The 57671-nt window shown below is 74.7% G+C and carries 52 protein-coding genes (1 of these 52 cut by a window edge); 20 read left to right on the forward strand and 32 right to left on the reverse strand.

Translation table 11 applies throughout. From position 1 onward, the window contains the following. Positions 1–262, forward strand: the final stretch of a protein-coding gene (locus FE634_RS20065) for a UDP-glucose dehydrogenase family protein (protein ID WP_262347501.1). Its footprint begins 1052 nt before the window's first position; 262 of the gene's 1314 nt are visible here — the last part of the coding sequence; the start codon falls outside the window, past its left edge; it ends in the stop codon at positions 260–262. Between the two features lie 9 nt (positions 263–271). Here FE634_RS20065 and FE634_RS20070 read toward each other — a convergent pair whose 3' ends face one another. The 5 genes from FE634_RS20070 to FE634_RS20090 form a co-directional block, all read right to left on the reverse strand. Further along, complete coding sequence (locus tag FE634_RS20070; protein ID WP_138876917.1) at positions 272–1795, reverse strand: glycosyltransferase family 2 protein; 1524 nt, start codon at positions 1793–1795, stop codon at positions 272–274. Further along, on the reverse strand, positions 1788–2726 hold the full coding sequence (locus FE634_RS20075) for a glycosyltransferase family protein (RefSeq protein WP_137295529.1): 939 nt from the start codon (positions 2724–2726) through the stop codon (positions 1788–1790). The genes FE634_RS20070 and FE634_RS20075 overlap by 8 nt, the downstream gene beginning before the upstream one ends. Before the next feature lie 13 nt (positions 2727–2739). Then, positions 2740–3771, reverse strand: a complete 1032-nt coding sequence (locus tag FE634_RS20080) for a sulfotransferase family protein (protein ID WP_262347502.1) — start codon at positions 3769–3771, stop codon at positions 2740–2742. A 5-nt stretch (positions 3772–3776) separates the two neighbouring features. Continuing rightward, the gene (locus FE634_RS20085; protein ID WP_148240916.1) at positions 3777–5453 is read right to left on the reverse strand and encodes a glycosyltransferase family 2 protein; all 1677 of its coding nucleotides are present in this window, start codon (positions 5451–5453) and stop codon (positions 3777–3779) included. A gap of 82 nt (positions 5454–5535) precedes the next feature. Beyond that, entirely contained in the window at positions 5536–6912 is a 1377-nt protein-coding gene (locus tag FE634_RS20090; RefSeq protein WP_262347503.1) for a GH1 family beta-glucosidase, read from the reverse strand. A gap of 16 nt (positions 6913–6928) precedes the next feature. Between FE634_RS20090 and FE634_RS20095 the strand changes: the two genes are divergently transcribed. Beyond that, positions 6929–7579 (forward strand): pirin family protein, encoded by a 651-nt coding sequence (locus FE634_RS20095; RefSeq protein WP_170981706.1) that lies wholly within the window; start codon positions 6929–6931, stop codon positions 7577–7579. 48 nt (positions 7580–7627) lie between these two features. Here FE634_RS20095 and FE634_RS20100 read toward each other — a convergent pair whose 3' ends face one another. Beyond that, positions 7628–8542, reverse strand: a complete 915-nt coding sequence (locus FE634_RS20100; protein ID WP_262347504.1) for a diacylglycerol kinase family protein — start codon at positions 8540–8542, stop codon at positions 7628–7630. 11 nt (positions 8543–8553) lie between these two features. After that, positions 8554–10143: an FAD-binding oxidoreductase gene (locus FE634_RS20105; protein WP_262347505.1), complete on the reverse strand. Its 1590-nt coding sequence runs from the start codon at positions 10141–10143 to the stop codon at positions 8554–8556. A 17-nt stretch (positions 10144–10160) separates the two neighbouring features. Between FE634_RS20105 and FE634_RS20110 the strand changes: the two genes are divergently transcribed. The 5 genes from FE634_RS20110 (at position 10161) to FE634_RS20130 (ending at position 15107) form a co-directional block, all read left to right on the forward strand. Continuing rightward, positions 10161–10754: a TetR/AcrR family transcriptional regulator gene (locus FE634_RS20110; protein ID WP_138876921.1), complete on the forward strand. Its 594-nt coding sequence runs from the start codon at positions 10161–10163 to the stop codon at positions 10752–10754. Beyond that, positions 10751–12334: a glycerol-3-phosphate dehydrogenase/oxidase gene (locus tag FE634_RS20115; protein ID WP_138876922.1), complete on the forward strand. Its 1584-nt coding sequence runs from the start codon at positions 10751–10753 to the stop codon at positions 12332–12334. Before FE634_RS20110 ends, FE634_RS20115 begins: the two co-directional genes overlap by 4 nt. An 86-nt stretch (positions 12335–12420) precedes the next feature. Continuing rightward, entirely contained in the window at positions 12421–13506 is a 1086-nt protein-coding gene (locus tag FE634_RS20120; protein ID WP_262347506.1) for a sigma-70 family RNA polymerase sigma factor, read from the forward strand. Further along, on the forward strand, positions 13503–14138 hold the full coding sequence (locus FE634_RS20125; RefSeq protein WP_148240917.1) for a TIGR03086 family metal-binding protein: 636 nt from the start codon (positions 13503–13505) through the stop codon (positions 14136–14138). Before FE634_RS20120 ends, FE634_RS20125 begins: the two co-directional genes overlap by 4 nt. Positions 14139–14147: 9 nt before the next feature. Continuing rightward, a complete protein-coding gene (locus FE634_RS20130; protein WP_138876924.1) occupies positions 14148–15107 on the forward strand; it encodes a helix-turn-helix transcriptional regulator in 960 nt (319 codons plus the stop codon). A gap of 6 nt (positions 15108–15113) precedes the next feature. Here the strand turns inward: FE634_RS20130 and FE634_RS20135 are convergent, their stop codons facing one another. The 8 genes from FE634_RS20135 to FE634_RS20170 all read right to left on the reverse strand — a co-directional run bounded on the left by FE634_RS20135 (position 15114) and on the right by FE634_RS20170 (position 26430). Further along, positions 15114–15440, reverse strand: a complete 327-nt coding sequence (locus FE634_RS20135) for a YkvA family protein (protein WP_212722011.1) — start codon at positions 15438–15440, stop codon at positions 15114–15116. A 15-nt stretch (positions 15441–15455) separates the two neighbouring features. Next, entirely contained in the window at positions 15456–16403 is a 948-nt protein-coding gene (locus FE634_RS20140; RefSeq protein WP_138876925.1) for a glycoside hydrolase family 25 domain-containing protein, read from the reverse strand. A gap of 9 nt (positions 16404–16412) precedes the next feature. Beyond that, positions 16413–17882: an NAD-dependent succinate-semialdehyde dehydrogenase gene (locus FE634_RS20145; RefSeq protein WP_138876926.1), complete on the reverse strand. Its 1470-nt coding sequence runs from the start codon at positions 17880–17882 to the stop codon at positions 16413–16415. Positions 17883–18122: 240 nt separating this feature from the next. Then, a complete protein-coding gene (locus FE634_RS20150) occupies positions 18123–20054 on the reverse strand; it encodes a M4 family metallopeptidase (protein ID WP_222847631.1) in 1932 nt (643 codons plus the stop codon). Between the two features lie 209 nt (positions 20055–20263). Next, positions 20264–23008 (reverse strand): helix-turn-helix transcriptional regulator, encoded by a 2745-nt coding sequence (locus FE634_RS20155; RefSeq protein WP_138876927.1) that lies wholly within the window; start codon positions 23006–23008, stop codon positions 20264–20266. A gap of 79 nt (positions 23009–23087) precedes the next feature. Next, the gene (locus FE634_RS20160; RefSeq protein ID WP_262347507.1) at positions 23088–24983 is read right to left on the reverse strand and encodes a penicillin-binding transpeptidase domain-containing protein; all 1896 of its coding nucleotides are present in this window, start codon (positions 24981–24983) and stop codon (positions 23088–23090) included. Between the two features lie 50 nt (positions 24984–25033). Then, positions 25034–25846 (reverse strand): SGNH/GDSL hydrolase family protein, encoded by an 813-nt coding sequence (locus tag FE634_RS20165; protein WP_138876929.1) that lies wholly within the window; start codon positions 25844–25846, stop codon positions 25034–25036. A gap of 71 nt (positions 25847–25917) precedes the next feature. Continuing rightward, a complete protein-coding gene (locus tag FE634_RS20170; protein WP_138876930.1) occupies positions 25918–26430 on the reverse strand; it encodes a helix-turn-helix domain-containing protein in 513 nt (170 codons plus the stop codon). Between the two features lie 57 nt (positions 26431–26487). Here FE634_RS20170 and FE634_RS20175 point away from each other — a divergent pair, with 57 nt between their 5' ends. Further along, a complete protein-coding gene (locus FE634_RS20175; RefSeq protein ID WP_138876931.1) occupies positions 26488–27483 on the forward strand; it encodes an NAD(P)/FAD-dependent oxidoreductase in 996 nt (331 codons plus the stop codon). Positions 27484–27594: 111 nt separating this feature from the next. Here FE634_RS20175 and FE634_RS20180 read toward each other — a convergent pair whose 3' ends face one another. Continuing rightward, entirely contained in the window at positions 27595–29370 is a 1776-nt protein-coding gene (locus FE634_RS20180; protein WP_138876932.1) for a DEAD/DEAH box helicase, read from the reverse strand. Between the two features lie 104 nt (positions 29371–29474). Here FE634_RS20180 and FE634_RS20185 point away from each other — a divergent pair, with 104 nt between their 5' ends. The 3 genes from FE634_RS20185 to FE634_RS20195 all read left to right on the forward strand — a co-directional run bounded on the left by FE634_RS20185 (position 29475) and on the right by FE634_RS20195 (position 31944). Then, the gene (locus FE634_RS20185; protein WP_137294704.1) at positions 29475–29849 is read left to right on the forward strand and encodes a YccF domain-containing protein; all 375 of its coding nucleotides are present in this window, start codon (positions 29475–29477) and stop codon (positions 29847–29849) included. A 25-nt stretch (positions 29850–29874) separates the two neighbouring features. Beyond that, a complete protein-coding gene (gene ddaH / locus FE634_RS20190) occupies positions 29875–30639 on the forward strand; it encodes a dimethylargininase (protein WP_148240918.1) in 765 nt (254 codons plus the stop codon). Between the two features lie 420 nt (positions 30640–31059). After that, a complete protein-coding gene (locus FE634_RS20195) occupies positions 31060–31944 on the forward strand; it encodes an HNH endonuclease signature motif containing protein (protein ID WP_148240919.1) in 885 nt (294 codons plus the stop codon). Positions 31945–31977: 33 nt separating this feature from the next. On the opposite strand, the gene FE634_RS20200 is transcribed toward FE634_RS20195, so the two are convergent. The 3 genes from FE634_RS20200 to FE634_RS20210 are packed head-to-tail and all read right to left on the reverse strand — an operon-like array spanning position 31978 to position 34744. Further along, positions 31978–32562 (reverse strand): hypothetical protein, encoded by a 585-nt coding sequence (locus FE634_RS20200; protein ID WP_148240920.1) that lies wholly within the window; start codon positions 32560–32562, stop codon positions 31978–31980. Between the two features lie 35 nt (positions 32563–32597). Beyond that, on the reverse strand, positions 32598–34436 hold the full coding sequence (gene glmS, locus FE634_RS20205) for a glutamine--fructose-6-phosphate transaminase (isomerizing) (protein WP_148240921.1): 1839 nt from the start codon (positions 34434–34436) through the stop codon (positions 32598–32600). 44 nt (positions 34437–34480) lie between these two features. Beyond that, on the reverse strand, positions 34481–34744 hold the full coding sequence (locus tag FE634_RS20210) for a hypothetical protein (RefSeq protein ID WP_137294709.1): 264 nt from the start codon (positions 34742–34744) through the stop codon (positions 34481–34483). A gap of 278 nt (positions 34745–35022) precedes the next feature. Between FE634_RS20210 and FE634_RS21750 the strand changes: the two genes are divergently transcribed. The 4 genes from FE634_RS21750 to FE634_RS20225 all read left to right on the forward strand — a co-directional run bounded on the left by FE634_RS21750 (position 35023) and on the right by FE634_RS20225 (position 38021). Next, on the forward strand, positions 35023–35148 hold the full coding sequence (locus FE634_RS21750; RefSeq protein ID WP_262347508.1) for a hypothetical protein: 126 nt from the start codon (positions 35023–35025) through the stop codon (positions 35146–35148). 158 nt (positions 35149–35306) lie between these two features. Beyond that, complete coding sequence (locus FE634_RS20215; protein ID WP_137294710.1) at positions 35307–35873, forward strand: YceI family protein; 567 nt, start codon at positions 35307–35309, stop codon at positions 35871–35873. Between the two features lie 78 nt (positions 35874–35951). Continuing rightward, entirely contained in the window at positions 35952–36872 is a 921-nt protein-coding gene (locus FE634_RS20220; protein ID WP_138876934.1) for a GNAT family N-acetyltransferase, read from the forward strand. 57 nt (positions 36873–36929) lie between these two features. Then, positions 36930–38021, forward strand: coding sequence for a serine/threonine-protein kinase (locus tag FE634_RS20225; protein WP_148240922.1), 1092 nt, complete (start codon positions 36930–36932; stop codon positions 38019–38021). Here FE634_RS20225 and FE634_RS20230 read toward each other — a convergent pair. Further along, positions 37999–39327, reverse strand: coding sequence for a hypothetical protein (locus FE634_RS20230; protein ID WP_138876936.1), 1329 nt, complete (start codon positions 39325–39327; stop codon positions 37999–38001). The two genes, FE634_RS20225 and FE634_RS20230, sit on opposite strands and share 23 nt — an antisense overlap. 149 nt (positions 39328–39476) lie before the next feature. Here FE634_RS20230 and FE634_RS20235 point away from each other — a divergent pair, with 149 nt between their 5' ends. After that, positions 39477–40967, forward strand: a complete 1491-nt coding sequence (locus tag FE634_RS20235) for a lysyl oxidase family protein (RefSeq protein WP_138876937.1) — start codon at positions 39477–39479, stop codon at positions 40965–40967. Positions 40968–41098: 131 nt separating this feature from the next. Here the strand turns inward: FE634_RS20235 and FE634_RS20240 are convergent, their stop codons facing one another. From FE634_RS20240 to FE634_RS20280, 9 genes are all read right to left on the reverse strand, one after another. After that, entirely contained in the window at positions 41099–41728 is a 630-nt protein-coding gene (locus FE634_RS20240; protein ID WP_138876938.1) for a hypothetical protein, read from the reverse strand. Continuing rightward, complete coding sequence (locus FE634_RS20245; RefSeq protein ID WP_138876939.1) at positions 41725–42174, reverse strand: hypothetical protein; 450 nt, start codon at positions 42172–42174, stop codon at positions 41725–41727. The genes FE634_RS20240 and FE634_RS20245 overlap by 4 nt, the downstream gene beginning before the upstream one ends. Positions 42175–42176: 2 nt before the next feature. Beyond that, positions 42177–43553: a hypothetical protein gene (locus tag FE634_RS20250; RefSeq protein ID WP_137294718.1), complete on the reverse strand. Its 1377-nt coding sequence runs from the start codon at positions 43551–43553 to the stop codon at positions 42177–42179. Between the two features lie 145 nt (positions 43554–43698). Further along, on the reverse strand, positions 43699–44337 hold the full coding sequence (locus FE634_RS20255) for a hypothetical protein (RefSeq protein WP_138876941.1): 639 nt from the start codon (positions 44335–44337) through the stop codon (positions 43699–43701). A 51-nt stretch (positions 44338–44388) separates the two neighbouring features. Continuing rightward, on the reverse strand, positions 44389–45606 hold the full coding sequence (locus FE634_RS20260) for an acyl-CoA dehydrogenase family protein (RefSeq protein WP_138876942.1): 1218 nt from the start codon (positions 45604–45606) through the stop codon (positions 44389–44391). A gap of 79 nt (positions 45607–45685) precedes the next feature. Then, positions 45686–46273: a PadR family transcriptional regulator gene (locus FE634_RS20265; RefSeq protein WP_212721859.1), complete on the reverse strand. Its 588-nt coding sequence runs from the start codon at positions 46271–46273 to the stop codon at positions 45686–45688. Positions 46274–46645: 372 nt separating this feature from the next. After that, a complete protein-coding gene (locus tag FE634_RS20270) occupies positions 46646–48619 on the reverse strand; it encodes a M3 family metallopeptidase (RefSeq protein ID WP_138876943.1) in 1974 nt (657 codons plus the stop codon). Between the two features lie 28 nt (positions 48620–48647). Next, entirely contained in the window at positions 48648–49880 is a 1233-nt protein-coding gene (locus FE634_RS20275; protein ID WP_187366766.1) for an RNA polymerase sigma factor, read from the reverse strand. Beyond that, the gene (locus tag FE634_RS20280) at positions 49877–50236 is read right to left on the reverse strand and encodes a YciI family protein (protein ID WP_137294724.1); all 360 of its coding nucleotides are present in this window, start codon (positions 50234–50236) and stop codon (positions 49877–49879) included. Before FE634_RS20280 ends, FE634_RS20275 begins: the two co-directional genes overlap by 4 nt. Before the next feature lie 142 nt (positions 50237–50378). Between FE634_RS20280 and FE634_RS20285 the strand changes: the two genes are divergently transcribed. Next, positions 50379–51002: a maleylpyruvate isomerase N-terminal domain-containing protein gene (locus tag FE634_RS20285; RefSeq protein ID WP_138876944.1), complete on the forward strand. Its 624-nt coding sequence runs from the start codon at positions 50379–50381 to the stop codon at positions 51000–51002. A gap of 230 nt (positions 51003–51232) precedes the next feature. Here the strand turns inward: FE634_RS20285 and FE634_RS20290 are convergent, their stop codons facing one another. Next, on the reverse strand, positions 51233–51742 hold the full coding sequence (locus FE634_RS20290) for a DUF427 domain-containing protein (RefSeq protein ID WP_138876945.1): 510 nt from the start codon (positions 51740–51742) through the stop codon (positions 51233–51235). 116 nt (positions 51743–51858) lie between these two features. On the opposite strand from FE634_RS20290, the gene FE634_RS20295 reads away from it, so the two are divergent. Genes FE634_RS20295 through FE634_RS20305 form a run of 3 tightly spaced genes read left to right on the forward strand, consistent with a single transcriptional unit; the run spans position 51859 to position 55241 of the window. Further along, positions 51859–52389: a gamma carbonic anhydrase family protein gene (locus FE634_RS20295; protein ID WP_138876946.1), complete on the forward strand. Its 531-nt coding sequence runs from the start codon at positions 51859–51861 to the stop codon at positions 52387–52389. 28 nt (positions 52390–52417) lie between these two features. Further along, on the forward strand, positions 52418–53725 hold the full coding sequence (locus FE634_RS20300; protein WP_148240923.1) for an MFS transporter: 1308 nt from the start codon (positions 52418–52420) through the stop codon (positions 53723–53725). 34 nt (positions 53726–53759) lie between these two features. Next, complete coding sequence (locus FE634_RS20305; protein ID WP_222847632.1) at positions 53760–55241, forward strand: SDR family NAD(P)-dependent oxidoreductase; 1482 nt, start codon at positions 53760–53762, stop codon at positions 55239–55241. A 113-nt stretch (positions 55242–55354) separates the two neighbouring features. Here FE634_RS20305 and FE634_RS20310 read toward each other — a convergent pair whose 3' ends face one another. Further along, positions 55355–55852 (reverse strand): mycothiol transferase, encoded by a 498-nt coding sequence (locus tag FE634_RS20310; protein WP_138876947.1) that lies wholly within the window; start codon positions 55850–55852, stop codon positions 55355–55357. 99 nt (positions 55853–55951) lie between these two features. Continuing rightward, positions 55952–57637: a DUF429 domain-containing protein gene (locus tag FE634_RS20315; RefSeq protein WP_222847633.1), complete on the reverse strand. Its 1686-nt coding sequence runs from the start codon at positions 57635–57637 to the stop codon at positions 55952–55954. Positions 57638–57671: the final 34 nt, after the last annotated feature.

Consider the following 57671-nt stretch of genomic DNA (forward strand, 5'->3'; position numbering starts at 1 on the left):
CGTGACCGTCTACGACCCGAAGGCGGCGGCCACCGCGGCCGCGCGCTTCCCCACCCTGCGCTACGCCGACTCGGCCGTCGACGCCGCCCGCGACGCCGACGTCCTGCTGCACCTCACCGAGTGGCCCGAGTTCCGCAGCGTCGACCCCGCCGACGTCGGCGCCGTGATGACCCACCGCCGGCTGCTCGACGGCCGCAACCTGCTCGACCTCCCCGCCTGGCGGGCCGCCGGCTTCGAGGCGCGGGGGCTGGGCACGAGGTAGGCCCGGTCGTCAGGGCGTCCAGCGCGGGTCGGGCTCGAGCAGCCGCGACGGCCGGAAGCCCGACCAGGTGGCGACGGTGCGCGACGGGTCGAGCAGGTAGTCGAGGTCGGCCTGCCAGGTGTGGCCGGTCGCGTTGCGGCGCAGCACGTAGCCCAGGCCGTGGGTGCGGTACGTCGCCGCACCCAGCGCGTCGAGGGCGTCGATGAGCTGGGCGTCGACCCACTTGCGCACCGGCCGGAAGCCGCCGGCGTCGCGCAGCGCCATCCGGTCGACCATCATCGTGCCGCCGGCGACGAACGCGGTGTAGACCTCGACCGGGTGGCCGCGCTTCGCGGTCAGGTCGGCCTCGGCGAGGTAGTGCAGCTCGGCCGGCATCCCGACCATCTCCGCGCCCGACCACGCGCGGGCGCGCAGCAGGTCGGCGACGACGTCGGGGGCGTACCAGTCGTCGTCGTCCATCTTGAGCACGACGTCGCCCCCGGCCGCGCGGGACGCCGCGTGCAGCACGTCGCCGAACAGCGTGGTCTCCGGCTGCGGCAGCACCTGCACGGCGACACCCGGGCCCACGGCGTCCTGCACGCGGGCGGCCGGGACGTCGAAGCCGTGCGGGGCCAGCACCAGCTCGAGGGACCCGACCCCGCGCTGGCGGGCGACCTGCGCGAGGGCGAAGTCGAGCATGTCGGCGCGCCGCGTGGCGAGCAGGATGCTGACGCTCGGGTGCGCCGGCGCGCCCCCCGAACGCCGGGCCAGGGTCGAGAAGCGGTCGAAGGCCGCCCGGCGCAGCAGGACGCTGTGCTCCTCGCGCGCGGTGGCGTCGGCGAGGTCGACCGGAGCGGTGATCGCGTCGCGGAGCGCCGCTCCGAGCTCGTCGGGGGCGCTGCTCGCCACCACCGGGACGCCGGCCAGGGCGAGGGCCGCGGCGGCGCGGGTGGCGGCGGCGTCCCAGGTGCGGACCCTGACCGCGGCCGCCGGGCGGAGGGCGGTCACGACCGCGGCCGTCACCTCGCCGCGGCCGACGGCGTCGGCCAGGTCGACGACGGGGCCGTCGGCGGTGGGGACGAACCCGGCCGGGTTGAGCACCCGCTCGTCGAGGAGGCCCGGACCGGCCGGACCGTCACCGGCACCGAGGGCGGCGCCGTCGTCGGCACCGTCGTCGGGACCGACCGTGCGGACCACGCTCGCGGCCCGGTCGCCCCACACGGCCTGGCGGCCGACCTCGGTGACCACGGCGGCGACGTCGACCGGGGCGGCGAACCGGAGCACGGTCCACCAGGCGCCCTCGACCCGGCGCGAGACGACGGCCGTGAGCGCCGGCCACTCGGGCCGGCCGAGCAGCGCCACGGCACCGTCGCCGCCGTGCAGGCCGACCTCGCTGGTGAGGACGCCGGCGGGCCAGGTGTGGCCGCGGGGCGCGCCGACCACGGCGACCCGCGGGTGGGTGGCGGGCTCGCTGGTCGCCGCGAGCAGGTGGCCGCCGCCGGGGCGGTCCAGGAAGCGGCGGACCGGCGCCGGCAGGGCGGCGGGCTCACCCATCCCGGGGTCCGGGGCGGCCGACCAGCGGCCGCCGGGCCTGGGGCAGCCAGGTGTCGACGACGTGGTCGACGACGTGGACGCCGGGCGGGGCGACGATGCGGTGCAGGTGCGCGACGTCCTCGCCGCGCCCCTCCCGCAGCGCCGTGACGACCTCGCGCTCGCGCTGCTTGCGCCGGACCCGGCGCTGCTCGAGCGCGTCGACGTCGGCCCAGTGGGCGAACTCGTCGGTGTCGAGCCACTTCAGCTCGATGCACAGGCCCTCGGGGGCGATGATCCGCTCCGAGGTCGCGGGGAACTCGCGGACCTCCCACTCGAAGGCCTTGACGAAGGTGAACCCGGGCCCCATCGGGTAGATCCAGGGCTCGAGGAAGCGCGACTGCAGGTCGATCCACGCCTCGCGCTCGTCGACGACGGTGACCGGGTGCCGCGGCACCAGCACGACCGCGCCGCTGCCCGGCAGCTGCCAGGACAGGTCGCGGAGCACGCCGACGCCCTCGGGGGTCAGCACCATGTCGCCGTCCCACTTCATCGAGTAGCTGGTGCGGACGTGGCTGAAGGACCAGTTGTAGAAGTGCGTGAGCGAGTGGACCGAGTCGGGCGGGGTGAGCAGGTGCTCGTGCCCGGCGCGGCTGACCTCGAAGGGGTAGTCGAGGGCGGTGTAGCGCGCGCTGGCACCGGCCTCGGCCGCCACGCGCAGGCCGAGCTCGGCGGTGCCGTCGCCGGAGCGGTTGTCGACGAGGACGACGTGGTCGACGGCCGCGAGCACCGGCGGCAGCACCCACGGCAGGTTGCGGGCCTCGTCGCGGACCCGGAACACGCAGGTGAGCCCGGGCGGCAGCGGCCGGGTCGGGGCGCCGGCGTTCCAGGGCCACCGGACGTCGTAGGTCGGGTCGCCCTCGCGGCACGGGACGTCGGCTCCGGGGGTCGGCATCGTCGCCCGGTCCTCAGACGGTGCCCGGTCGGCCGAGCACCCGTCGCAGCCGGCGGCGCAGCCCGGCCGGGACGGCGGCGCGCACGCCGTGCGGCACCCGGTCGGCGCCCCGCCCGACCACGGCGCGCCCGGGCGCCGGGAGGGTGCGGAGCCCGGCGCGGTGGGCGGCCCGGCTGCTCGACCACGTCAGCGCGGCCGCCTGGTCGTAGGTCGTGGTGTAGTCGGCGCGCACCTCGTCGAGCCGGGCCAGCAGGTCGGCGTCGTCCGGGGTCTCCACGAGGCCACCGAGGGCGTCCCACGCCCGGTCGGCGAGGTCGCGGAGCCCGGCGGGGAGGTCGACGTCGTCCCAGGCTCGGCCGGCGGTGGGGCCGCCGCCTCGCAGGTAGGTGTGCACGGCGCGGATGTCGTTGGCCCCGGCCTCCCGGACCGCAGGCAGGTCGAGCGCGGTGCCGAGCGCGGCGACGGGCACGGTCCAGTCGGCGACGAGGTCGTCGTGGCGCACGAAGGCGCGCGCGGTGCCCCGGGTCGCCCGCTCGGCGTGGAGCTGGCCGTTCAGCCAGCCGGCCACCGACGAGACGTCGGCCGGGTCGTCGTCGGCGCCGCGCGTGGGCCCGGTGCTCGAGGCCGGGTGGCGCAGCACCGTGACGCAGGACAGGTCGGCGTCGCAGCGCAGCGCCGCCGAGCGCCAGACGCCGACGAACCAGGCGAGCCGGGGGTCGCGCAGCACGAGCTCGGGGCCGTCGTCGACGAGGCGCTCCTCCAGCCACCGGTGCACCCGGGCGCGCAGCGGCTCGAGGTGGGCCAGCCGGCCGGTGTCGAACCAGGCCGAGGGGCGGGCGTCGACCGGGTCGACGTTGCAGCGCTGGAGCAGCTCCTCGTGCAGGTCGGCCACCCAGCGCGGCACCTCGCCGGTGGGCGCGGGGTCGGCGCGCCGCTGGGGCGCGCCCATCCCGAGGGTGCGCAGCACGCCGGCGAGCGCGTCACCGCCGCTGCCCTCCGCGCCGAGCACGAGCACCAGGCGTCGTCGGGTCGGCTGGTCGTCCACGGCGCTCAGGGTAGGCCATCGCCGGGGCGCTGCCCGCCGGGCGCGGGCGGGGCCCCCAGCAGGGAGCTGGGCCGGAAGCCGGGCCGCAGCGAGCCCGCCGCGAGCGCCGGGAGGGCGCCGTCGTGGCGGCGCACGTGGCCCAGCCCGTGGGTCCGGTAGACGGTGCCGCCGTCCCGGCGCACGGCCTCGACGGGGTCGACGGCGCCGGCCCCCCGCGGGCCGCCGGGGCGCCGGCGCAGCAGCCTGCGGTCGAGCAGGTAGGTCGGGTCGGGGGCACCCGCGTCGGCGCCGAGGTAGGTCTCGGTCGCCGTCGGACGGCGCCACGTGACGTCGTCGGAGGTGGAGTGGCCGAGCTCGGCCGGCATCGTGACCACGGTGGCGCTGCTGTAGCGGCGGGCGAGCAGGAGGTCGGTGACGACGTCCGGGCCGTACCAGTCGTGGCCGTCGAGCACGAGGACGACGTCGCCGGAGGCCCCCGTCGCGGCGTCGAGGACCGGGCCCGCCACGCCCGAGCCGGACGGGGTGTCGGTGGTCGCGGTCACGACCGTGTGGGCCAGGACGCCCCCGGGCCCGCCGAGGGCGTCGCGCACCCGGCCCGCGTCGGGGGTGAAGCCGTGGGTCACCAGCACCAGCTCGACCTCGTGCCCGCGCTGGCGCGCGACCTGGGCGAGGGCGTGGGCGAGCAGCTCCGGACGGCGCACCACCGCCAGCACGCTCACCGACGGCTCCCCCGCCCCCCGGACGCCGGCGCGCCCGGCGAGGGCGGCGCGGCGTCCGGCCGCGGAGTGCCGGGCCAGCGCGGCCCGCCGCAGCCGCACCGACACCTCCTCCCGGCCGAGGGGGTCGTCGAGGGCCACCACCTGGTCCTCCGGCACACCGTCGGGGGCGTCGAGCACCGGGATGCCGCACATCGCCAGGCCGGCGGCCAGCCGCGGGTCGTGACCGGCCGCGGGCCGGACCCCCTGGGCGTCGCGCAGGGCCGCGACGAGGCCGGGGTCGAGCCGGACCGTGGCCGGGAGGTCGACCACGGGTCGGGTCCACCGCCCCCGGAAGCCCGTCGGGCGGTAGACGGCCTCGTCCAGCGGCTCCGGGGCCTCCGCGGCCCGCAGCACCACCGGACGCCGCCCGGTCGCCTCCGCGACCACCGGCGCCTCGGGCGGGTCGACGACGACGTCGGGCGGGTGCTTGGCCGCCGGGTCGACGTACGACGTGCCGGGAGGGAGCACGCGCACGCCCAGGTGGCCGTCGTCGGCGCGCGGGCCCTCCAGGGCACCGCCGGCGGCGCGGGCCAGCGCCGCCAGCACCGGCCCCGCCGCGAGCCGGCGGTCGAACTCGAACCGGGCGTGCCCCGGGCCCGTCTCCACCGAGGTCAGCGGCGGCCAGGCCGGGTGGGTCCGCAGGGTGGGCGCGGTCGGCCGCGGGCCGGGGTCGACCACGACGACGCCGACCTCGCGGGCCCAGCCGACGCCCTGCGCCCGGCGGGCCTGGCGACGGAGGTCGGCGACGTCGGCCGCGACCAGGAGCACGGTGCGGAACTGGCCCTCGGGCTTGACCGCGCCGGGAGCCATCCGGGTCACGTCCCCGCCGGGGAGCGCGAGGTCGAGGTCGGTGACCACGAGCGCCGGCCGGCGGGCGGCCGCGAGGACCTCGTGGAGGACGTCGACGACGGACCGGTCGGGCATGGCCCCACCGTAGGGCCCCGCCCGACGGGCCGCCCACGAGCCGGCCGCGACCCGCCCGGGCGGCCGGGCGGTGCCGCGCGGGTCAGCCGATCGAGCGGGACTGGGCCGCGATCAGGGCGGCGTACCAGTCGAAGGAGCGCTTCGGCGTCCGGGTCTGGGTGTCGAAGTCGACGTGCACGAGGCCGTAGCGCTGGCTCAGGCCCTCGGTCCACTCGAAGGAGTCCAGCAGCGACCACACGTAGTAGCCGCGGACGTCGACGCCCCGCTCGACGGCCTTCGCGATCGCGCGCAGGTGCTGGTCGAGGTAGTCGATCCGGGCCTGGTCGTCGACGACGCCGTCGGCGTCCGGCTCGCCGTTGAACGCGGCTCCCGACTCGGTGACCACGATGGGCGGGAGGGCGGCCCGGAACCGCGCCCGGAAGGTGATCAGCCACTCGCGCAGGGCGTCCGGGACGATCGTCCACCCGCGGTCGGTGCGGTCGTAGCCGAGCAGCTCGTGCACCTCGAACGGCATCGGCGCGTCCTGCGGGGCCGCGGCGATCCGGATCGGGCTGTAGTAGTTGACGCCGTAGAAGTCGAGCGGCACCCGGATGGCCGCGAGGTCGCCGGGCTGGACGAGCTCCTCGACCAGCGGCTCCAGGTCGGTGGGGTAGCGGCCCAGCAGCATCGGCTCGATGAACAGCCCGTTCCACAGCGAGTCGAAGAGCTTGCTGGCCCCCACGTCGGCGGGATCCTCCGACGACGGCCAGATCGGGGCGTGGTTGTTGGCGCAGCCGACCGAGCGGGCGCCGACCGAGCGCAGCGCCGTCGCGCCGTGGCCGTGCGCGAGCAGCATCTGGTGGCAGACGTGCAGCGCGTCGAAGTGCAGCGCGTAGCCCGGCGCCTGGGTGCCGAGCCCGTAGCCGAGCATCGCGCCGACGTTCGGCTCGTTGATCGGCACCCACGACTCGACCCGGTCGGAGAGCCGCTCGCCGACCACCGCGGCGTACTCCGCGAAGGCGTGGGCCGTCGCCGGGTTGAGCCAGCCGCCGTCGTCCTCGAGGTGCTGGGGCAGGTCGGACTGGTAGAGCGTGGCCATCGGCGAGATCCCGGCCTCGAGCAGGCGGTCGACCATCCGGTCGTAGAAGTCGAGGCCGGCCGCGTTGACCGGGCCGCGACCGGTCGGCAGGACGCGCGACCAGGAGACCGAGAACCGGTACCCGCCGACGCCGAGGCGCTGCAGCAGGCCGACGTCCTCGGGCACGCGGTGGTAGTGGTCGGCCGCGACGTCGCCGGTGCTGCCGTCGACGATGCGGCCGGCCTGGTGGCTGAACGTGTCCCAGATGCAGGGGCCGCGCCCGTCCTCGGCCGTGGCCCCCTCGACCTGGTAGGCAGAGGTCGCGACGCCCAGGACGAATCCGGGCGGCAGCGTGGGCAGGGCGTCCGACTCGGGGCGACCACCGGTGTCGGGGGTTGGCACGGGCACAATGATGCCCGTGAGTGTGGAGATCCGTCGCGGAACTGGCCGGTCCGTCGAGCGTGAGATGGGTCGCCTGAGCCGGCACTCGTTCTCGTTCGGCGCGACGTACGACCCCGACAACCTGCGGTTCGGGCCGATGGTGTGTCACGACGACCACCTGCTCGGTCCCGGGCGCGGCTTCGACACGCACCGGCACAGCAACCTGGTGATCGTCACCCACGTCGTCAGCGGCGAGCTCGTGCACACCGGCCCGACCGGGTCGGCGGTGCTCGGCGCCGGGCGCGTCGCGGTCCTGCGCACCGGCGACGGCACCGAGCACAGCGAGGTGGCGGGTGAGCGGCCGACGCGCTTCGTGCAGACGTGGCTCACCGACGAGGACGGCCGCGGGGCCGACGTCGCCTCCTACGACGTGCTCGACGCCCCGGTCGACGGCGCGGCGGTCGAGCTGCCCGGCGCCCGGCTCACGGTGGTCCGGCTCGCCGACGGGGAGACCGGCACCCTCCCGGCCGCGCCGCTCCTGCACGTCTACGTCGTCCGCGGCGCGCTGCTGCGCAGCTCGCTCGCCGAGCCGCTCCAGGAGGGCGACGCGTTCCGGTTCACCGACGAGCCGGCCCACGAGGTCACCGCCGGCGTCGACACCGAGCTCCTCGTGTGGGCCTTCGCCTGACCCGCTGACCGCCCTCGCACGCCGGCCGGTCGGCCGGCAGCGCAGCCGTCAGCCGAGGACGGCCAGGGCACCGGGCAGCACCTCGGCCACGGCCGCCGGCCCTCCCAGCGGCGGCAGCGTCCCGAGCGGCTCGCCGTCGCCCCCGGCCGGGACGCCCGGTCCCGAACCGGCGTCGGCAGCCAGCTCGACGCGACGCCCGCGGAGCACCGTGACCTCGTCGAGTTGCACGTGGGCGCCGGAGTACACCTTCGGGAACGAGCAGAGCAGGGCCGGGCGCGAGGCCGCCTCGATGACGACGACGTCGAGCAGGCCGTCGTCGAGCACGGCGTCCGGGGCGATCCGCATGCCCTTGCCGTAGTACGCCGAGCCGGCGACGACGACGCAGGCCGCGGCGTACTCGTGGGAGGCTCCGTCGACCGAGACCCGGAACCGGGCCGGCCGGTAGGTGGCCAGGGCCCGGAGCGCGGCGTAGGGGTACTGCAGGGAGCGCGGCAGCCGGTGGGCGCGGTCGACGATCTCGCCGGCGCGCGCGTCGACCCCGGCGTAGACCGAGCCGGCCACGTGGCGCAGCGGGCCGCCGGGCGGCATCCAGGCGATCAGGTCGACGTGGCGCACCTCGGCCTCGAGGAGCCGGCGGGCCTGGCCCTCGGTGTCGTCGGGGAGACCGAGCATCCGGGCGAAGTCGTTGCCGCGCCCGGCCGGCAGCACCCCGAGCGTGCCGCCCGCGGTCGCGACGGCGCCGGCCAGGGACGACAGCATCCCGTCGCCGCCCACCGACACCACGACGTCGCCGCGGGCGACGGCGGCCTCGACGAGCGCGGTCATCGCCCGTGGGCCGGGCGAGTAGGTCACGTCGACCCTGGCGCCGGCGTCACGGAGCAGGCGGGCCACCGGGACCACCGCGCCCGGTGCCGCGCCGCCGCCGGAGGCGGGGTTGACGAGGAACGCGAACGAGCGGGTCACCGGGGCGCCGGTCACGGGACCAGGACGCCGGGGTTGAGGATCCCGGTCGGGTCGAGGTCGGCCTTGACCGCCCGCAGCACCGACGCCCCCAGCTCGCCGATCTCCCGGGTCAGCCACGGCTTGTGGTCGGTGCCGACGGCGTGGTGGTGGGTGATCGTCGCGCCGGCCGCCACGATCGCGTCGCTGGCGGCCGCCTTCGCCGCGCGCCACCGCGGCAGCGGGTCGGCGCCGGCCCGGGTCGCCACGGTGAAGTAGAGCGAGCAGCCGGTCTCGTAGACGTGCGAGACGTGGCAGAGCACGATCGCGTCGGCGCCGAGCGAGGCGGTCAGCGCCTGCTTGACGGCGGCGTGCAGCGCGGCGCGCCGGGACCAGAACGTGGCGGTCTCGAGCGTCTCGACCAGCACGCCGACGTCGAGCATCGAGTCGCGCAGGTACGGCGCGTCGAAGCGGCCGTGCACCCAGGCCGCGCCCGGCCCCTCGCCCAGCGGCGTGCCGCCGAGCCCCTCGAGGACGCCGGTGACCGCGGCCCGCCGGGCCGCGACGACGTCCGGCTCGCCCTCGTGCCCGACGATCATCAGGCAGCCACCGGCCGGGGCGGCGCCGACCTCGTCGGGGTGGGCGAGGTTGAGGGCGGTCTCGTCCTCGTCGGAGAGCCGGATCACGCTCGGCAGCAGGCCGGCCTGCGCGAGGGTGCGCATCGCCTCCGCACCGGCGTCGAAGGACGGCCAGCGCCACCCCTCGTAGGTCGCCGTCGCGGGCCGGCGGCGGACCCGCACCGTGACGGCGGTGATGACCCCGAAGGCCCCTTCCGAGCCGAGGAACAGCTGGCGCAGGTCGGGTCCGGCCGCGCTGGCCGGGGCGCTGCCGAGGGCGACCTCGCCGCGCGGGGTCGCGACCCGCAGCCCGACGACGAGCGCGTCGAAGCGGCCGTAGCCGGCACTGGACTGCCCGCTGGACCGGGTGGCGGCGAAGCCGCCGATCGTGGCGTGCTCGAACGACTGCGGGTAGTGCCCCAGGGTCAGGCCCTCGGCGGCGAGGAGCGCCTCGGCCTCCGGGCCGCGCAGGCCCGGCTCGAGCGTCGCGGTCATCGAGACGCGGTCGACGTCGAGGAGCCGCTTCAGGCGCACCAGGTCGAGCGAGACCAACCCGGCGTACCCCTCGCGCCGCGCGACCAGGCCGCCGGTCACCGACGTCCCGCCACCGAAGGGGACGACGGCGACGTGGTGCTCGACGGCCCAGGCGAGCACGGCGGCGACCTGCTCGTGGTCGCCGGGGCGGACCACGACGTCGGGCGCGTCGGTGAGGTCGCCGGCCCGGGCGCGCACCAGGTCGGGCGTCGACTTGCCGCGCGTGCGCAGGCGACGGGTCTCGTCGTCGTCCAGGACGTGCTCCGGCCCGACGACGGCGCGCAGCGACGCCACCAGGTCGGCGGCCAGGCCCGAGGTCGGCAGGGCGCCGAGCACGGTCGGCTGCTCGTCCAGCCCGAAGGCGAGCTCCACGAGGTCGCGCGCCGCCGCGGGGAGCGGGGTCGCCGACGACGGGGCGCCCCACCGCGTGGGGTGCATCTCGGACTGGACGAACGGGATCTCGGTGGGAGTCACATGTTACAGTGTGACATATGACGTCACTTCGTCACATCCCGCCGTCCGAGAGCACCTTCCTCGACGCCGCCCGGGCGTGCATCCTCGACGTCGGGTGGCGGCGCACCACGCTGACCGAGGTCGCCCGCCGGGCCGGGGTGTCGCGGATGACGATCTACCGCACCTGGGCCGACATGCCGACCCTGCTCGGCGACCTGATGACCCGCGAGTGGATGAGGATCGTCGCCACGAACCGCACCGGCGACGCGTTCGTGGGCGCCGACAGCGTCGCGGGGCTCGTCGAGCGGGTCGTCACCACGATCCGCGCCCTGCGGCACAACGAGCTGTACGTCCGGATCGTCGAGCTCGACCCCGAGCTGGTGCTCCCCTACCTGCTCTCGCGCCGCGGCCGCTCGCAGGACCACGTCCTGCGGCTCACCGAGCGCGCGATCGCCGACGGCCAGGCCGCCGGCCTGGTCCGCGCCGGCGACCCCGCCACGATGGCCCGCGCCCTCGTCCTCGCCGCCCACGGGTTCGTGCTGTCCTCGCACACGATGCTCGACGACGACGTCGACCAGGACGCGCTCGACGCCGAGCTGACGCTGCTGCTCACCCGCGCGCTGGTGCCGTGACCACACCCGCGCGCACCCGCCCGCCCGACCGGCGCCCCGCGACCCGCGTCGCCGCCGGCCTCGACGGCGCCCCGGACTCCGTCGACGTCGTCGTCGTCGGGCTGGGCGTCACCGGCGTCGGGGTCGCGCTCGACGCGGTCACCCGCGGGCTGTCGGTGCTCGCCGTCGACGCCCACGACCTCGCCTTCGGCACCTCGCGCTGGTCCTCCAAGCTCGTCCACGGCGGCCTGCGCTACCTCGCCCAGGGCCAGCTCGACGTCGCGCGCGAGAGCGCCGTGGAGCGCGGCGTCCTGATGGAGGTCACCGCGCCGCACCTCACCCACGCGATGCCCTACGTCGTGCCCTTCACCGGCGCGACCAGCCGCACCACCCGCACGCTGACGTCGCTCGGCCTGCACGCCGGCGACCTCCTGCGCCGGGGCGCGCACACCTCGGTCGCCACCCTGCCCCGCCCGCGCCGGGTGTCGGCGACCGAGCTGCTGCGGCTCGCCCCCGGGCTCCGCACCGCCGGCCTCACCGGGGGCTACCTCTCGTGGGACGGCCAGCTCGAGGACGACGCCCGCCTGGTCACCACCATCGCCCGCACGGCGGCCGCCCACGGCGCGCACCTGCGCACCCGGGCCCGCGTCCTGGCCGCCACCGGGCGCTCGGTCGAGCTGCGCGACGAGCTGACCGGTGAGGTCCGCGCGGTCGCCGCCGGCGCCGTCGTCAACGCGACCGGCGTCTGGGCCGGCGACCTCGTCGACGACGTCACCCTCCGCCCCAGCCGCGGCACCCACCTGGTGCTGCGGGCCGAGACCCTGCCGGGGCTGACCACCGCGGTCTTCGCGCCCGTCCCCGGCTCCGGCAACCGCTTCGTCATGGTGCTCCCGCAGCCCGACGGCACCCTGCACGTCGGCCTCACCGACGAGCCGGTCGACGGCCCGGTCCCCGACGTCCCGACGCCGTCGGAGGCCGAGGTCGGGTTCCTGCTCGACGTCGTCGCCGCGGCGTTCGACCGGCCGCTGCACCGCACCGACGTCGTGGGTGCCCACGCCGGGCTGCGGCCGCTGCTGCACGCCGGCCCCGCGACCGACCACGGCCGCCCGACCGCGGACCTGTCGCGCCGCCACGCCGTCCTCACCAGCCGCACGGGGGTCGTCACGATCGTCGGCGGCAAGCTCACGACGTACCGGCGGATGGCCCAGGACGCCCTCGACGCCGCCACCGCCCACCTCGACGCCGGTCCCTGCGTCACCGCCACCCTGCCCCTCCTCGGGGCGGCGCCGCGCGCCGAGCTGGCCGCGCTCGAGCAGCCGGCCCGCCTGGTGCGCCGCTACGGCACCGACGCCGGCCTCGTGCTCGACACCGCCCGCGAGGTCACCCGGCTCGGCGACGAGGAGCTCCTGGCGCCGGTGGCCGACGGCGTCCCGGTGACCCTCGCCGAGCTCGTCTTCGGCGTCACCGACGAGGGCGCGTACGACGTCGCCGACCTGCTCGACCGCCGGACCCGCGTCGGCCTCGTCCCGGCCGATCGCGCCCTCGCCGTCCCCGCCGCCGAGCGCGCGCTCGCCCTCGTCGCCACCGCCCGGGCGTGGTAGCCGAGCCGTTCACCGCCCACCGATGAGTGCGGCCCTCGACCCGGGTCGGTAGGAGCAGGCAGACTGACCAACGGCGGGAGCACAGCATGACGACGACGGCGACGGAGCGGGCGAACCTCGACATGACGGCGCAGGAGACCAGCGGCGGGCCCGGCAGCGACCGGGGCACCACCGAGCTCGACGACTTCGACGGCCTGACCTCGCGCTACCAGCGCGAGCTGCTGGCCCACTGCTACCGGATGAGCGGGTCGGTCCACGAGGCCGAGGACCTCGTCCAGGAGACGTTCCTGCGGGCGTGGAAGGCGAGCGCCACGTTCCAGGGCCGCAGCTCGGTGCGCACGTGGCTGTACCGGATCGCCACCAACGTGTGCCTGACCAACCTCGAGGGCAAGCCGCGCCGGCCGCTGCCCGCGGGGCTCGGCACCTCCGACCAGATGGCCGGCGACGCCCTCGAGGAGAACCACGAGATCGCCTGGCTCGAGCCGGTCCCGGACGCCGCCGTGGTGGTCGCCGAGCGCGACACGCTGCGCCTGGCGTTCGTCGCCGCGCTCCAGCACCTGCCGGCCCGCCAGCGCGCGGTGCTCATCCTGCGCGACGTGCTGCGGTGGTCGGCCGCCGAGACGGCCGAGGCGCTCGACACGACGTCGGCCGCGGTGAACTCCGCCCTCCAGCGCGCCCACGCCCAGCTCGGCGAGCGCGCCCTCACCGAGGACACCGTCGTGGAGGACCTGAGCGACGCCCAGCGCGGACTCCTCGACCGCTACCTCGACGCGTTCTGGCGCAAGGACATCGACACCATCGTCGGGCTGCTCAAGGCCGACGCCACGTGGGACATGCCGCCGTTCACCAACTGGTACCGCGGCGCCGGCAACATCGGCGACCTGATCGGCACCAAGTGCCCCGGCGGCGTCCACGACATGGCGATGGTCGCCACCACCGCCAACGGCCAGCCCGCGTTCGGGCTCTACATGCGGGTGCCCGGCGGCCACTTCGAGCCGTTCCACCTCCAGGTCCTGCACCTCGACGGCGACCTGGTCCGCCACGTCACCGCCTTCTTCGAGACCCGGCTCTTCGCGACGTTCGGGCTGCCGGCCTCGCTCCCCGCCGACTACCTGCCCGCCGACCACCTGCCCGCCGTCCCGGCCGCGCCGGCCGCGCCGACCGGGTCGTGAACGACGCCCCCGCCGGGGGCGTCGAGCTGCTCGAGCGGGCCATCGCCTACACGCGGGGCTCGCTGCTGCCCGTCACCCCCGCCCACCTGCGGCTCCCGACGCCGTGCGCCGCGTGGGACCTCGACCGCCTCCTGACCCACATGGACGACGTCCTCGACGCCTTCACCGAGGGCGCCCGCGGTGCTGTCGCGCTGCGGCCGAGCACGCCGCTCGACGTCCGGGTCGCGACGCTGCAGGCCAAGGCCTGCGACCTGCTCGGGGCGTGGAGCGGACCGCACGCCCCGGACGTCGTCCACGTGGCCGGGCTGCCGGTGCCGACCGAGGTGCTGCTGCGGGCAGCGGCGCTCGAGATCACGGTGCACGGCTGGGACGTCGCCGAGACGACCCGGACCACCGGCGAGGCGTCCGCGCTGCCCGAGGCACTGGCCCGCCAGCTGCTCCCGGTCGCGGCCGGGCTGGTCGCCGACGCCGACCGCGGCACCCGGTTCGGACCCGGCGCCGAGGTCGACCCCGACGGCGGCGCGTCGTCCCGGCTGCTGGCGTTCCTCGGCCGGCGGCCCGGGCGACACCTGACTGGTCCAGTCCCCCTGGATTCCCCCCATTACGGTCCGGAACGGCGTTCTGCTTCCTAGCCTTGACCCATGCCCGCCATGCCCGCCAGGACCGTCGCGCCCGGAACCGGTGCCGTCGACGACCTCCGAGCCCTGGTCCGCCAGGGACGGGTCCGCCTCGCCCTGTCGATGCTCCGCGCGCTCGAGGCGGAGGACGTGGCCCCCGCGGCCGACCGGACAGCGGCGCGGACGCTCCTGCTGGAGTGCCACCTGGCCCAGGGCGACCTCGACGCGGCCCGGGCCCTGGCGCCCGCGGTGGCCCTCGACGACCGCGCCGAGGCCCGCCACGCGCTGGCCGAGCTCGCGGCGGCCACCCTCGACCCGGACGTCGCCGTGGAGCGCTACCTGGCCGTCGCCGAGGCCCCCGGCGCCGACCCCGAGGCCCTGCGGGTCCCGTGGCGCACCGGCGCCGCCCTCGCGATGCTCCGCGCCGGACGCCGCGCCGAGGCCTTCGCCCTGGCCCGCACCCAGCACGCCACCACCCTGGCGCACGGCTCGCCGGCCGACCTCGCCCTCGCCCTGCGGGTGCTGGCCACCACGAAGCCCGACGGCCTGCGGGCCCCGGACCTGCGCGTCGCGCTGGCCCTCCTCGACGGCGTCGAGGCGGGACGGCTGCGCGCCCAGCTCCAGACGGACCTCGCCGGGCTGCTGCTGCTCGTCGGCGAGCCGGACGAGGCGCTGGTCCTGCTCCGGTCGGCCGAGGAGTACGCCGCCGCCGAGGACCTCTGGCCCCTGCTCAGCCGCGGCCGTCGCCTGCTGGAGCGGATGGGCGAGGCGCCGCGCCGGCGCCAGTCCGAGGTGCTCGCCGTCCTCACCGCCGGTGAGCGCCGCGTCGCCCTGCTGGCCCTGGAGGGCCGCTCGAACCGCAGCGTCGCCGAGCAGCTCGGGGTATCGGTCAAGGCCGTCGAGGGCCACCTGTCGAAGATCTACCGCAAGCTCGACGTGACCTCGCGCCCGACGCTCGTGGCCAGCTTCGCCGCCAGCGTCTGAGCCGGCTCAGGCGCGCGGGCCGCCCGCCCCGGGTCGCCGTCGGCCCTGGATGCCCGACCGCTCGAGGCGCTGGCGCACCTGGACGAGCTTGTAGACGAAGATCGCGACGCCGGTGAGCACGCCGGCGTCGTCGACGAGCCCCAGCGGGCCGAGGATCGCCTCCGGCAGCACGTCGACCGGGCTCGCGAGGTAGACCAGCCCCCCGACCATCGCGACCACGCCGCGCGGCGGGACCCGGTAGCGCCACATCACGAAACCCACGACCAGCACGCCGACCAGCACCAGGACGCCGAGCACCACCAGCACGGCGACGAACACGTCGGAGAGGTCCATGGGCCCAGTCTGCGCTCAGTACTGGTGGAACCACGCCGCGAGGTCCAGCGAGATCCCCGGGCAGGTCAGGTTCATGTCGCGGTCGGCCTCTACCCACTGCCCGAGCACCGCCTCACCGCCCTGGATCACCCAGTCCTCCCCGCACCGCGACAGCGCCTCGGCCGACGACGTCTGGCCGGCCGCGCGCCACTCCGGCACGCCGAGCTCGAGGTCGCCCACGACACCGGCCCAGAGGGCCGGCGTCGAGTAGACGCCGATCCGGTAGCCGGCGTCCTGGTAGCCGCGGGCGATCCCGGCGACCACGGCGGCGTTGGACTGGAGGTCGCCGGACCACGCGAAGTCGGGAACCGGCTCGACGTCGATCCAGATGATCGGCGTGATCAGGCCGGCGGCCTCCATGCTGTCGACGTTGAACAGCGCCTGTTGGTAGCCGGTGTTCGCGAGCGCCCCGAGCGGGGTCGCGCCGTCGTAGGGGCCGTCCTGGCCGTGCTCGTCGAGGAAGCGCGGCTCGGGGTAGCTGGCCACGGCGTAGGCCGCGATCATCCGCCCGGCCCGGCGGGTGTCGTCGACCTGGCTCTGCAGGCACGGGTTCGGGTGGAAGCCGGGGCCGTTGGTGAGTCCCACGACGACGTAGCGCGCCTCCGGGACCGGGCCGGGGCCGCCGTGCGAGCGCTTCTCGGGGATGCCCATGCCGGGCGGGCACTGCGGCCAGCTGATGTCGGAGCCGAGCACCGGCTCGTCGTCGACCTCGATGCCCTCGACGAGGTCGGCGAGCGGGTCGCGGGTCACCGCCGGCGGGGGCGGTGGCGCCTCGGTGGGCTCGGGCGTGGTGACGTCGACCGGCGCCTCGGCCGTCGCCGGCGGCGTCGGGGCCAGCGGGTCGCCGGGGCCCGCGGCCGGCTCCGAGGAGCAGCCGCCGGCGACCAGCAGCGTCGCCACCGCCGCCACCGCCCACCACCGCATGCGGAGAGGCTACGGGGCGGGCAGCGCCACGTACGTCGTCTCGAGGTACTCCTCGATGCCCTCGAAGCCACCCTCGCGGCCGAACCCGCTCGCCTTCATCCCGCCGAACGGCGCCGCGGGGTTCGACACCAGCCCGGTGTTGACTCCGACCATGCCGAACTCGAGCGCCTCGGCGACCCGGAGGGTCCGGTCCAGGTCGCGGGTGAAGACGTAGGAGGCGAGGCCGTACTCGGTGTCGTTGGCGGCCGCGATCGCCTCCGCGTCGGTGGTGAAGGTCGTGATCGGGGCGACCGGCCCGAAGATCTCCTCGGTGTTGATCGCGGAGCCGGCGGGGACGTCGACCAGCACCGTCGGCGGGTAGAAGTAGCCGGGCCCGTCAGGCGTCGTGCCGCCGACCAGGACCGTGGCGCCGTCGTGCACCGCGTCGGTGACCAGCTGCCCGACCGACTCGACGGCCTTGTCGTCGATGAGCGGGCCGACGTCGACGCCGTCGTCCTGCCCGCGGCCGACGGTGAGCGCGCCCATCCGCTCGGCGAGCCGCCGACCGAACTCCTCGGCGACGTCGACGTGGACGAGGAAGCGGTTGGCCGAGGTGCAGGCCTCGCCCATGTTGCGCATCTTCGCGATCATCGCGCCGTCGACGGCGGCCTCGAGGTCGGCGTCGGCGAAGACCAGGAACGGCGCGTTGCCGCCGAGCTCCATGCTGACCCGCTGGAGCTGGTCGGCCGACTGGCGCACCAGCACCCGGCCGACGCCGGTGGAGCCGGTGAAGCTCACCTTGCGGAGCCGGTCGTCACCCTGCAGCGCCTGGCTCAGCTCGGAGGCCCCGGTGGTCGGCACGATGTTGAGGACGCCGTCGGGCAGGCCCGCCTCGGCGAGGATCGTGGCGAGCAGCAGCATCGTCAGCGGCGTCTGCGCGGCCGGCTTCAGGACCATGGTGCACCCCGCGGCGACGGCCGGGCCGATCTTGCGGGTGCCCATCGCGAGGGGGAAGTTCCACGGCGTCACGAAGAAGCACGGACCGACCGGCTTGCGGATCGTCAGCAGCCGGCTGCCGCCGGCCGGGGCCTGCATCCAGCGGCCGTGGATGCGGACCGCCTCCTCGGCGTACCAGCGGAAGAACTCCGAGCCGTAGGCGACCTCGCCCCGGGCCTCGGCGACCGGCTTGCCCATCTCCAGGCTCATCAGCCAGGCCACGTCGTCGGCGCGGTCCTGCAGCAGCTGCCACGCCCGGCGCAGGATCTCGCCCCGCTCGCGCGGCGCGGTGGCGGCCCACTCGGCCTGGACGGCGACCGCGGCGTCGAGCGCCTCGATGCCCTCGGCCGCCGAGCCGTCGGCCACGGTGGTGAGGACCGAGCCGTCGGCCGGGTCGAGGACGTCGAAGCGCCGGGCGTCCTCGGCCTCGCGCCACGCCCCTCCGATCAGGAGGTTGCGGTGCTCGGGGGCCAGCAGGGAGTCGAGGCGCTCGGACGTGTCCATGGACCCCAGCCAACCACCCGAAGTCTTTCCCTCAAATCGCAGACACGCCCGCGGCCGACGACGTATGCTCGCTGGCAGTCGTCCTTCGGAGGGAGCACCAAGAAAGACGACGAGAACCCCTCGCCGACCCCATGCGGCGGGGGGTTCGCTCCTTTTCCACCGCCTCGCGCACGTGCGTGGCGCCGGCGGTGACGGCCCGGGGGCGGCGGCGACGCCACCGGCCCCCGAGCCGTCGAGAGGTCAGGGCGTGTCGTAGCGCACGGTGTAGCTGCCCGAGCCGGCGTAGGCGTAGACCTCGATCCGGTAGGTGCCCGAGGCCGCGCCGTAGGTGACCTGCTCGGTCGACGAGGCGCTCTCGCTCTTCGCCACGTCGACCCACGACGTGCCGCTCCTGCGCTGCAGGTAGAGGTCGAGGTCGGTGCCCGACGGGCCGGTCAGGCAGGCGTTGATCGTGCCGCCGGCGGTGGTGAAGCCGGTGCTCGACGGCTGGTACGACGACGTCCGGCTGCTCACGGTGCCGGTCGCGGTGACCTCCGAGCAGGCGCCGCCGCCGGGGGGCGGGGTGGTGCCGCCGCACGTCGGCTCGCCCGACTGGGCGCCGACGTTGATGCCGGCCCACGCGTCGCGGACCCGGTTGAACGTCGTGCAGTCCGTCGTGCCGTAGAGGTTCTTCGCGGCCGTGAGCGTGGCCACTCGCGCCCGACCGTGCGTCCAGGACGACGTCTTGAGGAGCAGGCCGTTGTAGAACACCTTGCCGGCGGCCTGGAGGCCGATGCCGGTCAGCGTGGCGCCGTTGCAGGACGTCGAGCCGGAGGTGCCGTTGGCCAGCAGGTAGAACCAGTGGTTGAGCGGGCCGGCCGCCGCGTGCACCTCGGTGCTCGGGATGCTCGAGGAGTAGCAGCTCGGGTCGCCGAGGGCACTCGGGTTGGCCATGTTGCGGATCGGTCCGGCGCCGACCAGGTTGGCCTCCTCGCCGACCAGGTAGTCGCCCGGGTCGTCGGGGTTGTTGGCGTAGAACTCGGTGAGGGCGCCGAAGATGTCGCCGGTCGCCTCGTTCATGCCGCCGGTCTCGTTGCCGCCGGTGGAGCCGCCGGGCGTGGTCTGGAAGACGCCGTGCCCGTTCTCGTGGGCGACGATGTCGATCGCGGTGAGCTGGCGGGCGTTGTCCTGGCTGTGGCCGAAGTTGATGATCGACCCGTCGAAGTAGGCGTTGACGTCGTTGAGGCCGACCCGCGCCGGGTAGCTGGTGCCGTTGCCCTTGATGCCGTTGCGGCCCAGCCAGGCCGAGAGCATGTCGACCTCCTTGCCCACCGCGTACAGGACGTCGACGCAGGCGGTCTCGAGGTTGGTGCCCGAGCCGTTGCCCCAGACGTTGTCGGTGCCGGTGTAGGCGGCGCCGTTCTGGCCGCCGCACCTCACGCCGGAGCGGGCCGGGTCGGTCATCGAGTACGACGACCCCGAGCCGGACGTGCCGATCGTGACGCCCGGGTAGTAGTAGCCGTTGCCGGTGCCGTGCACGACCTGGTCGCTGGCGAGCAGCACCGCGCCGGTGCGCGCGTCGCTCCAGACGGTCGTGATCGACGGCGACCCGGCGCTCGTGCCGGTGACCTTGGTGCGCCAGGCCAGGCGCGGGGTGCCCACGGCGTAGACGCTCAGCCGCGGGCGCGACACCGAGCGCACCCGGTCGACCTGGCGGCGGGCGGCCGCGCGGGCGGCGGTGCGGGAGACCGTCGGCCTCGTCGAGCGCACCGCGATCGCCCGGGCGGGGGCGCCGGTGGCGCCGGCGACCCGGCCGGCCGGGTCGACCGCCACGACGTAGTCGCCGCCGTAGACCGGGAGACCGGCGAAGGTGCGGCCGTAGGTGACGTAGTAGGTGCCCTTGGTGCCGGCGTGGGCCCCGGTCCGGCGGGCGGCCGCGGCCCCCTCACCGCGGGCCGGGGGCGCGGTGCGGCGCACGAAGGCCGCGGCGGCGGCGACGGCGCGGTCGCGACGGTCGGCGGCGGCCTGGCGCCCCTCCGGCGCGGCACGGTCGGCACCGGCAGAGGCTCGCTCGGCCCTCTCGCCCCTCTCGGCCGGCGCGGCCGAGGTCGGCGCCGGCGTGCCGACGGCGAGGGCACCGCAGAGGGTGACGGTGAGTGCTGCGGCTGCCCGGGACAGCGTCCTGGATCTCATGGGATCTCCTGAGGGGTGGGTCGAGGGGGGACGCGGCCGGGTCGCGGGGGGGGTCCTGGAGAAGCGGTCGCGATCGGAACCTAGGGACGCGCGGCACGGGGTAGTAAGGGGGAAAACCCTTGCCCCGCCCTCGCGTCTAGACCACCGGCGTCCGGGCCCGACCGGACGCCGAGCGCGGCCCGGGTCGGGTGAGCACTCGACGGTGCTGCCTACTCGCGCGACGGCGGGACGAGCAGGGTGGCGAGCTGGGTGCGTGAGCGCAGGTCGAGCTTGCGGTAGATCCGGGTCAGCGTGGCCTCGACGGTCTTGATGCTGACGTAGGCCCGCTCGGCGATCTCGCGGTTGCTGGCCCCGGCGGCGACGGCCTGCGCGATCCGGGCCTCGGTGTCGGTGAGTCGCTCGAGGAGCGGGTCGTCGGTCTCGGGGGCGCGCTCGGGCTCGAGCTCGGCGCGCACCTGCTCGGCCCACGGCGTGGCGTGCAGCCCGGCGAAGAGGTCGTGCGCCTCCTGGAGGGTCGTGCGGGCCGCCGCGACCCGACGGCGCCGGCGCTCGAGGTGGGCGCGGGTGACCAGCACCCGGCCGACGTCGAGCTGGAGGCCGACGTCGGCGGCCACCTTGGCGGCGCGGTCGAGCACCAGCTCGGCGCCCTCGAGGTCGCCCCGGGCCAGGAGCAGCTCGGCCTCGGCCCGGTCGAGCTGGGCCGAGACGCCGGCGGTGCCGCCGTGCGCCGCGCGCCGCTCGACGGCGTAGCGGGCCTCCGTGAGCACCTCGGCCGCCTCGTCGAGCCGCCCGAGCGCGGCCAGCGCGGCCACCAGGTCGGCGTGCCAGCGGTTGACGGTGGGGTCGCCGAAGCCGCCGGCCCGCTCCACCGCGCGCACCCGCTCGAGCGCGTCGCGCGCACCCTGGGCGTCTCCGGAGCGCAGCAGTGCCTGGCCCAGGACGACCAGGTGACGCTGCAGGTAGCGGACGTCGCCGCGCTCGGAGGCGGCCTCGACCCCGCGGCGGGCGAGCGTCGCGGCGCGGGCCAGGTCGCCGGAGACGAGCTCGGCCTGGGCGGTGATGAACCAGCCGGTGTGGGCCTCGAGGTCGAACTCCTCCCCGATCCGGGTGGCGCGGGCGGCGTACTCGGCGGCCTGGCGGCAGCGTCCGGTGCGGGCGGCCACCTCCACCAGGCACCGGAGCACGTGCACGTGGTCCGTGCCGGCGCCGCGCTCGACCTGGGCGAGCATGCCGAGGAACGTGGTCCAGGCCTCGTCGAGGCGGTCGTCGTAGAAGGCGAAGCGGGCCTGCATGTAGACCGGCGAGGTGTGCAGGAAGCCGGTCGGGGTGGGGCCGGCGAGCTCGACCGCGCGGCGCAGGCAGGCCTGGTGGTCCGACCCGGTCCAGCGGCGGGCCACGGCCAGCGTGGTGAGACCGAGGGCCAGCTCGTCGTCGTCGCCGTGGGCCTCGAGCAGCGCGACGGCCCGCTCGCAGGCCCGGTGGGCGGCGTGCGGTCGCGACTCCATCAGGGCGATGCGGGCGCGCTGGAGGAGCACCTTGGCGACCAGCATGTCGTCGTCGGCGGCGTCGGCGAGCGCCGCGGTGAGCACCTCGTCGAGCAGCGGGACGGCGTTGCCGGCCAGCTCAGGGATCGCCAGGCGGACCCGCACCGCCTGGGCGGGCGACGTCGGCGACTCGAGGACGTCGGCGAGCGCGCGCTGCACGAGGTCGACGTGGTTGCCGGGCGCGGCGGTCTCGATCGCCGAGACCAGCCACTCGATCCGCTCCGCGCCCAGCTCGAGGGGCGCGCGGTCGGCGGCGAGGAGGAAGAGCTCGGCGGCCAGCTCGCGGTCGCCGAGCCGTCCCGACTCCGCCGCCGCGGCCCCGAGGTCGCGGGCCAGGTCCGCGTCGGGTCGCGGATCGGCCAGGGCGAGGTGGCGCAGCCGCTGGCCAGGCGTGGTGGCGGCGTCGGCGAGGGTGCGGTGCAGCGCGGTGCGGGTCCCCACGTCGACGACGTCGACCACGACCTGGCGCAGCGACGACGGCGTGAAGCGCAGCGCCACCTCCCCGGGCACGACCAGCCCGGCCTGCGCGGCGCGGCGCAGGTCGGCCGCGGCGCCCACCCGGCCGGCCCGCTCGAGCTCGCGCAGCGTGGGCCGGCTCAACAGCGCGGCGTGCAGGAGGGTCTCGCGCACCTCGTCGGGCTGGGCCGCGAAGCGCTCGTGGAGGACCCGCCCGATGCTGGCCGGCAGCGGGGTCGGGACACCGAGCACCACCGGACGCTCCCCCACCAGCCCGGCCATCGCCAGGGCCAGCGACGGGATGCCGCCGGACTCGACGTGCACCCGGTGCGCGACGTCAGGGGTGAGCCCGTGGTCGCAGAGCAGGTCGAGCATGTCGACGACGTCGAGCGGCGGCACGTCGAGGTGGTGCAGGTCGCTGATGTCGATGCTGGCGTCGACCTCGCCCACCGAGGTCACCGTGGCGACCACCCCGACCCGGCCCCCGAGCCGGCGGCGGGCGTAGCCGACCACCGTGGAGGAGTCGCCGTCGAGCCACTGGACGTCGTCGAGGAGCAGCAGCACCGGCCGGTCGGCGGTCCACCGCTCCAGGACGGCGTGGAAGCAGGCCGCGAGGTCGGAGCGCAGGACGTCGGTCGACTCGACGCCGACCAGGCCCGAGTCGACGGCCTCCCGGACGTGGGGCGGGCCGGCGGCGACCACCTCGTCGAGCAGCTCCGCGGGGCACTGGGCGAGCAGGTCGCGCAGCGCGGCGAAGGGCAGCGCCACCTCCTCGGGGGCCCCGGTCGAGCGCAGCACCTCCGCTCGCTGGCGGGCGCGGGCGTTCTCCTCGATCAGCTCGAGCAGCGCGCTCCTGCCCGAGCCCGGAGGCCCGCAGAGGACGACGGACTCACCGGCGTCGAGGAGGTCGTGGACCTCCCCGAGCAGCGTGGAACGTCCGACGACCCGAGTCATGCACCTCAGGTTAGGACCCGGGAGGGCACCTCCGACAGGCCCGACGGCGGGAACGTTCCTGCGGCGGAAGCCCTCGCGGCTACCGGGCCGCGCGCAGGAACTCCTCCAGGATCGGGCCCGCGGTTCCCGACCCCGAGGATCCCTCCGCGACGAAGACCGCCACGGCGAGGTCGCCCTGGGCCGCGATCATCCACGCGTGGGTCTTGACCCGGCCGCCGTCCTCGAACTCCGCGGTGCCGGTCTTCGCGATGACCTCCGGCCCGGGGACGTCGGCCAGGAACCCGCCGCTGCCGGAGGTGACGACGCCCCGCAGCAGCTCCCGCAGCTGCGCGGCCTCGGCCGCGGCGACCGGCTCGACGCCGTCGGGCGGGCTGACCTCGAGGCCCTGGAGCAGGCGCGGCACCACGAGGGAGCCCTGCTGGATCGAGGCGGCGACGGTGGCCATCACCAGCGGCGAGGCGAGCACGGTTCCCTGTCCGATCATGTCGGCGGCGGCGCCGGTCTCGCTCTCGGGCGCCGGCACCTGGCCGAAGTAGGCCGGGAAGCCGAGGTCGTGGTCGATGCCCATCCCCAGCGACGCCGCGGCGCCGGCGAGGTCGCCGTCCTCGAGGCGGCCGCGCTCGGCGATGAAGGCGGTGTTGCAGGAGTTGGCCACCGCGGTGCGGAACGGGATGTCGCCGGTGACCCCGGCCGGGTAGTCGTCGTAGTTCTCGAACTCGCGCCCGTCGACGCCGACCGTGGTCGTGCAGGGCACGCGGGTGTCGGGCCGCACCCCACGACGCAGCAGCGCCAGGCTGCTCACGCTCTTGAACGTCGACCCCGGCGCGTACTGCCCGTAGGTGGCCAGGTTCTGCCCGCCGTTGCCGGGGCCGTTGGCCGCGGCGAGGATCGCCCCGGTGCTCGGCTGGACCGCGACCAGCGCGCTCGCCGGGCCGACGTCGGCCAGGGCCGCCTCGGCCCGCGTCTGGAGCTGCTCGTCGAGGGTGAGCGCGAGGTCGCTGCCCTGCTTCGCGCCGGCGCGGAAGATCTCGCGGACGTTGCCGTCGGTGCCGACGGCGTTCACGACCACGCCGCCGGTGCCGCGCAGCTGGTCGTCGTAGCGGGCCTGGAGACCGGAGGTGCCGGCGACGTCGCCGACCTCGTAGACGCCGGGCTCCTCCTCGATCATCTCGGCGGTCACCGGGCCGACCGACCCGAGGATCGGGGCGGCGAACTCGCGGGTCGGCGCGAGCGGCACCTGGGCGCCGAACATGACGGCGCCCGCGATGGCGCGGTAGCCGCGCTCGACGGCCGACGGCGCCTGGTCGGCGCGGTAGACGATGGCCTCCACGAACGCCTTGTCACCGGCCGCCTCGACCTGCGCGACGTACGGTGCGACGTCGACGTCGACGAGCCGGGCCAGGCGCTGGGCCGACCGGCCGGCCTGGGCGGCGGGCACCTCGGTGCGGTCGATGCCGACGCGCAGCACCGGGCGCTCGGTGACGAGCGGGACTCCTCCGGCACCCAGGATGTCGGCGCGCTCGGCGGCGACCGCGGTCAGCTCGAGCACGGAGCTGGCGTTGAGGCTGGGCTCGACGACCTCGTGGCCCCACCCGACGACCCACTCGTCGTCGACCCGGCTGAGCGGGGCGGTGCTCTCGTAGGTCCACGTGTCGTCGTCGGTGAGCGGCCACGACCAGGCGAGGGTGGCGGTCGCCTCGTCGCCGTCCTCCTCGACGTCGCCGAGCGTCACCTCGGGGGTGATGTCGCCCATCGCCTCCACCACCGCGGCGAGGTCGTCGCCCACCTCGCCGGCCGCGACCCCGTCGAAGGGCACGTCCGAGACGTCGCCGGAGCCGAGCGCGGCGGCCAGCGCGGCGGCGGTGCCGTCGGCGCTGTCACCGGCGTCGCCGGGGTCGGGGTCGTCGCCCGAGCAGGCCACGAGCCCGAGCACGAGGACGGCGGCCGTCGGGACGGCGAGCAGGCGGGAACGCATGCCCCCGGTTCTACCAGCCGGCACCGACCGGGCAGGCGCGTCGGCCCGGGTCAGAGCAGCGGGGCGACGAGCGGGGCGTAGCCGGAGGCGTGACCGGCCTGGTTGGGGTGGTAGCTGTCGCTGATCGGGTTGGAGAGCCCGTTGATCCAGGCCCCGTCGTCGCAGACGGCGTGGCCGGCGTAGGAGCTGGTCGGGTCGGCGAAGGTGAAGCCGGCCGCGCCGGCCCGGGCGGCGAGCTGGGCGTTGAGCTGGTCGGCGGTGGCGTTGAGCCGGGCCTCCTCGGCCGGGGAGAAGAACGTCGCGGCGTTGCAGTCCTCGCCCATGAAGATGCGCGGGTACCCCACGACGACCACGGAGGCCGACGGGGCGCCCGAGCGGATGCCGGCGTACAACGACGAGAGCCGGCCCGGCAGGGTGTGGGTGATGAAGGCCTGCGCGCCGTCGATGGCGCCGTCGCAGTCGCTGGCCCACCCGGGCTTGGCGCACTCGGTGAGGACGTCGCCGAAGCCGGCGTCGTTGCCGCCGGCCGAGACCGTGACGTAGGAGGTCGAGGCGCTCAGCGCCCCGAGCTGGGTGTGGGCGACCGACGTGGTGGTCGCGCCCGAGCAGGCCTGGAAGTCGAGCGCGTAGCCCTTCTGGTCGGCCACCAGCTTCGGGTAGGCGAGGTTCGACCGCTGGCACGACGTCCCGTCGGCGAGGTAGCTGCGGGTCCCGACGCCGGAGGAGTAGGAGTCGCCCAGCGCGACGTACGACGGCCCGGCCGCCTCGGCGGGCGCCCCGCCCAGGGCGACGACGGCGGCCGCGGGGGCGGCGACCGCGGCGAGGGTGGCGGTGACGAGACGACGTGCGGTGCGGGCGAACACGATGGGACCTCCGGAGGGAGCGGCAGTGGGTCCGCCCAGCGCACCACCGCCCGCCCGGCACCGGTAGAGGGCTATCCCCCGTCGGTGGGCCCACCGGCGTGTGCGTCGGCGTGTGCGCCGGCGTGCCCGCCCGCGTGCCCGTCCGCGTGCCCCCGGTGTGCCGGGCCGTGCTTCCAGTCGACCCGCGCCGGGTTGCCGACGAGCAGGTCGGAGACGTGCTCCTTGAACCGCGGGCAGTTGGCGACGTCGTGGGCCCGGCAGCGCAGCGCGTGGAGCGTCATCTCGCGGGAGTGCTGCATCTCCTCCATCCGCCGGTCGAGGTCGGCGACGTGCGCCTCGAGGACGGCGTGGCGCTGCGGGGCGTCGGAGTCGAGCATCACCTCGATCTGCTCCAGCGTCATCCCGGCGGCCTTGCTCCGGAGGATGACGGCGACGCGGACCACCTCGTCCTGGCCGAAGCGGCGGCGGCCCGCGCCGTCGCGCGCGGGCCGGAGCAGGCCGACGTCCTCCCAGTGCCGCAGGACGTGGGTCGCCAGCCCGAAACGGCTCGCCAGCTCACCGATCGACCACTCACTTGACTTCATGTCAACATGAAGTCACATCCTCGTCGTGGAGACAAGTTCCGACCGAGAGGACGCACGATGAGCACCCCCACGACCACCCCCGCCAGCACCCGCCCGACCACCGGCCCGGGCGCCACGACCGACCACCCCGCGCGACACGACGTCGTGGTCGTCGGCGGCGGTCCCGCCGGCCTCCAGGCCGCACTCACCCTGGGCCGGATGCACCGCCGCGTCCTCGTGCTCGACGCCGGCGGCTACCGCAACGACCCCGCCGACCTGATGCACAACTTCCTCACCCACGACGGCCGGCCGCCGGCCGAGTTCCGTGCCCTCGGCCGGGCCGAGCTGGCGACGTACGACACCGTCGAGGTCCGCGACCTCGCCGCCACCTCCGTCGTGCCGGACGGCGACGGCTTCCTCGTCGGCACCGACGCGGGCAACGTCGCGACCCGGCTGGTGGTCCTGGCCACCGGCGTCCGCGACACGCTGCCCGACAAGCCGGGCCTGGAGGAGCTCTTCGGCACGGTGGCCGCGCACTGCCCCTTCTGCCACGGCCACGAGTACGCCGGCCGCCCGGTCGCCGTCCTCGGCTCGCACGCGCACGTCGGGCGCGTCGCCGCGATGCTGGCGCCGATCGCCTCCGAGCTCGTCGTCCTCACCGACGGCGGCGACCTCGACGCGGAGAACGCCGCCCAGCTCGCCGGGCTCGGCGCCGCGGTGCGCACCGAGCCGGTCAGCGGCTTCTGCCGCTCCTCGCTGGGCGCCCGGGTCTCGTTCGGCTCCGGGTCCGACGTCGAGGTCGGCGGCGTCCTGGTCGCGACGGCGTTCGAGCAGTCGGCGCCGTTCGCGGCCGACCTCGGCCTCACCCTGCTCGGCTCCGGCTGCGTCGAGGTCGACGAGATGGGTCGCACGTCGCTGCCGGGCGTCTTCGCCGCGGGCGACCTCGCCCACCTCGCCACCCTCCCGATGCCGATGAGCTCGGTGCTGGGCTCGGCCGCGGCCGGCCAGCTGGCCGCTGTCGCGTGCGTCGGCGAGCTGATCGCGCGCGACGCCGGGGTCCTCGTGCCGGCGTGAGGGGTAACTCACCGTTACCCGCACTTACCCGCCCGAATTCGGGCGGGTAAGTGCATCGAACGGTGAGTTACCCGGCCGGGCGCGACGCCGGGCGCAACGCCGGGCGGAGCGTCAGTCGGACGACTTCTTGTGCCGCGGCTTCTTGTACGACGACGAGGCCTCCGGGCGCTCGGCGTCGTGCGACGACGTGCGCGGGGAGCGGCTCGGGCCGCGGTCCTCGGTGAGCTCGATCAGCTTGCCGCTGATGCGGGTGCTCTCGAGCTTCTTCCAGGTCTCCGGCGACAGGTCGGCCGGCAGCTCGACGATCGAGAAGTCCGGCATGATCTTGATGCTGCCGAAGTCACCGCGCGAGAGCCCGCCCTCGTTGGCGATCGCGCCCACGATCTGGCGCGGCTCGACCTTGTGGCGCTTGCCCACCTGGATCTTGTAGTTCTTCATCGCCTGGCCGGAGCGGCTCGGACGGCCGCCGCGCTCGGGACGGTCGCTCCGCGCGCCGGAGCCGGCCGAGCGCTCGGGACGGTCGTCGAAGCGGCGCGCGGGGCGCTCGTCGGCGGGGTCGAGCAGGAGCGGGGTGTCGCCCTGCGCCACCACGGCGAGCGCCGCGGCGACGTCGACCTCGGGCACGTCGTGGTTGCGGACGTAGTGGGCGATGACGTCGCGGAACTTCTCGACGCGCGCGGTCTGCCCGAGCGCGGCGGTGATGGCGTCGTCGAAGCGGGCCAGCCGGGTGACGTTGACGTCCTCGACCGAGGGCAGCGTCATCTCGGCGAGCGGCTGGCGGGTCGCCTTCTCGATGTGCTTGAGGAGGTAGCGCTCGCGCGGGGTGACGAAGGAGATCGCGTCGCCCGAGCGGCCGGCGCGGCCGGTGCGGCCGATCCGGTGCACGTAGGACTCGGTGTCGGTGGGGATGTCGTAGTTGACGACGTGGCTGATCCGCTCGACGTCGAGGCCGCGGGCGGCGACGTCGGTGGCGACGAGGATGTCGAGCTTGCCCGACTTCAGCTGGTTGACCGTGCGCTCGCGCTGCACCTGGGCGACGTCGCCGTTGATCGCCATCGCGGAGAACCCGCGGGCCCGCAGCTTCTCGGCGAGCAGCTCGGTCTCGCTCTTGGTGCGGACGAAGACGATCATCCCCTCGAAGTTCTCGACCTCGAGGATGCGCGTGAGGGCGTCGACCTTCTGCGGGTAGCTGCAGATCAGGTAGCGCTGGGTGATGTTGGCGGCGGTGGCCGTCTTGCCCTTGACCGAGATCTCGGTCGGGTTGTTGAGGTACTTCTTCGACAGGCGGCGGATCTGCGCCGGCATGGTGGCGCTGAACAGCGCGACCTGCTTGTCGTCGGGGGTGTCGGCGAGGATCGTCTCGACGTCCTCGGCGAACCCCATGTTGAGCATCTCGTCGGCCTCGTCGAGCACGAGGAACTTCAGCTCGGAGAGGTCGAGGGTGCCCTTCTCGAGGTGGTCCATGATCCGGCCCGGGGTGCCGACGACGATGTGGACGCCGCGGCGCAGCGCGCTCAGCTGGATGCCGTAGGCCTGGCCACCGTAGACGGGCAGCACGTGCACGCCCTTGGTGCCGGCGGCGTACTTCTGGAACGCCTCGCACACCTGGAGCGCGAGCTCGCGGGTGGGCGCCAGGACCAGCGCCTGCGGGCTCTTCTGGCGGATGTCGAGGCGGTCGAGGATCGGCAGCGCGAACGCCGCGGTCTTGCCGGTGCCGGTCTGCGCGAGGCCGACGAGGTCGCGGCCCTCGAGCAGCGGCGGGATGGTCTGGGCCTGGATCGCCGAGGGGCTCTCGTAGCCGACGGCGGCGATGCTCTTGAGGACGGCGTCGCCGAGACCGAGGTCGGCGAAGGTGATGGCCGGCTCTGCGGTCTCTTCTGTGCTCATCCGTCAACGGTAGTGGGTGTGGCTTGTACCACCCGATTTCGCGGCGCGGTGGCCTGGGTCACTGGCTGGCTCGCCCCCGACCGCGCGGGTGCCAGACTCGCGGGATGAGCACCGTCCTCAACATCGTCTGGCTGGTGCTGTGCGGCTTCTGGATGGCGGTCGGGTACGCCGTCGCCGGCGTCGTCTGCTGCCTCCTGGTCGTCACCATCCCCTTCGGGATCGCGTCGTTCCGGATCGCGGGCTACGCGCTGTGGCCCTTCGGCCGCGACGTCGTGACCCGCTCCGACGCCGGCGCACCGTCGGCCGTCGGGAACGTGGTCTGGCTCGTCGTCGCCGGCTGGTGGCTGGCCCTGGGTCACGCCTTCTCCGGCATCGCGATGTGCCTGACGATCATCGGGATCCCGCTGGGCATCGCCAGCTTCAAGATGATCCCCGTCTCGCTGCTGCCGCTGGGCCGGGAGATCGTGCCGGCACGCTGAGCCAGGCGGGTGCGAGGATCGCGGGATGAACCGCCGCGCCCTCGTCCGTCGTCCCAGCCCGCGCCTGGCCGAGGGGCTGCTCACCCACCTCGAACGGGTTCCGGTCGACGTGGACCTGGCGCTGCGCCAGTGGGACGGCTACGTCGCCGCGCTGCAGGCCGAGGGGTGGGAGACCATCGAGGTGCCGCCGGCGCCCGACTGCCCCGACTCGGTCTTCGTCGAGGACACCGTCGTCGTCTACGGCGACCTCGCGGTGGTCGCGCGGCCGGGCGCCGACGAGCGGAAGCCGGAGACCACCGGGACCGAGGAGACCCTGCGCGGGCTCGGCTACCGGGTCGCGCACATCGAGGCGCCCGGCACCCTCGACGGCGGCGACGTCCTCAAGCACGACGGGGTCGTGTGGGTCGGGCTGGGCGGGCGCACCGACCGCGCCGGGCTCGACCAGCTGGCCGCCCACCTGGCACCGCTCGGCGCGCGGGTGGTCGGCGTCCCCCTGACCAAGGTGCTGCACCTGAAGTCCGCCGTCACGGCCCTGCCCGACGGCACCGTCGTCGGGTTCGAGGAGCTCGTCGACGACCCGACCGTGTGGTCGCCGTTCCTCGCCGTGCCCGAGGAGCCGGGCGCGCACGTCGTCCTGCTCGACGCCGACACCGTGCTGATGTCGACCAGCGCGCCCGAGACCCGCTCGCTCTACGAGGCACGCGGCCTCCGCGTCGTCGCGGTGGACATGACGGAGTTCGAGAAGCTCGAGGGGTGCGTGACCTGCCTGTCGGTGCGGTTGCGGGGCTGAGCGCGGCACTCGCCACCACAGTTGTCCACAGGCGTTCGAACACAGTGTCGTTTGTCGGTGGTGACGCGTAGAATCGGGCCATGAGCAAGCACCCCGGCGACCGCCACGACGGGCACCCCGTCGCCCGGTTCGTCGCGCTGCTCGAGGCCGAGCTCGCGGCCCTCGTGGAAGCCCCGACCTGGTCGCTCGACGCCGCCGCCACGGCTGACCTGGTGCCGCGGCTGGCCGGGCTGGTCGCCGGGGTCCAGGAGCTCGAGGCCCGCGTCGTGGGCCACGCCGGGGTTCTCGACCTGCCGGGCTCGATCGGGGCAAGGTCGCTCGCGGTGTGGCTCGCGCGGACCACCCGCGTCACGGGCGCGGAGGCCGCGCGCAAGGCTCGGCTGGCGGGCGACCTGACCGCCCACGAAACCGCGGGTGGCGATGGCGTCCGGTCGTGTGCACGGCGAGCAGGCCAAGGTCATTGCCGCTGCGGTCGGGGACCTCGACGGTCAGCACGCTCACCTGAGTTCGAAGGCCGAGGTTCACCTGGTCGGAGAGGCCGGCCACCGCGACGCCCACGACCTCAAGACCCTGGGCCGGCGAATCCTGGAGACCCTCGACCCCGACAAGGCCGACGAGCACGAGGCCCGACTGCTGGAGGCCGAGGAAGCCCGAGCCCGCAAGCGCACTGCGTTGACGATGTGGGACGACGGCGAGGAACTCGCCCACGGCCGCTTCACCCTGCCCTCCGCCCAGGCCTCGATGCTGCGCAAAGCACTCACGGCGATCGTGGCTCCCAAGCACGTGCGTGCCGAGCACGGCGCCGGCTCCTACGACCACGAGCGACCCACGGCCGAGCGCCTCGGGCAGGCGTTCGGCGAGTACGTCGAGCGCTACCCCACCGACCAGCTCCCCGCCATGGGCGGGGTCAACGCCACCGTGGTGGTCACGATGACCCTCGAGAGCCTCAACGGAGGACTCGCAGCCGCCCACCTCGACACCGGTCTCGCGCTCGCACCCGACCAGGCCCGCCGGATGGCCTGCGAAGCCGGGATCATCCCCGCCGTCCTCGACGGCGCCGGCCACGTCCTCGACCTCGGCCGCAAGCGCCGCTTCCACACCCCCGCGCAGCGCCTCGCCATCACCCTCGAGCAGCAGCACTGCCAGCACCCGACCTGCACCACACCCGCCGCCTACTGCCACACCCACCACGGCGTCCCCTGGTCCCAGGGCGGCACCACCGACACCCACGACGCCGTCCTGCTCTGCCCCTTCCACCACCACCAGACCCACGCCACCGGAGACACCCACCCGATGCGGACGTAACCGCTCCCAAGGATTGGTCGGTCCGCGCCGGACTCAGACGCGCGGTGGCGTCACGTCGGCCGGCTCGAGCAGCCCGTGGTCTCCCTCGAGCAGTCGGGTCGCCAGCACGGAGAGGTGCCAGGGCGAGGTGCCCACCACGCCGGAGGCGCGGAGGATGATCCCGGTGTCCGGCGTGCGGACGACCTCTCCGCGACTGTCGTCGTGCTCGCCACGGATGTGGATCGTGCCGTCCTCGTCGATCGAGGTGACCTCGTCGGCGTTCACCGTCTCGACCAGGTCCTCCAGGGAGCGCACGACGAGTGCGTCCATGTAGCGGTTCCCGCGCGGGTAGACCCGGACGGCGCCCTCCTCAACCACGATCTCGTCTCCCACGCGGTAGGCCTGACGACGTCCGTCCTGGTACCACCGCAGCTCGCCGGTGGCGAGTCGCACCGTCGCCCGCCGGTCGTCCCAGGCGACGAGGAGGGGCTCCTCCGGGAGACCGTGGAACCCGTGGATGACGGCGCGGACGGCGAGGACCGAGCCGGCGGCGACGGGTCGGGGCTCCCAGGCGCTCGGCGGCAGCGGTGGGTCGTCGCGCTCGAACCCGTCGCCCCACTCCATGGTCCAGGTGCTCATGCCCGCATCGTGCCCGACCACGGCGTGGGAGTCCGCTACTCGACGGTGACCGACTTCGCCAGGTTGCGCGGCTTGTCGACGTCGAGGCCGAGCGTCGTGGCGGCGTGGAAGGCCAGTACCTGCAGCGGGATCGTCATCAGGATCGGGTCGAGCTCGCGCTCGGACCGGGGGACGTCGATCCGCTCGCACCGCACGTCGCCGAGGTCGACGTCGGGGTGGGTGACCACGACGAGCGGGCCGCCGCGGGCCGAGATCTCGTGCAGGGCGGCGACGTTGCGGTCGGCGAGCTCGTCGTCCGGGACGATCGCCACGGTCGGGACGACCGGGGAGATGAGCGCGAGCGGGCCGTGCTTGAGCTCGGAGGTCTGGTAGGCCTCGGCGTGGCGGTAGGTGATCTCCTTGAACTTCTGCGCTCCCTCGCGGGCCACCGGGAACCCGCGCACCCGCCCGATGAAGAAGAGGGACTCCGCCTCGGCCAGCCGGGCGGCGACGAGCGCCAGCTGGTCCTCGCTCTTCAGCACCTCCTCGATCTGCGCCGGAAGGGCCTGGAGGCCGGCGATCAGCCGCTTGCCGTCGGCGATCGACAGGTCGCGGGTGCGACCGAGCTGGAGCGCGAGCAGGGAGAAGCCGAGGAACATGGTGGTCAGTGCCTTGGTCGAGGCGACCGCGACCTCCGGCCCGGCGTGCAGGTAGATGCCGCCGTCGCACGCCCGCGCGATCGCGCTGCCGACGACGTTGACCAGGCCGATCACGCGGCCGCCCTTGCGCCGGATCTCCTCGACCGCGAGCAGGGTGTCGATCGTCTCGCCGGACTGGCTGACGGCGACGTAGAGCGTGTCCGGCTCGATCACCGGGTCGCGGTAGCGGAACTCGCTGGCGGCCTCGGCGTCCGCGGGGATCCGAGCCAGCTCCTCGACCAGCGAGGCGCCCATCTGCCCGACGTAGTAGGCCGAGCCGCACCCCAGGATCTTCACGCGGCGGATCGCCCGGGTCTCGCGGGCGTCCATGTTGAGGCCCCCGAGGTGGGCGGTGCCGAACCGCTCGTCGAGGCGTCCGCGCAGCACCCGCTCCGCCGCGGCCGGCTGGTCGAGCATCTCGCGGTGCATGTGCCCGCCCTCGGCGCCGTCGCCGACCGGGTCGTAGGCGGTCAGGTCCAGGTCGAGGGTGGTCGCGGGACGCGAGGTGTGGCTCAGGTCGGTTCGGTACGTCGTGAACCCGGTCGCCGTGAGGGTCGCGATCTCGCCGTCCTCGAGGTGGGCCACGGTGGTGGTGTAGCGGACCAGCGCCGCGAGGTCGGAGGCGACGTGCATCTCCTTCTCGCCGACGCCGATGATCAGCGGGCTGCCGTTGCGGGCCACCACGATCCGGTCGGGAAAGTCGGCGTGCACGACGGCCAGGCCGTAGGTGCCCTCGACGAGCGCGAGCGCCTCGCTGACCCGGCGCTCGAGCGTGTCGGCCGTCGACAGGCCCACGAGGTGCGCGAGCACCTCGGTGTCGGTGTCGGAGACCAGCTCGACGCCCTCGTCAGCCAGCCGGTGCCGCAGCGCGGCGGCGTTGTCGATGATGCCGTTGTGGACCACGGCGACGTCGTGGGTCGCGTTCGTGTGCGGGTGGGCGTTGACGTCGTTCGCGGGCCCGTGCGTGGCCCACCGGGTGTGGCCGATGCCCACCTTGCCGGTGAACCGCTTCGGGAGGTCGGCCTGCAGGCCGCGGACCCGACCGGCCTTCTTCGCGATCCGGAGCGCACCGGCGGTGCCGCCGCCGACCACCGCGATCCCCGCGGAGTCGTAGCCGCGGTGCTCGAGACGGGTGAGCCCCTCGAGCAGCAGCGGGGCTGCCTGCTGGGTGCCGATGTAGCCGACGATGCCGCACATGGTGGTGCCTTCCTGTTGGGGGGTGGTCGGTGTCCGGGTCCGGCTCAGCCGTAGACCAGGCGGCGCAGCTGCCGCTCGGTCAGCCGGGGCGCCGCGACGACGCGGTCGCCCAGCTCGCCGGCGATGCGGGCGAAGATCTCGGGGTTCCTGGCGCCGAAGGTCTTGAGCTCGGCGTGCCGGCGCACGACGTAGGCCTCCACCGGTTCGGCGTGGAAGGCCAGGACGTCCTCGATCACCCGCGCTGCCTCGGTCGCACTCAGTCCCGCGGTCGCCGCGACGTGGGCCACGAGCGTGGGATCGACGGACACGGGACGATCGTGCTCCCGCGACGTGCGCTGCCGCAACTTCCTGCCCGATATCGGGCAGGAAGTGCCAAATCCACCCGCCGGACGTCCCACAGCGGCCGGTCCCGCTCCGACGCCAGGCGGCCGGACCGCCGGCCACAGCGGCCGGTGGGGCGCGGAGCCCGATCTGGGCCGCCGCCGACCCACCCAGGTGGAGGACGACGACCACTCCCAGGGGTGAGTTGCCCCCTGGGTGGGGGTCGGGTACCTTGGGTGAACAGAAGGTGAACAGGAGGTGTCCCATGAACGACAGCCGACAGTCTCAGCTCGAGATGCGCTGGATCCCGGTGACCGACGAGCGCGGACGCACGCGGATGGAAGCGGTGTGGATCGACCCGAGCGTTGTCACCGCGGCGCACGCGGCCTGAGAGCGTCTCGCACCCACCCACAGCACACCGGCAGTCGCCGCCCCAGAGGGGCCGCGACTGCCGGTCGTCATTTTTCCTGGCGATCGGGAACATAACCGGACCACGGTCCGTTACGGATGATTGACTGATCAACCACACCCTTTCAGCAGGAGATTCCCATGAGCGAGTTCGACGCCAGCACCACGATCCTCGAGTCGATCACCGGCGACTACGCCATCGACCCCTCCCACTCGCGGCTGGGCTTCGTCGCCCGCCACGCCATGGTCACCAAGGTCCGCGGCCAGTTCCACGAGTTCAGCGGCACCGCGCACGTCGACGCCGAGAACCCCGCCGCGTCGAAGGTCGACCTCACCATCACCGCCGCCAGCGTCTCCACCGGCAGCCCCGACCGCGACGGCCACCTCCAGAGCAACGACTTCTTCGGCGCCGAGGAGAACCCGCAGATCACGTTCTCCTCCACCGACGTGGCCCGCGACGGCTCCACCTGGGCCATCACCGGCGACCTCACCATCAAGGGCACCACCCACTCGGTCACCATCGACTTCGACGAGGTCGGCTCCTCGCAGGACCCCTTCGGCAACACCCGCGTGGGCTTCGAGGGCGAGGTCACCGTCAAGCGCAGCGACTGGAACCTCAACTTCAACGCCGCCCTCGAGACCGGCGGCGTCCTGGTCTCGGAGAAGATCAAGCTCGAGTTCGACATCTCGGCCATCAAGCAGGCCTGAGCCCGCACGCCCACCGGCACCGAGGGGCGCGACCGCAATGCGGTCGCGCCCCTCGCGCGCACCTGGTCGAATTCAGCGGTGACCGCACCGACCGAACCTCCGCTCCCCGCCGGGCTGACCTCGCGCCCCCTCACCCTCGACGACGCCGCCGCCGTGCAGGCGCTGATCGCCACGGAGGAGCAGCGCGACCTCGGTCGCACGACGGTCTCCCTCGACGACGTCGTCGGCGAGTGGCAGCGCCCCGACCGCGACCTCGCGGCGTCCACGACCGGGGTCGAGCGCGACGGCGTGCTCGTCGGCTACGGCGAGGTCGACGACGGGCACGCCTTCGCCGGCGTCCACCCCGACGAGCAGGGCCGCGGGATCGGTCGCTGGCTCGCGCGGTGGACCGAGGACGCCGCCCGCGCCGCCGGTCACCCGGTGCTGTCGGGGCAGGTGCTCGCCGGCTCCCCCGCCGACCGCCTGCTCGAGGCCCGCGGCTACCAGACCCGGTTCACCGCCTGGGACCTCGAGCTCCCCGCCGGCGCCGAGGTCGCGGCGCGACCGCTCCCCGCCGGCTACACGCTCCGCCCCGCGGCCGACGCCGACCGCGAGGCGTGCTGGACGCTGCTCGAGGACGCGTTCCTCGAGTGGTCCGACCGCGAGCGCCGGACCTTCGAGGAGTTCGGCTCCACGACCTGGGGGCGGCCGGGCTTCGAGCCCTGGAACCTCCGCGTCGTGGCCCAGGAAGGCCCGGGTGGCGAGGTGGTCGGCGCGACGTTCACCACGATCACCGACGGCGACGGCTACGTCCACAAGCTCGCCGTCCGACCCGACCGGCGCGGCCTCGGGCTCGCCACAGCACTGCTGGCCGATGCCTTCGCCGCCGCCCGCGAGCACGGCGCCGCGGCGTCCCGGCTGTCGACCGACACCCGCGCCGGGGCGCGCGGCCTGTACGAGAAGGTCGGCATGGTCGTCGAGTCGACCTGGGTCAACCGGGTGCTCGACCTGGCGCGCTGACGGTGCGCCGTGGAGACGGCGCCGGGGTGGCGCGGCGCCGTGACTACCCTCGACGGCATGGGTGAGGTCTTCGCGGGGCGCTACGAGCTGCTCGACCCGGTCGCGAACGGCGGCATGGGCACGATCTGGCGCGTGCTCGACCGCACCGACGGGCGGGTGAAGGCGGCCAAGATCCTGCGCCAGTCGGACGCCGCGTCGCTGCTGCGGTTCGTGCGCGAGCAGTCCATGCGCATCGACCACACCCACGTCGTGACGCCGATGTCGTGGGCCGGCGTCGACGACCGGGTGCTCTTCACGATGCCCCTGGTCCACGGCGGCTCGGTCGCCGACCTGCTGCGCGAGCGTGGTGCGCTCCCGGTGCGCTGGGTGGCGGTGCTGACCGACCAGGTGCTCCAAGCCCTCGAGGCCGTGCACGGCGCCGGGATCGTCCACCGCGACGTCAAGCCCGGCAACCTGCTGCTCGACCCGTTCCCGGCCCCCGGCGCGTCGGGCCCGCACCTGCGGCTCACCGACTTCGGCATCGCCGCCCCCGTCGACGAGCCCCGGATGACGCGGGCCTCGATGGCGATCGGCACGCCCGGCTACATGCCGCCCGAGCAGTGGCGCGGCGCCGATCCCGACCCCCGCGCCGACCTGTACGCCGTGGGCCGGGTGGCCCTGGAGATGCTCACCGGCGAGCGACCCATGGCCGCCGACGGCCCCTCCGACGCCCCGGACGACGACCCGGTGCCCTCCGGCGACGTCGCCCGCGACCGGCTCCTGGCGGTGATCGGGGCGGCCACCCGGGCCGACCCCGCGCTCCGGCCGCCCGACGCCTCGACGATGCGCGCCGCCCTCGCGGCGACGGGGCTGCTCGCGCTGCCGCCGTCGCCCGGCGAAGACGTCGTGGTGCCCGACCGGTTCGAGGCGGCGACCGTCGGCCTGCCGGCCACCCGCGCCCCCGCGCCGCCGACGCTCGGCCCGCCCCCGTCCGCGGCGCCGACCCACCGGGACGGCGGCACCGCCGTGCTCGGGCGCGAGTCGACCGTGGCCTTCGGCGCCGGCCTGCACCCGGCCGCACCGAGGCGCCCCTCGGTGGTGCCCGGCGTCGCGCTCGTGCTGATCGGCCTCGTCGGCCTGGTCGTGGCTACCTGGCTGCTGCTCGGCTGACGCGGCGCCGCCGCGTCAGCAGGACGACGCCCGCCGCGCAGCACAGCAGGCTCGCGCCGCCCACCGCCAGGCCCGCCGTGCGTCGGGCGTCGTCGCCGGAGGCCGCCTCGTCGGTCGCGTCGGCGCCGCTCGGCGTGCCGGAGACGTCGGCGGAGAACACGCCGGCGCCGACGAGGTACGGCGTGGCCAGGCTGTAGCCGTCGGGGGCGGCCGAGCCGCCGGGTCCGGCCAGGAACTCGGGGAACTGCGGCGCTCCGTCCTCCTCGCCGGTGACCTCGACGCTCAGCTCGACCGGCACGTCGACGGCGGGCTCCTCGCTGTCGGGGTCGGCCGGGGAGACCGACACCGCGACCCAGTAGTCGCCCGGGACGGTCGCGGCCTGGCCGGCGAACCGGTTCAGGAGGCCCACCCGCGGCGTCCCCTCGAAGAGCCGGCCGCCGTCCTCGTCGTAGGTGCCGTCGCTCAGGGTCTCCTCGACCGCGGCCTCGACCGGGTCGCGCACCGGGTCGTAGAGGGTCAGGTCGACGGTCGGGTAGCTGCCCTCGATGCTGGTCTGGCCGGGCACGTCGACGCGGGCGGCGAGCGCCTGGCCCCAGCCGAGCCGGACCCGGTAGAGGCGTTGCTCGCCCTGGGGCACCTCGTCGGCGTAGGTGCCGTTCCCGATCTCGGGGGCCTCGTCGAACGACGGGACGCCGGGCAGCGTCGTCGGCGGGCCGGGTGTCGGGAGGGCGACGCGCGGCGCGTCCGCCGGCTCGAGGAGGTCGGCGACGGCGCTGACCGACGGTGCCTCCTCGACGACCCGGATCGCCACCGGGAGGTCGGAGGTGAGGTCGGACGAGGCGCGGTCGACCGCGATGTCGAGGGTCGCGGCCCGCCCACAGACCGAGTCGCGGTCGTCGACGTCGTCGGGACCGACGGTCACCGAGACCCCGAACGCGGTGCCCGGCGTCGGGTACGACGTCTCGTCGGAGTCGCAGACGGTGCCGTCCGGCGCGGTCACGGCGACGCCGAGCCCGTCGCCGGCGCCCTCGGCCGAGACACCGGTGACCCCGATGAGCACGGTGGAGTACTCCATCGTGCGCTGGTAGGAGAAGCGCAGGGTGTTGGCGGGGCTCTCGCCCGGCCCGGTCACGGTGTCCGACCACAGACCGGCGGTGAGCGGCGTCGGGGCGGCGGGGTTCGCGGTGCCCTCCACCGGCGAGCCGCCGAGGTCGACGTCGGCGGCGGCCGGCGCCGACGTGCCGGCCAGCAGGAGGGCCAGCACCGCCGCCGAGGCGGTCGTCGCTGCCACCACCCGCGCCATCACGCCGCGACCCTACCCAAGCACCGACCCGTCCACGCACCGCGCCGCCGCCGCGTCCCGGCGCGGAAACCTCGTCACCGCGGCAACCGATCCGGCCTCCGGCGCGTCTTCCTCTCGAGCAGCAGACCCGCCCCAGCAGAGAGAAGAAGCCCGTGCCCCGACACCGCCGTCTGGCCGCCCTCACCAGCGTGGCCCTGATCAGCCCCCTCGCCGCGGTCGTCGGCCTCACCGGGGCGGCCGCGCCGTCGGCGGGCCAGGCCGGCCCGGCCCGCGCCGCCGAGCCGTCGGCCAGCCCGTCGCTGTGGGCGCCCGCGCGCGTCGAGGGAGCGATCTACGGTCACCGCAAGCTCGCCCGAGTCGACCTGCCGGTCCGGCTGGTGGCCGGCTCCGAGCCGGTCGAGCTGTGGTCGAGCCGCGCCTCGTACGCCGAGCCGATCCGGACGGTGGTGCGGACGTCGTCCGGCGACGTCGCGCTCCCCGCCGGCGCCGCGACGTCGTTCAACGGGCTCGACGACTTTCTGGCCGTCAAGGTCGTCGACGCCCGCACCGGCGAGCCGGTGATGTTCCGCACCAAGGACGCCTGTCTCAACAGCGACGGGCAGCGGGTCCGGCCCGACGCGGCCGCGCGCTCGCCGTACCCGGCCTACTGCTTCTCCAACCCCTACAGCCTCGGCAGCGTGCAGGGCATCCAGGCCGGCTGGTCGAACCCCGTGCTCGAGCAGTCCGGCGGCGCGGTCCGGCTGCCGAGGGGCCGCTACACCGTCACCACCTCGGTGCGGGCGCCGTGGCGCGAGGCGCTCGGCATCAGTGCCGCCGACGCGCGCCGCACGGTGCGGGTCGTGGTGAAGAAGGAGCACGACCACGGCGAGCACGAGCACCGCAGCGCCAGCGGGCCGGCCCTGCGCCCGGCCGGAACCGACGGGCCGAGCGGCCGGCTCCTCGACGAGGTCGACGGCCCGCAACCCAACCTGCGCTCGCTGCCGGCGTGGGGCATCTCGGTGAGCGAGAACGGCGACTACCTCCGCTTCGCCGCCACCGTCTGGAACGCCGGCGACAGCCCGCTGGTCGTCGACGGGTTCGTCGACCCCGCCGACGGTGACCGGATGGAGGCCTACCAGTACTTCTTCGACGCCGAGGGCGAGCAGACCGGCTACCAGCCCGTGGGCTCGTTCGAGTTCGACACCAAGGAGACGCACCAGCACTGGCACTTCCGCGACTTCGCCCGCTACACGCTGCTGCGCGCGGACCAGTCGACGGCGGTCAACTCCCGCAAGGAGGCCTTCTGCCTGGCCAACACCGACGCGGTCGACCTCACCGTGCCGGACGCCGACTGGAACCCCGAGAACACCGACCTCGCGACCGACTGCGGCTACACCGACTCGCTGTCCCTGCGCCAGGTCCTCGCCGCCGGCTGGGGCGACACCTACGCCCAGTTCCGCGCCGGCCAGTCCTTCAACCTCAAGGGCCTGCCCAACGGCACCTACTACATCGCCACCATCGCCAACCCGCGCGGCCGGCTCGTGGAGTCCTCGAAGCAGGACAACACCTCGCTGCGCAAGGTCGTCATCGGCGGCAAGCCCGGAGCCCGCACCGTGCGGGTCCCGCAGGTCGGGATGATCGTGGAGCCCGCCGAGCAGTGGTGACCCCCGGAGGCTGAGCAAGCGAGCCCTGGCGAGCGCCGGAGGCTGAGCAAGCGAGCGCCAGCGAGCGCCGACGAAGCCCCCGGCCGAAGCCCCCGGCCGACCACGCCCACCGACCGCGAGCCCGCCCGACCTCAGGGTCCGACGAGCCGCACGGACCGGTCGAGCTCGATCGTGGTGACGACGTCGGTCACCGACGGCTGCACCGGGGTCGAGGAGAACCCGAACCGCGGGGGCGGCGCCACCGGGGCCAGGCCGCCGAGGTCGACCCCGTCGAGCGTGCCGGAGGCGCTCACCAGGCGCTGGTTGTCGGTCGCGCCGTACCACTCGCGCCGGTCACGGGTCTCGCCGCGCGTGCGGACGCCGTCGAGCACCACCCTCGCGACGCCGTCGGTGGCCGCGCACCACCACGGCGCCTGCGCGACCCGCGCCGGGACGACCTGGAGCAGGCCGCCCAGGAGGGTGCGGGCGCCGAAGCCGAGGTCGAGGCTCAGCGACCCCGACCGGACCCGCCACGCGTACGGGTCGGCGATCGCGGTGAACGGCTCGACCCGGATCTCGTCGAACTCGTAGGTCGCCGCCACGAACCGGGCGACGTCGGGGTCGGGCGCGACGAGGATCCGGTGTCCGTCGGGACGCTCGACCATGGCGTCGGCGAACGAGCCGAGCGGGCTGTCGTCCCAGCGACCGACCACCACCCGGGTCCCGCTCGTCGTCCCGACGCCGGCGATCCGGCCGCGGAAGCGCACCCGGTGACGGGTCACGGGCGCTCCGCAGCCTCGGCCTCGTCGAAGGCGGCCCGGTCCGCGACCAGGGCCTCGGCCTGCCGGCGCTGCACGCGGGCCGCCAGCTCGAGTCCGCCGGGGTCGGCCTGCGGGCGGGCCCAGAACGACTCCCAGGTCAGGGTGCCGCGCTCGACCCGGTCCCCGATCGACCGGATCTCGAAGGAGGCGTCCTCGGCGCTCGACTCCGCCACCAGCAGGCCCACCAGCTCGGGGTCGAGACCCCCGGCGGCGGCGACCTCGGCGGCGTCGTCGGCGCGGATCCGCTCGACGGTGCCTCGCACCCGGTCGAGGACGGCGAGCAGTCGCGTGTCGGCGTCGGCGACCACCACCTCGTCGAGCAGGGCGCCGGTGTCGGTCTCCTCCGCCGCGGTGTCCTCCTCGCCGAGCACGAAGATGCCGGGCGGGGTCTGGTTCTCCTCGGCCATCGTCACACCACCGGCGCCGTCGACGTGGACGGGTCGTCGTAGGTGCCGTCCAACGGCCCTGGGGCCATCAGCATGTCCTCGTCGTCGTCGGGCGCCTCCTGCGCCTCGTCGGGGATGTCGATGTTGTCGAGGTCGTTGAGCGACTCCTCGAGCCCGCCGAGCTCCTCGGAGGTGTCCTCGCCGAAGGTGACGACGTCGTCGAGGGCGGCCTCGGCCTGCTCGCTCAGGGCGACGACCCCGTTCAGCCCGGGGACGCCGGCCGTGACGCCGGGCAGCCCGGTGACGGTGTCGACGATGTCCTGGAACTTGTCGAGCCGGCCCGCCTGGACCTCGGCCCAGCTGGTGACCTCGTCGACGAGATTCTGGCACTCGGTGATGATCGTCCGCACCGTCTCGATGTCGTCGATGATGTCCTGCACGACCCCGAAGCCGTCGCGCAGGAGGTCCAGCGCCAGGAGCGCCCACCCCAGGCCGGGGACGAAGCGGCTGGTGACCTTGCTGGCGAGCTTGAGGATCTTCTCGCCGAGGATCACCAGCACGTCCTCGACCTCGACGGCGATCTTCTCGGACATGGTCGCGATCGAGTTGAAGACCGACGTGCCGCCGCTGACCCCCAGCCCGACGGCCTTCATCACGATGTCGTAGGTGCCGAGCTGGGCGATCAGCCCGTAGGACGCCTGGCCGTCCAGGGCCTGGGGCGTCTTCAGCGCGAGCTGCGTGAAGCAGCCGCCCCACGTGCTCATCGCGGTGTTCACGACGCCGCACGCGTTGGCGTTGGTGCGGATGGCGCCGTAGTCGCCGGAGAGCGGGAACACGATGTAGTCGCGCAGGCTGGCCTCGTCGAGCCTGGTGATGCCGGCACCGAGTCCGTTCAGCAGGTCGATGCCCCAGTTGATCGTGTCGCGGCCGACCTCCCAGGCCTCGGCGGCGGCGTCGAACTTGTTGTTGTGGTTCAGCTCCTCGCCGCCCTCCTCGGGGTCGACCAGCAGCGCCTGGACGTCCTCGAGGTGGTAGTTCTCGAGGTAGCCCTCCGGCGGGGTCGGCGGCGAGTGCGGGCCGCCGTAGTGACCGCGGTAGTAGGTGAAGGCCTCGTTGATGTCCCCGTCGGCCCGGTCGACCTCCTGGGCGGACCACGCGATCGCGCCCTGGAGCTCGGACCACTTGTCGTTGAAGGTCAGGCGCATGTCGTCGAACCAGCCGTCGATGTGCTTGAGCTGGTCGCCGATGATGTGCAGGCAGCAGGTGTCGCCGCCGAAGCCGGAGGCGTCGCAGACGTGCTTGCTGAAGTAGCTGCTGACGTGCCAGGCCTGGTCCCCGACCTCGTTCATCGCTGCGAACATCTTGTTCAGGTTCTCGAAGTTGACCTCGAGCTCACCCATGGATCACGTCCTCGCTCGGGGCGCCGACCGAGAACGACCGGCACCGTGGTGGAGGGCCGGCGTGGGAGCAACCGGCTGTCCACACCGGCTACCCGGCCCACGACCGCGCAAACCCGGCGAGCCGGGTGGGCCCGGCGCCCGGGCGTCAGCCGAGGTAGGCCTCGGCGACCCCGACGGCCGCCGCGACCAGCTCGGCGCGGGGTACCGGGTCGGTCCCGAGGACCGCTGCGCTGTCGGTCGCCTCGACCACCAGCACGGCCCCGTCGTAGGAGGTGACCACGCGCGCCATCGGGGTCCCGGCGATCCTGCCGGCGAAGACCTCGGCGTCGGTGGAGCCGGCGACCTCCTCCTCGACCGGGTCGAGCAGGCTCCGCGCGCTCTCGAGCTCGCCCTCGAGACGGACGGGCGACCCGAGGCGCGTCCAGTCGAGGCCGAGCCCGTCCTCGACGTCGCGGACGCTGTTGCACGAGGTGCGGTAGCCCGACCCGGTGCCGTCGGAGACCGTCTGGGCCCGCCCGGTGATCTCGGCCAGCTCGTCGTCGCTGAGGGTGGAGCAGAACGCCGCCGGGTCGACCTGCGGCGGGTCCGCGGGCGCGTCGGAGGTGATGGTCGCCTCGGGGGTCGGCGAGGTCGAGGCGTCCCCCGGAGCCGACGAGGTCGGGTCCCCGGACGGGGAGTCGTCGTCGGAGCACCCGGCGCCCACCGCGAGGAGGACGGCGGCGACGGCGAGGGCGGGGAGCCGACGCGAGGTTCGGGAGGGTCGGGCCGGGGAGTGGAGGCGCACGGCGGCCACGCTACCCAGGACCGCCGCCCGCGAAGCCCTGGCGGGTCGGGCTCAGCGGATCGGCGCCCCGGAGATCGTGCGCGCGATGACGAGGCGCTGGATCTCCGAGGTGCCCTCGAAGATGGTGTAGATCTTCGCGTCGCGGGCCCAGCGCTCGACCGGGTACTCCCGCGTGAAGCCGTTGCCGCCGAGGATCTGCATGGCCTTCTCGGTGACCCGCACGGCGGTCTCGCCGGCGAAGAGCTTCGACATCGACCCCTCGGCGGAGTCGAAGGACCGGCCCTGGCTGGCCATCCACGCGGCCCGCCACACCAGCAGGCGGCTCGCGTCGATGCTGGTCTTCATGTCGGCCAGCGCGAAGGCGATGGCCTGGTTCTCGATGATCGCCCGGCCGAACTGCTCGCGGGTGCGGGCGTAGTCGAGCGCGACCTCGTAGGCCGCGCGCGCGATCCCGATCGCCTGCGCGCCGACCGCCGGGCGGGTGCGCTCGAAGGTCGCCATGCTGGCGTTGCCGCGCGCCGCGCCGCCGCCCTCGCGGGCCCGGGCGAGGCGGGCGTCCAGCTTGTCCTTGCCGCCGAGCAGGCAGCGGCCGGGGACGCGGACGTCCTCCAGCACCACCTCCGCGGTGTGGCTGGCCCGGATGCCGTGCTTGCGGAACTTCTGGCCCTGGCTGAGCCCCTTCGTGCCCGGGGGGACCACGAAGCTCGCCTGCCCGCGGGTGCGGAGGTCGGGGTCGACGACGGCGGTCACGACGTGGACGTCGGCCAGGCCACCGTTGGTGGCCCAGGTCTTGGTGCCGTTGAGGACCCACTCGCCGGTGGCCTCGTCGTGGCGCGCCCGGGTGCGCATCGCGCCGACGTCGCTGCCGGCGTCCGGCTCGGAGGAGCAGAAGGCGCCGAGCTTGAGGTCGCCGGGCGTGCCGAACATCTGCGGCACCCACTCACCGACCTGCTCGGGCGTGCCGTTGCTGCTGACGCCGGCGGCCGCGAGCGCCGTGCCGGCGATGGCCAGCCCGATGCCGGCGTCGCCCCAGAAGAGCTCCTCCATCGAGATGGGGATGCCGAGGCCGGTCGGGTCGAAGCCCTGCGTGGCGAAGAAGTCGAGGGAGTAGATGCCGGCCTGGGCCGCGGCCTCGACGACCGGCCAGGGGAACTCCTCGCGCTCGTCCCACTCCGACGCGGCCGGCCGGATGACGTCGGCGGCGAAGGTGTGGAGCCAGCTCCTCAGCTCGAGGTGGTCGGGCGTGGGCTCGAAGGAGGGGGTGGACACGCGGCCACGGTACCCGCGACACGACGTCCGCGGACCAGCCGTGCGGGGGGTGCGGGGGGACCACCCGCTCGGCGGGCGGTCAGGACTCGTCGCCCTCGTCGGTGCCGGGCTCGAGGCCGGCCTGCGGCTCCTCGCCGTCCGGGCCGTCGGCCAGGACGCCGTACAGCGCGCGCCGGGTGTCGGCCAGGATCTGCACCGCGGCCCGCCGCTGGGTCTCGGACCCGGTGGTCACGAGCTGCCAGACGGCACCCATGACCTGCCCGATCTCGGACTTGAGATCGACCTGCTCGCCGTCGCGCGCCTCGTCCTTGGCCGCGGAGCGGTCGAAGGGGGCCCACACGGCGGCGAGCTCCTCGGCGTTCTCCTCGACGTGGGCCAGGCCGGCCGCGCTGAGCCGGATCGTGCGCCGGCCGCGCTCGTCGTCGGCCTCGACGAGGCCCTCGTCCTGGAGCTGCTGGATCGTCGGGTAGACCGACCCGGGGCTGACCCGCCAGCCGCCGTCACTGCGCTCGGCGATCTGCTGGATCACCTGGTAGCCGTTGATCGGCCGGTCCTCGCGGGCGGCCGTGGCCAGCACGTCGAGGATCGCGGTGCGCACGTCGCCGCGCCGGACCCGCGGCCCACCGCGACCCCGCTCGGGCTGGCCCATGCCGAACAGGCCGGCCATCCAGGGCGGCGGTCCGCCCATCGGGCCGCCGCCGTGGCCGCCCGGCCCTCCGAACGGTCCGCCGCCCCAGCCGGGGCCGCGTCGTCCTGACCCCCGGTGCTGCTGCCACGGGGAGCTGCTGTCGTCGGGCCCTCCGGCCCACTGTCGGTTGCGTCGTTGGTGTCCCATCACGGGACCCCCTCTCAAGTCGGTGGTATCGCGATCCGTCTGCGCTAGTTCACGATATATCGTGACTGTACGCCGACGGAAGCGTCCGTGCAACCGCGGTTTCCCCGGTCGACCGGGGATCCCTGAACTGGGGGGCCGGGATATCGGCCGACAAGTTCAGACTTCCCCGGCCGACCGGGGAAATCCCGCCCGGTCGCGGCCGCGCTACCGGGCGAGCCACTCCGCGTAGGCGTCGAAGGTGTAGGGCCGGCCGAGGAAGTCGGCGACCAGGTCGGCGGCGTCCTTGGTGCCGCCGGGGGCGAGCACCCGGTCGCGGTAGCGGCGGGCGACCTCGGGGGCGAAGAGGTCGTCGGCGTCGAAGGCGCTGAACAGGTCCTTGGCGATCACCAGCGACCACATGTAGGTGTAGTAGGCCGAGCTGTAGCCGCCGAGGTGCCCGAACGAGGCGAACATGTGGGTGCCGTCGCGGTAGGGCCACGGGGAGAACCGGCCCTGGAGCTCGACCATCCGGGCGGTCAGGTCCTCGGGGCGCTCGACGTGGAACCAGTACGACATCGAGGCGTAGAACATCTGGACGCGCGCGAGGTAGCCCTTGCCGAAGTCGTCGCTGCGGCGCATCGCCGCGACGAGCTCTGCCGGGATGGACTCGCTGGCCTCGTCGGTGGCGAAGCTGCGCAGGATGTCGGCGTCCCAGGCCCACTCCTCGAGCATCTGGCTGGGCGCCTCGACGAAGTCCCACTCGGTCGCGACGCCGGCGAAGCGCGCCCAGTCGACGTGGCCGCCGAGCACGTGGTGGACCAGGTGGCCGAACTCGTGGAAGAGCGTGACGACGTGGTCGTGCTCCATGAGGCCGCGGGAGAAGTTGCAGACCAGCACGCCCTCGGGCAGCTGCTGCCCGGCGACGCCGTCGGTCAGCGTGAACTGCGCGGCGTGCTTGTACTTGCCCTCGCGCGGGTGCAGGTCGAGGTAGATCCGGCCCAGCGCGGCCCCGGTCTCGGCGTCGGTGACGTCGTGGACGGTCACGTCGTCGTGCCACACCGGCGCGTCGGGCACCTCCTCGTAGCGGAGCCCGAACAGCCGCCCGGTCACCGCCAGCAGCCCCTCGCGGACCTTCGGGAAGGCGAAGTAGGTGCGCACCCGCTGCGAGTCGACCTGCAGCTGCTCCTTGCGGACCAGCTCCTCGTAGTAGGCCGCGTCGGTGGCCGGCACCTGCTCGGCACCGGGGTGGTCCTGCCGGTAGCGCTCGAGGACGACGGCCAGGTCGCGCCGCATCGGCTCCTCGGCGAGCTCGGCGATCCGGTCGATGAACGCGGGGATGGCCGGGCCCTCGCCGATCATCTTGACCTCGGCGTCGTAGGCCGCCCAGTCGGCGAAGCCGACGAGCCCGGCGAGCTCGTGGCGCAGGTCGAAGAGCTCGCGCAGCAGCGGCTCGGTGGCCGGCCAGCCGCGGTTGAGGAAGGCGTCGAGCATGTCGGCGCGGACCCCGGCGTCGTGGCAGAACATCCGGGTCGGCACGGCGTCGGGGTAGTCGGTGGTGACGGTGACCAGGCCGTCGTCGTCGGCCGGGTGCGCCTCGAGCCAGTCGGCGGGCAGGCCCGCGAGGCGCTCGGGGGTGACCCGCACGGTGCGGACGTCGTCGCGGATGACCTTGCCGAACTCCTGGTCGATCTCGGTCATCCGCTCGTTGATGGCCGAGATCCGCTCGCGGGTCGTGTCGTCGCGGTCGACACCGGAGCGCGCGAAGTCGCGGCGGACCTTCGCGAGCAGCCGGGCGGCCTGGGCGTCGAGCCCGCCGTCGGCCCCGCCGTCAGCGCCACCGTCGGTCCCGTCGTCGAGCCCGTCGAAGAGCTCGAAGAGACCGCGGTCGAGACCGAGCGCGGTGACGACGCGGCTGACGTCCTGCTCGGCCTGCTCGGCGGTGGTCCGCACGCCCTCGTCGGGGTGCACGTTGCCGAGCAGCGACCCGAGGGCCGCGACGTTGCCGAGCTCGAGGCTGGCGCGGTCCCACTGGCGCAGCACGTCGAGCGTCGCGGACGGCGGTGCGGTGCGCAGCCCGTCGACGAGCTCCTGGGCCCGGGCCAGCCCGCCGGCGGCGCGGTCGCGGACCCAGGTCTCCCACGCCGCGGCGTCGGCGTCACGGGCGGGCAGGGACAGGGGTGCGGGGTTCTCCACGGTCACCGGAACAGCCTAGGCCGGGTGCGCCCGCTCAGCCGGTGAGCTGGTCGCGCCGGCGCCGGAGGTAGGCCGTCTCGGCCGGGTTGTCGACCAGGTCGAGCGCGGCGTCGTAGGCCGCGCGGGCCTCGGCCGAGCGACCGAGCCGGCGCAGCAGCTCGGCCCGCGTGACGTGGAAGGGGTGGTAGCCCGACAGCGCCCCGCCGAGCCGGTCGACCTCGGCCAGCGCGACCCCGGGTCCGTCGAGCTCGGCAACGGCGACCGCGCGGTTGAGCGCGACCACCGGGCTCGGGTCGAGCGCGGCCAGGTGGGCGTAGAGCGCGGCGATCTGCGCCCAGTCGGTGTCGGCCGCGGTCGGCGCGTCGGTGTGGACGGCGTTCACCGCGGCCAGCAGCTGGTAGCGCCCGGGCCGGTTGCGGGCCAGGCACGCGCGGACCAGGGCGTGCCCCTCCTCGACGAGCGGGCGCGACCAGCCGCCGCGGTCCTGCTCGTGCAGCGGCACCAGCTCGCCGCCCGCGATCCGGGAGCCGCGCCGAGCCTCGGTCAGCAGCATCAGCGCCAGCAGCCCGGTGACCTCGGGGTCCTCGGGGAGCAGCAGGTGCAGCGTGCGCGCCAGGCGGATCGCCTCGGCCGTGAGGTCGTCGCGCACCGACGTGCCGGCGGTGGTGGAGAGGTAGCCCTCGTTGAAGACGAGGTAGATCACCGTGAGCACCGGGGCGACCCGCTCGGGCAGGTCGGCCGGCTCGGGGATCCGGTAGGGGATGTGGGCGCCGGCGATCTTCCGCTTGGCCCGGGTGATCCGCTGGGCCATCGTCGTCTCGGGCACGAGGAAGGCCCGCGCGATCTCGCCGACGGTCAGTCCGCCGAGCAGCCGCAGGGTCAGCGCGACCCGTGCCTCCGGGGCCAGGGCCGGGTGGCAGCAGGTGAACACCAGGCGCAGGCGGTCGTCGTCCACGACGCCGGTCGGCTCGTGGGGGGTGTCGTCGGAGATCATCAGGGCCGCCTGGTGCTTGGTGTCGCGGTGGGACTCGCGGCGGATCCTGTCGATGGCCTTGCGGGCCGCCGTCGTGGTCAGCCAGGCGCCGGGGTTGGGCGGGACGCCGTCGACCGGCCACCGCTCCAGGGCGACGAGGAGGGCCTCGCCGGCGGCGTCCTCGGCGACGTCGATGTCGCCGAAGCGCCGCACCAGCGAGGCGACCACCCGGCCGAACTCCTCGCGGTAGACCCGCTCGACCTCGTCCACGAGGTCGCCGGCCCTCGCGCTCACCCCTCCTGGAAGGGACGGACCTCGACCGGGCCACCGCACGCCCGGGACCCCTGCTTGGCCCAGTCGAGCGCGGCGTCGAGGTCGGCGGCCTCGATGATCCAGAAACCGCCGAGGTACTCCTTGGACTCCGAGAACGGCCCGTCGGTCACGACCGGCGCGTCGCCGGTGTTGTCGACCACGGTGGTGGCGTCGTGGGTCTGGAGGCCGCCCGCGAACAGCCACGCCCCCTCGGCCCGCAGCTTGTCGTTGAACGCGCCGACCGCCTCGAACATGGGCTGCATGTCCTCGGGGGTCATGGTCGCCATCTCGGCGATGGAGGCCTCGTCGTGGTTGACGGCCAGGAAGTACTGCGACATGTCGTTCTCCTCGTTCTGCGGCGCCCCGTCGGCGGCCTGACACCCTCTCCACGAACGGGCGGGGCCGGACACGACAGGGCCCGGCGAAATTCTTCGGAATCGTCTGGGGGCCTTTTCTACCCGATCCCACTACGGTCGGGCCATGACCGACTGGGGCGCCCTCTACCGCGACCACGTGGCCGCGGTGACCGCGCTCGCCGAGAGCCTCACCGCGGCCGAGCTCGAGGTGGACGTCCCCGGGACGCCGGCCTGGACGGTGCGCGACGTCCTCGCCCACCTCGCCGGCGGGCCGGTCGACGCCGCCACCGGGCGGATGGACGGCGCGCCCGGTCCGGAGTGGACCGCCCGCCACGTCGGCGAGCGCGCGCACCTGCCGGTCGACGTCCTCGTGGCGGAGATGCGCGAGCACCAGGACGTGATCGCGGGGTCGGCCGTCGACGACCCCCGCCCGGGCATCGTGTGGGACATCGCCGTGCACCACGCCGACCTGCACGAGGCCCTCGGCAGGGGGCGGCTCCCCGAGCCGCTCTGGGTGCCCGTCCTCGACCAGCTCGCGGCCGCCCGCGCGCCGGGCCTCGTCGGCGCCGTCGACCCCTACGAGCTGTTCCGCGCCCTGTTCTCCCGCCGCTCCCGCGACCAGATGCGCGCCTGGGGCCTCGACGACGACGTCATCGAGGCCGTCTGCATCTTCGGCCCCCGCGACGACGACCAGCCGTTGCCGAAGGGCGAGCACGCGAGCCCCAACGGGGCCGCCACCGGAGGCTGAGCCCGCCACCCACCACCGGAGGCTGAGCAAGCGAGCCCCCGGCGAGCGCCGACGAAGCCGCCGGCCACCCGGAGGCTGAGCAAGCGGGCCCCCGGCGAGCGCCGACGAAGCCGCCCACCCGGCGATGGCCTCGGTGGGCCAGGGGTCTCGACACGCGGGTCGCGGCTTCGTTCCTCAGCCGCGCCGCTTGCTCGACCACCATCGACGCACCCTCGCTCCGCTCGGGTGCGTCACCACCCCCAGGAGCCGGGCGAGCCCTTGAACGGACCGACGACGCGCGAGGTGATCCAGCCGCCGTAGAAGCCGCCGTCCTGGGGCTCGACGACCTCGCCGTCCACGACGCACCGGTCGACCTGGCCCGGCATCACCGCGACCGCGTCGACCAGGTCGGCGAACCGCGCGGTCGGCGTCGGGTAGGTCCAGGCGGCCCGGGGCGCGACGACGTCGCCGGAGACGAGGTCGAAGTAGGCCGCCTCGCCCTTCCACTCACACATCGAGCTGCCCTCGGTCGGGCGCAGGACGCCGGCGGCGAACGCCGCGCGCGGGAGGTAGTACGTCGGCGGGTGGCTGGTCTCCAGCACCCGCCACGAGCGGGTCGTCGAGGCGACCACGACGCCACCGAGCACCACCTCGACCGACTCGGTCGAGACCTCGAGGGCCGGTGGGCGCGGGTAGTCCCAGCAGGACTCCTGACCGGGACCGGGCTTGGCGCGCTTCGACGGGGGCGGGTGCGGGCTCACCCCCACAGCCTGGCACCGCGGTGGGCGCCGCCGTGGCCGCGACGCCGCGCGGGGCAGGTGGGACCGACCGGGCTCCCCCGGGCGGCTCGGGACGAGGCGGGCGTTAGCGTGCCCCGGTGAACCTGTTCGAGTTCGAGGGCAAGCGGCCCACCGTGCACCCCGAGGCCTTCGTCGCGCCGACCGCCACCCTGATCGGCGACGTGACCGTGGAGCGGGGCGCGAGCATCTGGTACGGCGCCGTGCTGCGGGCCGACATCTGCGCGATCGTCATCCGCGAGGGGTCGAACGTGCAGGACAACTCCGTGCTGCACGCCCAGCCCGACACCACCCTGACCGTCGGTCCCGACGCCACCATCGGGCACGGGTGCGTCGTGCACTGCGCCGAGGTCGGCGCGAAGACCCTGGTCGGCAACGGCAGCACGCTCCTCGACGGCGCCACCGTCGGCGCCGGCACGCTGGTCGCCGCCGGGTCGGTCGTGACCCCGGGCACCGCGATCCCCGCCGGCGTCGTGGCCGCCGGGATCCCGTGCCGGGCGACCAAGCCGATCGCCGGCACGTCCTCGGAGTTCTGGGTCGAGATGAACCCGCCGTACTACCGCGAGCTCGCCCAGCGGCACGCCGCGGGAGCGCCGCGGGTGGACCGGTGACCCCCGACGGGCTCCAGCCCGCCCGCCGGTGAGCCGCCTCCGGAGCCTGGTCGCCGACACCCGGCCGCTCGAGAACCCCCACTTCAAGCGGCTCTGGCGCGCCAACATCGTCACCGTCGTCGGTGCGCAGCTCACGGTCGTGGCGGTGCCGGCCCAGATCTACGCCGACACCGGCTCCTCGGCCTACGTCGGGCTGACCGGCGTCTTCGGGCTGGTGCCGCTCGTCGTGTTCGGACTGTGGGGCGGCGCCCTGGCCGACGTCTTCGACCGCCGCACGATCCTCATCTGCACCACGGTGGGGCTGATCGGCACCAGCGGGCTCTTCTGGCTGCAGTCGGCGCTCGGCAACACCAACGTCTGGGTGCTGCTGTCGCTGTTCGCGGTGCAACAGGCGTTCTTCGGGGTCAACCAGCCGACCCGCAGCGCGGTGCTCCCGCGCCTCGTGCCGATCGAGCAGCTGCCGGCGGCGAACGCGCTCAACTCGACGGTCTTCATGGCCGGCGGCATCGCGGGCCCCCTCGTCGCCGGGGCCCTGATCCCGGTCTTCGGGCTCCAGTGGCTCTACCTCATCGACACCGTCACCCTGCTCGCGACGCTGTCGGCCGTCGTCCGGCTGCCGTCGATGGCCGTCGAGCGGGCCGCCGGCGTCGCCGCGAGGGCGCCCGGGCTCCGGTCGGTCGTCGAGGGCTTCACCTACCTGCGCGGCCACCCGGTGCTGCTGATGTCGTTCCTGGTCGACATCATCGCGATGGTCTTCGGGATGCCGCGCGCGCTGTTCCCGGAGATCGCCCACGAGAGCTTCCGGGGTCCCGAGGAGGGCGGCATCGCCTTCGCGCTGCTCTTCGCCGCGATCCCGGCCGGTGCCGTCATCGGTGGCGTCTTCTCCGGCTGGGTGTCGCGGGTCAGCGCCCAGGGCCGGGCGGTCGTCGTCTGCATCCTGGTGTGGGGCGGGGCGATCATCGGGTTCGGGCTCGCGGTCGGCATCGCCGGCGCCCAGGACGACGTCGGCGTGCGGCACGCGTTCCTCGTCGTGGCGGTGCTGATGCTGGTGGTCGGCGGGGCCGCCGACATGGCCTCCTCGGCGTTCCGGTCCGCGATGCTGCAGGCCGCCGCCACCGACGAGGTCCGCGGCCGGCTGCAGGGCATCTTCATCGTGGTCGTTGCCGGTGGCCCCCGGGTCGCGGATGTCGCCCACGGCGCCGCGGCCGCCGGCGTCGGCACGGCGGTCGCCGCGACCGGTGGTGGCGTGCTGGTCGTCGTGCTGACCGTCGTCGCCGCGCTCGCGGTGCCGTCGTTCGTGCGCTACCGCATCACGCGGGCGGCCGGACCGGTGTGACCCGGCCCCCGGAGCGTCGACCTAGACTCCCGGGGTGATCGACCCGGACGACCTCGAGGCCACCCTGCGCGTGCTCGGCGCGCTGCACACCGTGCCCGAGGAGCACCCCGACCACGTCGCGGTGAAGCGGGCGGCGTCGCACATGTACAAGGCGCTCAAGCGCGAGCGTCGCACCGCCAAGCGGGAGGCCGAGCTGGCCCACGACCGCGCCGTCACCGCGGCCACGGCCACCGGGAGCCCGCTGCGCATCGACGACGAGACCGAGGGCGTGCTGCTGACCACCCCGACCACGGGCGCGTTCGCCGGCGAGCTGCTCAACCCCCGCGGGTGCTACATCTGCAAGCGCGACTACACGCTGGTCGACGCGTTCTACCACTGGCTGTGCCCCGACTGCGCCGCGCGCTCGCACGCCAAGCGCGACCAGGGCACCGACCTCACCGGACGCCGGGCGCTGCTGACCGGCGGCCGCGCCAAGATCGGCATGTACATCGCGCTGCGGCTGCTCCGCGACGGCGCGCACCTCACGATCACCACCCGTTTCCCGCACGACGCCGCCCGGCGGTTCTCCTCGCTGCCCGACAGCGGCGACTGGTTGCACCGCCTCAAGGTCGTCGGCATCGACCTGCGCGACCCCACCCAGGTCGTGGCGCTGGCCGACGACGTCGCGGCCGCCGGCCGGCTCGACGTGCTCGTCAACAACGCCTGCCAGACCGTGCGCCGCTCGCCGGGCGCCTACGCGCCGCTGGTCGAGGCCGAGCGCGAGCCGCTGCCCGAGGGCGTCGAGCTGCCGGAGATGGTCACCTTCGACCGCGTCTCCGAGCTGCACCCGGCCGCGATCTCCGGCGCGCTGGCCCAGGCCCCGGTCGCCCACCACGACGGCGAGTCGCTGGAGCACGCCCGCGCCGCCCACACCGCGGCCAGCCTCACCGCGCTCGCGCTGCGCGGCGGCAGCGCCTCGCTCGACGCCCACCTCGCCGGCACCGCCGTCGACGCCGGCGGGCTGCTGCCCGACGTCGCGACCGCGAACTCGTGGACCCAGACCGTCGACGAGGTCGACCCGCTGGAGCTCCTCGAGGTGCAGCTGTGCAACTCGGTCGCGCCGTTCCTGCTCGTCTCGCGGCTGCGGCCGGCGATGGCGGCGGCTGCCGCGGCGGCGCCGTCCGGGCGGGCCCACGTCGTCAACGTCTCGGCGATGGAGGGGCAGTTCGGTCGCCGCTACAAGGGGCCCGGGCACCCGCACACCAACATGGCCAAGGCCGCGCTCAACATGCTGACCCGCACGTCGGCGGGCGAGATGTTCGAGACCGACCGGATCCTGATGAACGCCGTCGACACCGGCTGGATCACCGACGAGCGCCCGCACCACGAGAAGCTGCGCATCGCCGCCGAGGGCTGGCACGCCCCGCTCGACCTGGTCGACGGCGCCGCGCGCGTCTACGACCCGGTCGTGCGCGGCGAGGCCGGCGAGGACCTCCACGGGCACTTCCTCAAGGACTACGACCCCAGTCCCTGGTGACCTCGTCGTACAAGCACTGACACCTCGGGGTCCGACGAGGTTTCGCGCCGCGGTCCTGCGCGGTGCAGCGTGCCCGCGGTCGTCGAGGTGTACGTGCTTCTACGACGGACGGCTCAGAGACCGAGCATCCCGCGCACGTAGGCGGCCTGGCCGACGTGCTGGGTGTTGTCGTTGACGACGCTGACCAGCCGGACGCCGAGCGTCACCGGCGGGTCCCAGCGGTCGTCGACCACGCGGTCGAGGTCGGCGGGCGCGAGGGTGGCGACGTGGGCGACCGAGCGCTCGTGCACCGCGACGAGGTACTCGGCCAGCAGGGCGGCGTCCCAGGTGCCGGCGCCGACCTCGGCGCTGCTCTGGCCGTAGCCGATGGCGTCCTCGTCGTAGGGCAGGGCGAAGCGACCGGCGAAGGCCGGGTAGACCTGCTCGGCGCCGGCGACGTCGGCCACGTGGTCGTCCTGGACCCGCGCCAGGTGCCAGACCAGCCAGCCGATCGGGTTGGCGTCGGGGGTCGGCCGGTGCCCCAGCTGCTCGGGCGTCAGCCCGTCGAGCACCGCCAGCCCGCTCTCGCGAACCCGTTCCAGTCCTTCCACGATCACCTCGGCAGGAGTCATGCCACCCAACCTACGTCGCCCCCGCTGACCCGTCGCTGATCAGCGACGGGTCAGCGGGTTCCGACGGCCGACCCGTCGCTGATCATTGACGGGTCGGCGTCACGGGGTGCCGCGGAGGCGCTCGAGGCGCTGGGCCAGCAGCGGGCGCCGGTGGGCGTTCTGGTGCAGGCCGACGTAGCGGTCGCCGAAGACCCACAGCAGGGCGTCATCGAGGCGGCGGACGGCGCCGGGCGGGTGCCGGTAGTCCATCCGGGCGGCGATGGTGGCGTCGTCGGCCTCACGGAGGACCTCGCCGAGCTCGTCGAACGAGGTGGTCCCGAGCTCGAGGAGCAGCCCGGCGATCCAGCCGTAGTGGTCGGTGCGCGACCAGCCGGCGTCGGAGTACTGGCCCGCGAGGTAGGCGGCCAGCTCCCGCGGGTCGAGGCGCGGGTCGTCGTCGGCGGTGGCGTCGCCGACGACGCCGACCGCGGGGGTGGCGCCGCGCAGCCGCTCGCGGATCTCGGAGAACTCGCGGTCGGCCAGCTCGAGCAGGCCGGCGGCGAGGGTGAAGCGGCGGTCGAACTCGCCGACGTGGATGTCGGGCACGGTGCCCTTGTAGCGGATGTCGTGCTCGAACTCGGCCCAGGCGTGCTGGAGCACGGTGCGCACCTGCACCTGGGTCGAGCGCCCGCCGAGGTCGACCATGAGGTGGCGGCTCGCGTAGCCGAAGCGGCCCTCGCTGGCCGTCTCCTGCCCGAGGTCGCGGTCGTCGGTGACGGTGACCTGCTCGGCCAGGACGTCGGCCACGGCGTCGACGTCGTCGCGCACGTAGGTGATCACGCGGACGCCGACCGCGTCGGTGATCTGGGTGGTCGGGTCGTCGTACAGCGGGCGTCCGGCGGCGGTGCGGGCCGCCTTCTCGGCGAACGACGCCACCGTCTTGGTGCGCCCGGTGACCGACAGGTAGTTGATGCCGGCCTCGTCGAGCAGTCCCCGCACCAGCGCGACGGCGTTCTCGCCGGCGCGCATCAGGTCGTCGTGGCCGGCGGCGTAGCCGCGCACGGCCCGGCGCACGACCTCGGCGTGGGTCACCGCGACCGGCTCGGTGCCCAGGGTCGGGGTGACGATGTAGCCGGTGTCGAGGTCGCCGTAGCGGGTGACGTCGTCGGGCCGGTGGTCGACGAACCAGGCGACGTAGGCGCACAGGACGGCGTCCACCTGGTCCTCCACGCGCCGCAGCTGGGCCTTCTGGGTGGCCGTCTCGACGAGCGCCCGCAGCGCGGCCCAGGTCTCGTCGGTGCGGACGACGGCCTCGACGTGGCCCATCAGCGCGAGCAGCTCGCTGCGCAGCAGCTCCAGGTCGCGACCCGGCTTGGCCTTGTAGCGCAGCACCTTCGGCAGGTCGAAGAGCACGATCGAGGCCGCGTGCGGGTAGACCTCGACGGCCCGGCGCCGGCGTCCGGAGCGCGGGTCGATGTCGAGGCCGAGGCGCTTGGCCACCCGGGCGCCGCGGGTGCCGTTGGCGAACTCCGGCTTGCCGGTGTTGGAAGGGTGGGTGCCGGCGTCGAAGCGGCGGAAGTCCTTGCTCAGCGCCTGCTCCGCGGGCCGCGAGCCCTTCTCGTTCTTGACCACCAGCGGGGCGTCGATGCCGGCCAGGCAGTCACCGTCGTACGCCGCCAGCGCGGCCACCACGTCCTCGTCGGTGCGGACCGCGCTCACGTGCAGCAGGCGTGCCTCGGCGTCGACCACCGCGAGCCCGGTGGGTGCCTTCTCGCCCCAGGCGAGGTCGATGCCGATGTAGTGCACGGGGACACCCTGCCGCATGGGCCGTCGTCGTCGC

It is taken from the genome of Nocardioides sp. S-1144 (genome assembly GCF_005954645.2).
GTDB classification, from domain to species: Bacteria; Actinomycetota; Actinomycetes; order Propionibacteriales; family Nocardioidaceae; genus Nocardioides; species Nocardioides dongxiaopingii.

Excerpts from the sequence above, each read along its gene's own strand:
- FE634_RS20245 (WP_138876939.1), bottom strand. The coding sequence starts at position 42,174 with ATGGCCGAGGAGAACCAGACCCCGCCCGGCATCTTCGTGCTCGGCGAG.
- FE634_RS20150 (WP_222847631.1), bottom strand. The coding sequence starts at position 20,054 with ATGAGATCCAGGACGCTGTCCCGGGCAGCCGCAGCACTCACCGTCACC.
- FE634_RS20145 (WP_138876926.1), bottom strand. The coding sequence starts at position 17,882 with ATGGACACGTCCGAGCGCCTCGACTCCCTGCTGGCCCCCGAGCACCGC.
- FE634_RS20250 (WP_137294718.1), bottom strand. The coding sequence starts at position 43,553 with ATGGGTGAGCTCGAGGTCAACTTCGAGAACCTGAACAAGATGTTCGCA.
- FE634_RS20075 (WP_137295529.1), bottom strand. The coding sequence starts at position 2,726 with ATGCCGACCCCCGGAGCCGACGTCCCGTGCCGCGAGGGCGACCCGACC.
- FE634_RS20170 (WP_138876930.1), bottom strand. The coding sequence starts at position 26,430 with ATGAAGTCAAGTGAGTGGTCGATCGGTGAGCTGGCGAGCCGTTTCGGG.
- FE634_RS20225 (WP_148240922.1), top strand. The coding sequence starts at position 36,930 with ATGGGTGAGGTCTTCGCGGGGCGCTACGAGCTGCTCGACCCGGTCGCG.
- FE634_RS20280 (WP_137294724.1), bottom strand. The coding sequence starts at position 50,236 with ATGTCGCAGTACTTCCTGGCCGTCAACCACGACGAGGCCTCCATCGCC.
- FE634_RS20215 (WP_137294710.1), top strand. The coding sequence starts at position 35,307 with ATGAGCGAGTTCGACGCCAGCACCACGATCCTCGAGTCGATCACCGGC.
- FE634_RS20185 (WP_137294704.1), top strand. The coding sequence starts at position 29,475 with ATGAGCACCGTCCTCAACATCGTCTGGCTGGTGCTGTGCGGCTTCTGG.
- FE634_RS20120 (WP_262347506.1), top strand. The coding sequence starts at position 12,421 with ATGACGACGACGGCGACGGAGCGGGCGAACCTCGACATGACGGCGCAG.
- FE634_RS20175 (WP_138876931.1), top strand. The coding sequence starts at position 26,488 with ATGAGCACCCCCACGACCACCCCCGCCAGCACCCGCCCGACCACCGGC.
- FE634_RS20155 (WP_138876927.1), bottom strand. The coding sequence starts at position 23,008 with ATGACTCGGGTCGTCGGACGTTCCACGCTGCTCGGGGAGGTCCACGAC.
- FE634_RS20310 (WP_138876947.1), bottom strand. The coding sequence starts at position 55,852 with ATGACTCCTGCCGAGGTGATCGTGGAAGGACTGGAACGGGTTCGCGAG.
- ddaH (WP_148240918.1), top strand. The coding sequence starts at position 29,875 with ATGAACCGCCGCGCCCTCGTCCGTCGTCCCAGCCCGCGCCTGGCCGAG.
- FE634_RS20130 (WP_138876924.1), top strand. The coding sequence starts at position 14,148 with ATGCCCGCCATGCCCGCCAGGACCGTCGCGCCCGGAACCGGTGCCGTC.
- FE634_RS20160 (WP_262347507.1), bottom strand. The coding sequence starts at position 24,983 with ATGCGTTCCCGCCTGCTCGCCGTCCCGACGGCCGCCGTCCTCGTGCTC.
- FE634_RS20135 (WP_212722011.1), bottom strand. The coding sequence starts at position 15,440 with ATGGACCTCTCCGACGTGTTCGTCGCCGTGCTGGTGGTGCTCGGCGTC.
- FE634_RS20180 (WP_138876932.1), bottom strand. The coding sequence starts at position 29,370 with ATGAGCACAGAAGAGACCGCAGAGCCGGCCATCACCTTCGCCGACCTC.
- FE634_RS20195 (WP_148240919.1), top strand. The coding sequence starts at position 31,060 with ATGGCGTCCGGTCGTGTGCACGGCGAGCAGGCCAAGGTCATTGCCGCT.
- FE634_RS20200 (WP_148240920.1), bottom strand. The coding sequence starts at position 32,562 with ATGAGCACCTGGACCATGGAGTGGGGCGACGGGTTCGAGCGCGACGAC.
- FE634_RS20285 (WP_138876944.1), top strand. The coding sequence starts at position 50,379 with ATGACCGACTGGGGCGCCCTCTACCGCGACCACGTGGCCGCGGTGACC.
- FE634_RS20070 (WP_138876917.1), bottom strand. The coding sequence starts at position 1,795 with ATGGGTGAGCCCGCCGCCCTGCCGGCGCCGGTCCGCCGCTTCCTGGAC.
- FE634_RS20085 (WP_148240916.1), bottom strand. The coding sequence starts at position 5,453 with ATGCCCGACCGGTCCGTCGTCGACGTCCTCCACGAGGTCCTCGCGGCC.
- FE634_RS20265 (WP_212721859.1), bottom strand. The coding sequence starts at position 46,273 with ATGGCCGGCCTGTTCGGCATGGGCCAGCCCGAGCGGGGTCGCGGTGGG.
- FE634_RS20140 (WP_138876925.1), bottom strand. The coding sequence starts at position 16,403 with ATGCGGTGGTGGGCGGTGGCGGCGGTGGCGACGCTGCTGGTCGCCGGC.
- FE634_RS21750 (WP_262347508.1), top strand. The coding sequence starts at position 35,023 with ATGAACGACAGCCGACAGTCTCAGCTCGAGATGCGCTGGATCCCGGTG.
- FE634_RS20110 (WP_138876921.1), top strand. The coding sequence starts at position 10,161 with ATGACGTCACTTCGTCACATCCCGCCGTCCGAGAGCACCTTCCTCGAC.
- glmS (WP_148240921.1), bottom strand. The coding sequence starts at position 34,436 with ATGTGCGGCATCGTCGGCTACATCGGCACCCAGCAGGCAGCCCCGCTG.